Here is a 57671-nt window from a genome sequence, read left to right as displayed (position 1 = left end):
GGCACGGAGCGTCACTGGTGCCTACAGGTAAGCAGAGCAAAGGAGGGGCTGGCATTGATTCGGGGCATTGCGACCCACCGGTTGGCGGTCGAAGTAATCGGTGAAACTCGATGAGTGGCACCCGCCCGGTGGGGCTGGGCACGCGTTGACCGGCGGTGGAGGGGTGTGGCAGCATTCGCGGCCTGACGGCAGTGAAGGAAGTCGGTGCGAATCCGACGCGGTCCCGCCACTGTCACCGGGGAGCGATCCCCCCTCGTGAGTCACGGCCGTGTGTCTGCGGTTGGAAGGCCGGGGGAGAGCGTCGATCCGGAAGCCAGGATACTTCGGCCGTCGGGATGCACCCCAGGGCGTGGACACCCGAGGAGGACCCGATGACGCACGGCGTCTCATTCATCGACGATCATCGTCGTATTGCGCTCCAGGCAGTGCATTCCAAGGACACCGGCTACCGGCACCGTTGAGCTGATCGCCCGGCGCTGACCGGCCCGACGCCCACGTCGGTCCGCCGTTCGCGCGGGCCGTCGTACCGGCTGACGCCGTACCCACCCGCATCGCCCCGGTTGCCCCCGTGAGGGCCCCAGGGCGTCACTTTCCGGAGCCTGCCGTGCGCATCCTGCTGCTGTCCACCGCCGACACCGACCTGCTGGCTGCCCGCGCCAGCGGCGCCGACTACCGGTTGGCCAACCCCGCCCGGGTCACCGCCGAGGAGGTGCCCGCCCTGCTCGACGGGGTCGCCCTCGTCGTCGTACGCCTGCTCGGCGGTCGGCAGGCGTGGCCGGACGGCCTCGCCGCGGTGCTCGCCACCGGCGTGCCAACGGTCGTGCTCGGCGGCGAGGCGCTGCCCGACGCGGAGCTGATGGCCATCTCCACGGTGCCGTCCGGGGTCGTCACCCAGGCGCTGGCGTACCTGGTGGAGGGCGGCCCGGACAACCTCGGGCAGTTGGCCCGGTTTTTCTCCGACACGGTGCTGCTCACCGGCGAGGGGTTCGCCCCGCCCGCGCCCACCCCGGCGTACGGCGTGCACGGCGAACACCCCGCCGACCCGGACCGGCCCACAGTGGGAATCGTCTTCTACCGGGCGCACGCCCTCGCCGGCAACACCGACTTCGTCGACGTCCTCGCGGACGCGGTCCACAAAGCCGGCGGCAACCCGCTGCCGATCTTCTGCGGCTCGCTGCGCGGGCTCACCGCGGGCGCCGGCCCACTCGGGCTCTTCGCCCGCTGTGACGCGCTGCTGGTCACGGTGCTCGCGGCCGGCGGAGCGGTCGCCGCGGACGCCTCCGGTGGCGGCGACGAGGACGCCTGGGACGTCGGTGCCCTGGCCGCCCTGGACGTGCCGGTCATCCAGGCGCTCTGCCTCACCAGCACCCGCGCGCAGTGGGCCGACAGCGACGCCGGGCTGTCCCCGTTGGACGCCGCCATGCAGGTGGCCATCCCCGAGTTCGACGGCCGGATCGTCACCGTGCCGTTCTCGTTCAAGCAGATCGACGCCGACGGGCTCTCGGTCTACGCCGCCGACCCCGAGCGGGCCGCCCGGGTCGCCGGGATCGCGGTGCGCCACGCCCGGCTGCGGTACGTGCCGCACGCCGACAAGCGGGTCGCCGTGGTGCTCAGCTCGTACCCCACCAAGCACTCCCGGGTCGGCAACGCCGTCGGGTTGGACACCCCGGCCTCGGCGGTCCGACTGTTCGCCGCGCTGGCCGAGGCCGGCTACGACCTGGGTGACGCGCCACCGCCCGACGACGGCGACGCGCTGATCCACGCGCTGATCGCGGCCGGTGGTCACGACGTGGAGTGGCTCACCCCGGAGCAGTTGGCCGCCGCCGAGGCCCGGATACCGGGGCCGACCTACCGACGCTGGTTCGACCAGGTCCCGGCCGAGCTGCGCGAGCGGATGCGGGAGCACTGGGGTGAGCCGCCGGGCGAGCTGTACACCGAGGGCGGCGACATCGTGCTCGCCGGGCTGCGCTTCGGCAATGTGGTGCTGCTGATCCAGCCGCCCCGCGGCTTCGGGGAGAACCCGATCGCCATCTACCACGACCCGGATCTGCCGCCCAGCCACCACTACCTGGCCGGGTACCGCTGGTTGACAGCGCCCGTCGCGGACGGCGGCTTCGGCGCGGACGCCGTGGTGCACCTGGGCAAGCACGGCACCCTGGAGTGGCTGCCCGGCAAGGGCCTCGGCCTGGCCGCCGACTGCGCGCCCGACGCGGTCCTCGGCGACCTGCCGATGGTGTACCCGTTCATCGTCAACGACCCCGGCGAGGGCACCCAGGCCAAGCGGCGGGCGCACGCCGTGGTCGTCGACCATTTGGTCCCGCCGATGGCCCGCGCCGAGACCTACGGCGACCTGGCCAAACTGGAGCAACTGCTCGACGAGTACGCGACAGTGCAGGCCCTCGACCCGGCCAAGGTGCCCACCGTGCGGGCCCAGATCTGGGACCTCGTGCGCGCCGCCGAGCTGCACCACGACCTGCACGCCGAGGCGATGCCCGACGCGGACGACTTCGACGACTTCGTGCTGCACCTCGACGGGTACCTGTGCGAGGTCAAGGACGTGCAGATCCGCGACGGGCTGCACATCCTCGCCGACGCGCCCACCGGCGAGCCACGGGTCAACCTCATTCTCGCGGTGCTGCGCGCCCCGCAGATCTGGGGCGGCGCCCGCGCCCTGCCCGGACTGCGGCAGGCCCTCGCCGTCGCGTACTCCCTCGACGAGCAGGAGCTGCTCGCGTCGCCGGGACAGCGACTGGCGCTGCCTGCGGCGCTGACCGACGTGGTGGACGGGCCGGCCGGCACCGCCGCCGACGCGATCGACCTCATCGAGGCCCTCGCGCGGCGGCTGGTCGTCGGCATGGAGACGCTGAACTGGGCCGTGGACACGGTGGACGCCGTGGTGACCGAGGTGACCGGTCAGCCGCTCCCGGACGTCGCCGCGGTGCTGCACTTCGCCGCCACCGAGCTGGTGCCCCGACTGGACCGGACCACCGACGAGCTGACCAACACCCTCGGGGCGCTGGACGGGAGGTTCGTGCCACCCGGCCCGTCCGGCTCACCAACCCGGGGGCTGGTCAACGTGCTGCCCACCGGCCGCAACTTCTACTCCGTCGACCCGAAGGCCATCCCCAGCCGCAACGCCTGGGACGTCGGGGTGGCCCTCGCCGACTCGCTGCTGGCCCGGCACCTCGCCGACACCGGCGGGTACCCCCGCTCGGTGGGGTTGACCGTCTGGGGCACCAGCGCGATGCGGACCCAGGGCGACGACATCGCCGAGGTGCTCGCGCTGCTGGGTTGCCGGCCGGTCTGGGACGACCGGTCCCGGCGGGTCACCGGCATCGAGGTGGTGCCGACCGCCGAGCTGGGCCGCCCTCGCGTCGACGTCACAGTGCGCATCTCCGGCTTCTTCCGCGACGCGTTCCCGCACGTGGTGGCGCTGCTCGACGACGCCGTCCGGCGGGTCGCCGCGCTGGACGAGCCGGACGAGGAGAACTACCTGCGGGCGCACGTCGCCGCCGACCTCGCCGAGCACGGCGACGAGCGGCGGGCCACCGCCCGGATCTTCGGCTCCAAGCCCGGCGCGTACGGCGCGGGCCTGCTGCCCCTGATCGACGCCCGGACCTGGCGCAGCGACGCCGACCTGGCCGAGGTGTACGCGGTGTGGGGCGGCTACGCGTACGGCCGGGGCCTGGACGGGCGGGAGGCGCGCGCCGACATGGAGCGCTCGTTCGCCCGGATCGCGGTGGCGGTGAAGAACCAGGACACCCGTGAGCACGACATCGTCGACTCCGACGACTACTTCCAGTACCACGGCGGAATGGTGGCGATGGTCCGCCACCTCACCGGCACGTCACCGCAGGCGTACGTGGGTGACTCGGCGATGCCGCACGACGTGCGCACCCGCACCCTGGGTGAGGAGACCCGACGGGTGTTCCGGGCCCGGGTGGTCAACCCGAAGTGGATCGCCGCGATGCGCCGGCACGGCTACAAGGGCGCGTTCGAGCTGGCGGCCACAGTGGACTACCTGTTCGGCTACGACGCCACCGCCGGTGTGGTCGACGACTGGATGTACGAGCACCTGGCCGCCGCGTACCTCTTCGACGAGACCACCCGGGAGTTCCTGGAGAAGTCCAACCCGTGGGCGCTGCGCGGCATCACCGAGCGGCTGTTGGAGGCCGCCGACCGGGGGCTGTGGGTTAAGCCGGAGCCGGCCACCCTCGACCGGTTGCGGGACACGTACCTGGCCAGTGAGGGCGACCTGGAGGACCGGGCATGACCGTGACCACTTACCCGTTCAGTGCTGTGCTCGGCATGGCCGACATGCGGCTGGCGTTGCTGCTCAACGCGGTCTCCCCGGCGATCGGCGGGGTGCTGGTCCGGGGTGAGAAGGGAACCGCCAAGTCCACCGCCGTGCGGGCTCTCGCCGCGCTGCTGCCGCCGGTGCGGCGGGTGGCTGGCTGCCGTTTCGGCTGTGACCCGGCCGAGCCCGACCGGGCCTGCCCGGACGGCCCGCACCCGGCCGACGCCGCCGACGAGACCCGTCCGGCCCGTCTCGTCGAGCTGCCGGTGGGCGCCGCCGAGGACCGGGTGGTCGGCGCACTGGACCTGGAGAAGGCGATCGGCGAGGGGGTACGCGCCTTCGAGCCGGGCCTGCTCGCCGCCGCGCACCGGGGCGTGCTCTACGTCGACGAGGTCAACCTGCTGCACGACCACCTCGTCGATCTGCTGCTCGACGCGGCGGCGATGGGCCGCAGCCACGTCGAGCGGGAGGGCGTCTCGGTCAGCCACGCGGCCCGGTTCCTGCTGGTCGGCACGATGAACCCGGAGGAGGGGGAGCTGCGCCCGCAGCTGCTGGACCGGTTCGGGCTCACCGTGGAGGTGGGCGCCAGCCGGGACCCGGAGATCCGGGTCGAGGTGGTCCGCCGCCGGCTGGCCGCCGACGCGGACCCGGTGGGCTTCGCCGCCCGCTGGGCCGACGCCGACGCGGAGATCGCCGGCCAGGTGGCCGCCGCCCGCCGCCGACTTCCCGGGGTACGACTGCCGGACGCCGCGTTGCGGCAGATCGCCGAGGTGTGTGCGGCGTTCGACGTGGACGGAATGCGCGCCGACATCGTCACCGCCCGGACCGCCCTCGCCCACGCCGCCTGGCACGGGCGGGACCGGGTCACCATCGACGACGTCCGGGTGGCCGCCCGGCTGGCCCTGCCGCACCGCCGTCGCCGCGATCCGTTCGACACCCCGGGGCTGGACGAGAAGCGCCTCGACGAGGCGTTGCAGCGCGCCCAGGACGCCCACCCCGACGACCCGGACGACGCCGGCCCGGACGACCGTGGCCCGGACGACGGGGGCCCGTCGGGCGGTGGCCCGGCTGGTGGCGGCGGCCCGAACGGTGGCGGCCCGAGTGGCGGCGGCCCGCAGGGCGGCGACGGCGTTGGCATCGACCAGGGTGAACCCGGGTCGGCCGGGCACTCGTCGGCGCGGAACGGCGCTGGCCCGGACGGGCGCACCGACGGCCCGGACGGTGTCGACGGCTGGCCGCAGCGCCAGCCGGGCGACAGCGGCGACGACGACGGCTGGCCGCAACACCAGACGGGCGACCGGGGCGGCGACGGCCAGAACTCGCGCCCGCGCGGTGGCCGGGAATCGGCGACCGGTGACGACGACCCGACCCGCGGTGGAGAGTCCCAGCCGGTGGCCGTACCCCGGGGTGGGCTGAAGGCGCGGGTGCTCACCGCGCCCGGCCTGGGTGACGGGGTGCCGGGCCGACGGTCGCGGGCCCGCACCGGGCGGGGCCGCACCACCGGCGCCCGGGTGCCGGCGGGTCGGGTGAGCGCGCTGCACCTGCCGGCCACGATCCGCGCCGCCGCGCCGCACCAGGCGGCCCGGGGCCGGCTCACCGGTCCGTTGCGACTGCGCCGGGACGACCTGCGCGAGGCGGTTCGCGAGGGGCGCGAGGGCAACCTGGTGCTGTTCGTGGTGGACGCGAGCGGCTCGATGGGCGCCCGGCAGCGGATGACCACCGTGAAGGACGCGGTGCTCGCCCTGCTCACCGACGCGTACCAGCGGCGGGACAAGGTCGCGGTGATCGCGTTCCGGGGCGCCGGCGCCCGGACCCTGCTGCCGGCGACCTCGTCGGTGCTGGCCGCCTCGACCCGGCTGGCCGAGCTGCCCACCGGTGGGCGTACGCCGCTGGCCGAGGGGCTGCTCGCCGCCGCGGACCTGTTGCGGGTGGAGCGCCTGCGCGACCCGAAGCGCCGCCCACTGGTCCTCATCGTCACCGACGGGAGAGCCACCGCGGGCACTCGTCCCCTCGACCGCGCGGCAGCAGCCGCGAAGGTCCTGGCGGCGACCGGCGCCCCCTGCGTGGTCGTGGACTGTGAATCCGGCCCCGTCCGCCTCAACCTGGCCGCCCGCCTGGCCACCCAGCTGAAGGCCCCCCGAACCGCCCTGGAAGCCCTCACCCACCCCCGCGATCTTGCACTTCCTGTCGCGGCATAACGGACTAAACGCACGTATGACCAACAGAAACCGCAAGATCGCGGGAGAGACGGGCGCGGGAGTGCTCGCGGGACGGGGGACGGGCTGATGCCGCAGGGACAGCCGAGCAACGTGCCCGCTGACGGGTTGACGACCCGGCAGCGGCGGCACCGGCCACTGCTGATCGTCCATACCGGACAGATGAAGGGGAAGTCGACGGCTGCCTTCGGGCTGGCGTTGCGGGCCTGGACGGCCGGTTTGCCGCTCGGCGTCTTCCAGTTCGTCAAGAGCGCCAAGTGGCGGGTGGGCGAGGAGAACGCCTTCCGGGCGCTCGGCGAGGTGCACGAGCGCACCGGCCAGGGCGCGCCGGTGGCCTGGCACAAGATGGGCGAGGGCTGGTCCTGGATCCAGCGCGGCGGCGACGCCGACCACGCCGCCGACGCCCTGGAGGGCTGGCGGCAGATCCAGCGTGACCTGGCCGCCGAGCGCTACGGGCTGTACGTGCTGGACGAGTTCACCTACCCCATGAAGTGGGGCTGGGTGGACGTCGACGAGGTGGTCGCCACCCTGGCCGACCGCCCCGGCTTCCAACACGTCGTGATCACCGGTCGGGACGCCGACCCGCGCCTGGTCGCCGCCGCCGACCTGGTCGCCGAGCTGACCAAGGTCAAGCACCCGATGGACGCCGGCCAGAAGGGCCAGAAGGGCATCGAGTGGTGAGCGCGCACTGGGCGTTGCCCCGGGTGGTGGTCGCCGCCCCGGCCAGCGGCCACGGCAAGACGACGGTGGCCACCGGGCTGCTCGCCGCGCTGCGCCGACGGGGCCTGACGGTCAGCCCGCACAAGGTCGGCCCCGACTACATCGACCCCGGCTACCACGCCCTCGCCGCCGGGCGACCCGGGCGCAACCTCGACCCGTTCCTGGTCGGGGCCGACCGGATCGCCGCCCTGCTGCGGCACGGCGCGAGCGTGCCCGCGCCCGCCGACATCGCCGTGGTCGAGGGCGTCATGGGCCTGCACGACGGCGCGGTGGGCCGCCGCGACTACGCCTCCACCGCACACGTCGCCCGGCTGATCGAGGCACCCGTGCTGCTGGTGTTGGACACCACCGCGCAGGGCCGGTCGGCCGCCGCGCTCACCCTCGGCATGGCCGCGTTCGATCCGGCGGTACGGATCGGCGGGGTGATCCTCAACCGGGTCGGCTCACCCCGGCACGAGACGCTGCTGCGCGACGCCCTCGCCGAGGTGGGCGTACCGGTGCTCGGGGCGGTGACCCGCGCCGCCGAGGTGGCCGCGCCGGCCCGACACCTCGGATTGGTGCCGGTCGCCGAGCGGGCACCCGAATCCGTCGCGATCGTCACCGCGCTCGCCGAGCTGGTCGAGGCCACCGTGGACCTCGACGCCGTGCTCGCCCTGGCCCGGACCGCCCCGCCGCTGACCACCCCCGCGTGGGACCCGGTCGCCGCCGTCGGCGGGCCGGCCGGCGTCGAGCGGCCACGGGTCGCCCTCGCCGGTGGTCCGGCCTTCACCTTCTCGTACGCGGAGACCGCCGAACTGCTCGCCGCGGCCGGCGCGGACGTCGTCACCGTCGACCCGCTGCGGGACCCGGCACTGCCCACCGGCACCCGGGCGGTGGTGATCGGCGGCGGCTTCCCCGAGGCGTACGCCCAGACGTTGGCCGACAACGCAGCGCTCCGCGCCGAGCTGGCCGACTTCGACGGGCCGATCGTGGCCGAGTGCGCCGGGCTGCTCTATCTCGGGCGGTCCCTGGACGGGGTGCCGATGTGCGGCCGACTGGACCTGACGGCCCGGATGACCGACCGGCTCACCCTCGGCTACCGGGAGGCCCTGGCCGTCACCGACTCCCCGGTGGCGCGCGCCGGCGAGCCGGTACGCGGCCACGAGTTCCACCGCACCACCACCGACCCGGGGCACGGGGACGCACCGGCGTGGCGCTGGAACGACACCGAGCACGGCTTCGTCGCCGGCCGGGTGCACGCGTCCTACCTGCACACCCACTGGGCCGGTCACCCGGACGCGGCCCGTCGACTGGTCGAGGCGTGCCGATGAGCGTCGACGCCACGCTCACCGGGGTGGGCGTCGGACCGGGCGACCCGGAACTGCTCACCGTCAAGGCGGTGCGGCTGCTGGGCGAGGCCGACCTGGTCTTCGTACCCGTGATGGCGGACCGGGTGGCGCCCACCGCGACCGCCGGTCCGACGCCCCCGGCTGCGGACGCCGGGCGGGCCGAGGCGACAGTGCGCTCCCACGTCGCGGCGGACCGGCTGCGCCGGCTGCCGTTCGCGCTGGACGACCGGGGTGGGGTCACCGCGCGCCGGACGGCCGCCTGGGACGACGCCGCCCGGGTGGTGGTCGAGGCGATCGACGCGGGCGCGCGGTCCCTCGCGTTCGCCACCATCGGCGACCCCAACGTCTACTCCACCTTCGGTTACCTGGCCCAGAGCGTCCGCGCGCTGCGCCCGGCGGTGCGGGTGGCGACAGTGCCCGGCGTCACCGCCATGCAGGAGCTGGCGGCCCGCAGCGGCACCCCGCTCTGTGAGGGACGCGAACCGCTCACCCTGCTGCCGGCCACCGCGGGCCTGGCGCTCTTCGCCGACGCCCTCGCCGGGCCGGGCACCGTCGTCGCATACAAGGGCTGGCGGCGGCACCCGGAACTGCTCGCCGAACTGCGCCGGCAGGGCCGCCTCACCGACGCCGTGCTCGGACGCAGCCTGGGGCTGCCCGGTGAACGCATCGGGCCGGTCGACGACACCGAGCACGACCTGCCCTACCTGTCGACGCTGCTGGTTCCGGCCCGCCGCGAGCACCGAGGAGGAAAGCTGTGACCAGCGACGGCAAGGTGTGGTTCGTCGGAGCCGGCCCGGGGGCGGCGGACCTGCTGACCCTGCGGGCCGCCCGGGTCATCGCCGAGGCGGACATCGTGATCTGGGCCGCCAGTCTCGTGCATGCCGACGTGCTCGACCACGCCCGCCCTGGAGCGGAGATCGTCGACTCGTCGCAACTGCCCATCGAGGGTGTGCTGCCGCTCTACGAGCGCGCGGCCGAGCAGGGGCTGACCGTGGCCCGGATCCATTCCGGAGACCCTGCGCTGTGGGGCGCGGTGCAGGAGCAACTGGACCTGTGCCAGGCGCTCGACCTGGCCGTCGAGATCGTGCCCGGGGTGTCCTCGTTCACTGCCGTCGCGGCGATCATCGGACGGGAGCTGACAGTGCCCGAGGTGGCCCAGTCGGTCATCCTCACCCGCCTCGAAGGCGGCAAGACCCCGATGCCGCCCGGCGAGCGGGTCCGCGACTTCGCCCGGCACGGCACCACCATGGCGCTGTTCCTCTCCGCCGCCCGCTCCGGGCAGGTGCAGGCCGAACTGCTGGCCGGCGGCTACCCGGAGGACACCCCGGCCGTGGTGGCGTACCAGGCGACCTGGCCCGACGAACTGGTGGTGCGCTGCACGGTCGGCACCCTGGAGGCGACGGTCAAGCAGCACAAGCTGTGGAAGCACACCCTCTTCCTGGTCGGGCCGGCCCTCGCCGCCGAGGGCACCCGCTCGCACCTCTACCACCCCGGGCACTTCCACACCTTCCGACGGGCCGAGCCGGCCGCCCGCGCCGAGCTGCGCCGCCAGGCCGGCGCCCGCACCGGGGGGACAGCCACACCGGGGCACACACCATGACGTACGCCGAGCCGCCGCTGCGCGAGCCGGACCTGCCGCGGACCGCGAAGGTCCGGCCCACCGCGCTGCGCACCGGCTGGACCACCGGCGCGTGCGCGACGGCGGCGGCCAAGGCCGCAGTCACCGCGCTGGTCACCGGCACCACCCAGCAGGAGGTGGAGATCGGCCTGCCCGCCGGACGCCGGGTGCGCTTCCCGGTCGAGCGCTGCGAGGTGACGGGCACCCCACCGGTCCGCGCCGAGGCGGTGGTGGTCAAGGACGCCGGGGACGACCCGGACGTCACCCACGGCGCCGAGCTGACCGCCACCGTGAACTGGACCGACGTCCCTGGCCTGCGGCTGGCCGGCGGTGCCGGCGTCGGCACGGTCACCAAACCCGGCCTCGGGCTCGCGGTCGGCGGCCCGGCGATCAACGACACCCCCCGCCGGATGATCGGCGAGGCGGTGGCCGAGGTGGTCGACCTGAGCGAGGTCGGGGTCCGGGTGGTGATCAGCGTGCCCCGGGGCGAGATCATGGCCCGCAAGACCACCAACCGCCGGCTCGGCATCCTCGGCGGCATCTCGATCCTCGGCACCACCGGGATCGTCCGCCCCTTCTCCACCGCGTCGTGGCGGGCCAGTGTCGTGCAGGCCGTGCACGTGATGGCCGCGCAGGGCGAGCCGACAGTGGTGCTCTGCACCGGCGGGCGTACCGAGCGGGCCGCCCGCGCGCTCCTGCCCGACCTGCCCGAGGTCTGCTTCGTCGAGGTCGGCGACTTCACCGGAGCCGCGGTGACCGCCGCCGTGGGTGACGCGATGACCGGGGTGGTCTTCGTCGGCATGGCCGGCAAGCTCGCCAAACTCGCGGCCGGCATCCTGATGACCCACTACACCCGCTCCAAGGTGGACCTCTCCCTGCTCGGCGCGGTGACCGCCGAGGCCGGCGGCGACCCGTCGCTCGTCGCCGCCGTGACCGAGGCGAACACCGGCCGGCACGCGTACGAGCTGTGGGAGGCCGCCGGGCTGCTCGCCCCGGCCGGCGACCTGCTCTGCCAGCGGGTCCGCCAGGTGCTGCGGCGCTTCGCCGGGCCGACGGTCACCGTGGACGTGGCGATGGTCGACTTCGCCGGAGCGCGCGTCGTCGCCTCGTCCGGCCGGTGGCCCCGATGACGCGGATGGCGTCGGGTGCCTCGGTGACGCCGATGGCGTCGGTGGCCCCGGTGACCGCCGTGACCGTTGTCGGCCTGGACGCGGCGGGCGCACCGCCGCACCCCGCGCTCGCACCGGTGCTGGCCGCCGCCGGGCTGGTGGTCGGGGCCGCCCGGCACCTGGCCGCGGTGCCCGTACCGGCCGGCGCGGACACCATCACCCTCGGGCCGATCGCCCCCGCACTGCGCCGCCTCGCCGAGACCGTCGGCGCCGGGGTGCCGGCCGTGGTGCTGGCCAGCGGCGATCCTGGCCTGTTCGGCATCGTCCGGCGGCTGCGCGTGGCCGGGCTGCCGCTGCGGGTGGTGCCGGCGGTGTCCAGTGTGGCCGCCGCGTTCGCCCGCGCCGGGCTGCCCTGGGACGGTGCCGCCGTGGTCACCGCGCACGGGCGCGATCCCCGAGCCGCCCTGAACGCCTGCCGGGCGCTGCCGCTGGTCGCGGTGCTCACCGCGCCCGGCGCCGGTGCGGCCGAGCTGGGCGCCGGCCTGATCGGCTGGTCCCGCCGTCTGCTGGTCGCCGAGGACCTGGGAACCGCCGCCGAACGGATCCGCGCGGTGACCCCCGAGCAGGCCGCCGCCGAGTCCTGGGCCGATCCGCACGTCCTGCTCAGCCTCGCCGACCCCGTACCCGCCGACCCCGTACCCGCCGACTCCGCGCCCGCCGACGCCCCGTCCGCCGACGTCACGCCCGAGCGGGGCGCGGCCAGCGGCATGCGCGCCGACAACCAGCCCGCCGCCGCGCCGGCTGGCGGCTGGGCGCTGCCGGAGAACCGGTACGCCCACCGCGACTCCATGATCACGAAGTCGGAGGTGCGCGCCCTCGTCGTCGCCCGACTGCGCCCCCGACTGGGCCGGCTGATCTGGGACATCGGGGCGGGCAGCGGCTCGGTCGGCATCGAGTGCGCGCTGCTCGGCGCGGCCGTGCTCGCCGTCGAACAGGACCCCGAGGCCGGTGCCACCATCCGGGCCAACTCCGCCGCGCACGCCGTGCACGTCCGGCTGGTTACCGGACGTGCCCCGGCGGCGCTGGTCGACCTCCCCGAGCCCGACGCGGTCTTCCTCGGCGGCGGCGGTGTCGACGTCCTCACCGCCGTGCTGGCCCGCCAACCCGAGCGGGTGGTGCTCACCCTGGCCGCACTGGACCGGGTCGCGCCGGCCGTGGGTCTGCTGCGCGCCGCCGGCTACACGGTCGAGGGCAGCCAGCTCTCCGCCGCCCGCCTCGCCGCCCTGCCTGGCGGGTCGATCCGTCTCGCGGCCACCAACCCGGTGGTCGTCCTCACCGGGGAGCGCCCGTGACCGACCAGAACCCGCCCGCCCGGATCGGCCTGGTGGCGGCGACCGCCGCCGGCCGCCGGCACGCCGACACCCTGACCGCAGCCTGGCCGCACGCCCGGCTGGTCGAGGGGGAGACCGTCGCCGACGCGCTGCGGACCGCCTGGGCCGGGTGTGACGCGGTGATCGCGTTCCTGGCCACCGGCGCGGTGGTGCGGATCGTCGCGCCGCTGCTCGACGACAAGCGCACCGACCCGGCGGTGGTGGTCGTCGACGAGGCGGCCCGGCACGCCGTGGCACTGCTCGGTGGGCACGCCGGCGGTGGCAACGCCCTCGCCGAGCAGGTCGCCGCCGTGCTGGACGCCCGACCGGTGATCACCACAGCCACCGACGCGGTCGACCTGCCAGGGCTGGACACGCTCGGCTGGCCCGTCCAGGGCGCGGTCGCCGCGGTGTCCCGGGCCATCCTGGACGGCGAGCCGGTCCGGCTGATCGCCGACGCCGACTGGCCGCTGCCCGCCCTGCCCCCGAACGTGCGCGCCGCCGACGAGGACCCGACGGACGACGGGTACCGGCTGTTGGTCACCGACCGGGTGGTGCCACCCGACGAGCGGACCGCCGTGCTGCGGCCGCCGTCGCTGGTCGCCGGCGTCGGCGCGAGTCGGGGCGTACCCGCCGCCGAGGTGGCCGAGCTGCTGCACCGTGTGCTGGCCGAGAGCGGCCTCGACCCGGCGAGCCTGCGCTGCCTGGCCACCGCGGACATCAAGGCTGACGAGGCGGGCATCCGCAGCACCGTCGACGCGCTCGGCGTACCCCTGGTGACCTGGCCGGCGACGCGGCTGGCGGCGGTCGACGTACCGCACCCGAGCGAGGTGGTCCGCGCCGCGGTCGGCACGCCGAGCGTGGCGGAGGCCGCGGCCCTGCTCGGCCCGGACGGCCGGGCCGACGACGCGACGCTGCTGGTGGGGAAGACCGCGACGGCGATGGCCACCGTGGCGGTGGCCCGGCACGCGCCACGCGGCCGGCTGGCCGTCGTCGGCCTCGGGCCGGGCGCCGCCGACCTGCGCACCCCCCGCGCGGTGGCCGAGTTACGTCGCGCCGCCGTGGTGGTCGGCCTCGACCAGTACCTGGAGCAGGTCCGCGACGTGCTCCGCCCCGGCACCCGGGTGCTCTCCAGCGGGCTGGGCGCGGAGGAGGCGCGGGCGCGCGCCGCCGTCGCCGAGGCCACCGCCGGCCGGGCGGTCGCGCTGATCGGCTCCGGCGACGCCGGGGTGTACGCGATGGCCAGCCCCGCCCTGGAGTACGCCGACGAGCGCATCGACGTGGTGGGCGTGCCCGGCGTCACCGCCGCCCTGGCCGCCGGGGCGCTGCTCGGCGCGCCGCTCGGCCACGACCACGCCTACCTGAGCCTGTCCGATCTGCACACCCCGTGGGAGGTCATCGAGCGGCGGGTGACCGCCGCCGCCGAGGGTGACTTCGTGACGCTCTTCTACAACCCGCGCAGCCGGGCCCGCGACTGGCAGCTCGGCAAGGCGCTCGGCATCCTCGCTGCGCACCGGTCACCGGACACCCCGGTAGGTGTGGTGCGCAACGCCAGCCGCCCCGGCGAACGGGTGCACCTCGCCACAGTGGCCACGCTCGACCCGTCCATCGTCGACATGTACAGCGTCGTGGTCGTCGGCAGCAGCGACACGCGGCTGGTCGCCGGCCGGATGGTCACACCCCGGGGGTACCGGTGGCGTCCGTGACGATCGACGCCTGCCAGGGCTGTGGCGCCTGCCTGCTCACCTGCCCCACGCACGCGATCCGACCGGTCGCCGGTGGCCTCACGGTCCGGGCCGACCGGTGCACCGGCTGCCTGGAGTGTCTGGAGATCTGCCCGGTCGACGCGATCCGCGTCGTCGAGCCCGACCCCTGTGAAGGAGCCCGATGAGCCGGGTGGTGCACCCCATCGAGGCCGAGTCGTACCGCATCCTGCGCGAGCGCGTCGACCTGTCGCACCTGCCGCCGCTGAGCCGCGCGGTGACCGAGCGGGTCGTGCACGCCAGCGCCGACCTCGCGTACGTCGACGAGCTGGTCTGCGACGAGGCCGCCCTGGAATCGGGGCTGGCGGCGCTGCGCGCCGGGGCGCCCGTGGTCACCGACGTGGCGATGGTCGCGGCCGGCATCACCCGGGCCGGCCTGGAGTTGGTCTGTCCGGTCGCCGAGCCGGCCGCCGCCGCCCTGGGCCGTTCGGCCGGGATCACCCGCTCGGCGGCGGCCGTCCGGATCGCCCTGGAACGGGTCGGACCTGCAGCGGTCTGGGTGGTCGGCTGCGCGCCCACCGCGCTCGTCGAACTGCTCACCCTGGACGCCGCACCGGCGCTCGTCGTCGGCCTGCCGGTCGGCTTCGTGGGCGCCGCCGAGTCGAAGGCGGCGCTGCGGGCCAGCGGCCTGCCCGCCGTGTCCAACGTGGGGGAGAAGGGTGGCTCGGCGGTCGCCGCCGCCGCCCTCAACGCCCTGCTCTACGTCGAGGAGAAGTCATGACCGGGTTGGTCATCGTCGGGCACGGCACGCGCAGCGCGGCCGGGGTCGAGCAGTTCGCCGCTCTCGTCGAGCGGGTCCGCGGTCGCGGTGACATCGGCGACGTCGAGGGCGGCTTCATCGAGCTGTCCCGCCCACCGCTGACCGACGCGGTCGGCGCGCTCGTCGCCCGCGGGCACCGGGCGCTGGTGGCGCTGCCGCTGGTGCTCACCGGCGCCGGTCACGGCAAGGGCGACATCCCCGCCGCGATGGCCCGGGAACAGCAGCGCCACCCCGGGCTGAGCTACCGCTACGGCCGCCCGCTCGGCCCCCACCCGCTGCTGCACGAAGCCCTCGAACAGCGCATCGACGCCGCACTGGCCGACGCCGACCGGGCCGACACGTGGGTGGCGTTGATCGGGCGGGGGTCCACCGACCCGGACGCCAACGCGGAGGTCGCCAAGGTCGCTCGGCTGCTCTGGGAGGGACGCGGTTACGCGGGTGTGGAGCCGGGGTTCATCTCCCTGGCGCAGCCGTCGGTGCCGGCCGTGCTGGAGCGGCTGCGCCGCCTCGGCGCGCGGCGGATCGTGGTGGCGCCGTACTTCCTGTTCGCCGGGGTGCTGCCGGACCGGATCGTCGCCCAGTCGGCGGAGTTCGCCGCCGCCCACCCCGACCTGGACGTCCGGGTCGCCGAGGTGATCGGCGACTGTGACGCCCTCGCCGACCTCGTCCTGGAGCGGTACGCCGAGGCGCTGGGCGGGGACATTCGGATGAACTGTGACACCTGCGCGTACCGGGTGTTGATGCCCGGCTTCGCGGACAAGGTGGGTCGCCCGCAACGCCCGCACGACCACCCCGACGACCCGGTCGGCCACCACCATCATCACGGGCACGCACACCACGGGCACGACCACGACCATGGCTCGGTCGCCGTGGTCGGCGGCGGGCCGGGGCCCGACGACCTGATCACGGTACGCGGAAAGGCGCTGCTCGACGCGGCGGACGTCGTGGTGGTCGACCGACTCGCCCCGCAGGGGCTGCTCGCCGGACTGCGCCCCGACGTGCTGGTGGTCGACGCCGCGAAGGTGCCCCGTGGCCCGTCGATGGCCCAGGAGGCGATCAACGAGGCCCTGGTGTCGCACGCCCGCGCCGGTCGCCGGGTGGTCCGGCTCAAGGGTGGTGACCCGTACGTCTTCGGGCGCGGCCACGAGGAGGTGCAGGCCTGCGTGGCGGCCGGCGTCCCGGTGACGGTGGTTCCCGGAGTGAGCAGCGCTCTCGCCGCACCGGCCCTCGCCGGCGTGCCGGTGACGCACCGGGGCGTGGCCCATGACGTCACGGTCGTGTCGGGACACCTGCCGCCCGGGCACCCCGACTCGCTCGTCGACTGGGCGGCGCTGGCCCGGGCCCGGGGCACCGTCGTGCTGTTGATGGCCGTCGACACCATCGCCAAGATCGCGACCGTGCTGATCGAGCACGGACGTGCCCCGGCGAGCCCGGTGCTGGCCGTGCAGGACGCCGGGCTGCCCGACCAGCGATCGGTGCCCGCCCGGCTGGACGAGATCGGCGCTGTCGCCGCCCGGGAGGGCGTCGGGCCGCCCGCCGTCTTCGTCCTCGGCCCGGTGGTAGCCCTCACCACCACCGGGCCGACGGCATGACGACTACTCGCTGCGGGCGGTCTCCGGCCCGGTGATGCGTTCCAGCAGCGGCAGGGTGGAGGCGATGACGCCGAGGCAGGCTGCCAACCCGACCACGACGATCACGTAGAAGCCCGGCTGCGGCGCGACGAGGGTGTAGTCCATCTGCGCCCGTAGGAACAGGTGGGCGGCGAGGAGGCCCATGCCGATGGCGACGGCGGCGACGGCGAGCATCGGCAAGGCGCTCTCCAACGCCACCACCCGACGCAGGACCCGCACCGGCGCGCCGCTGAGGCGCAGCAGGCTGAACGGGCGTCGGCGTTCGGTGAGACCGCCGATGACGCTGACCGCGAGGCTGCACCCGCCGAGCGCGAGGCTGGCGATGATGATGACGTTGGCCAGTTGCTCCCAGCCGCGCAGCGTGTTCGCGAAGTCCGACTCGAAGTCGCCGGGCACGTTCGGCCCCACCCAGAAGGTGGGGAAGGCGACCTCCAGAACGGTGCGGGTGCGCTCGACGGCGGCCGCGGAGCCGTCCGTGCCGACGACCATCGCCCCGACCGGTAGCCGTTGGAGTTCGTCGAGGGTGAGCGACGCGGCGGGCCAGACCGTCGCGGACGACGCCGACTCCCGCCAGCGGCTGAGGCCCAACGGCACCTCGATGACGCTCGCGTCGTCGGCGCACCGGCCGTACGCGCTCGGGAGGTCGGTGCACGCGATCACCCCGACCTCGCCGGAGTCGGTCACTCCCGGGTTCTCGCGGATGGCGGTCGCGGAGCGCACCCCGGTGATCGCCCGCAGCTCGGTGAAGAGCGTGTCGGGCACCGACGCTGCCTCCTCGTCGAAGACGGTGGTCACCGTGCCCGCCTCCGTCGAACCGGTGGGCGCCGGACCGCGGTTGGCGACGATCGTGGTGATCACGCCGACGGACACGCTCGTGACGAAGAGCGCGAGCATGATGCCGCTGATCGCCCGAAAGCCGGCCTTCGGGTTGTCGGCGAGGCGTCGCGCGGCGATGAGCGTGGCCGGGCGGTTGGCGTACCTGGCCATCACCCGGGCGCCGACCATCGTCAACCACGGGCCGGCGAAGACCAGACCGGCCATGATGAGCAGCAGCCCGGGCAGGAACACCGCGGCCTGGCCGTCGGACGTCTCGGGCCGGAAGCCGATGGCGAAGCACAGCACGGCGACGCCGAGCACCATCGGGATCAGCCGGTACGCGCGCGGCGCCCGGGGGGTGACCCGCCGGGTGACGCCCAGCGGCGAGATTCGGACCCGGCGCAGTGAGACCTGGGCTGCCAGCGCCGCGCCGGCGGGGACGCCGAGCGCCACCATCAGGACGTCCAGCACCCCCAGGGCCATGTCGCTGGGGAAGAACGGCATGCCGGTGAACGGGATGCCCGCGAGCGGGTCGCGGAAGGCGTAGAACAGCCCGAAGCCGACGGCGGTGCCGGCGACGGCGGCGGCGGCCGCCTCCACGGCGGCGACCATCGAGATCTGCCGGGGCGTCGCGCCGACCAGGCGCATCGCGGCGAAACGCTGCTCCCGGCGGGCGGCGCTGAGCCGGGTGGCGGTGCCGATGAAGATCAGCACCGGGAACAGCAACCCACCGGCGATCACACCCAGGATGAGGTTCACCGTGGCCTCGGGGAGGGCGGGGGTGTCCCCGACCCTGGTGACCTGCTGCGCGTTGGGCAGTTTGGCGACCTGCTCGGGGGTGCCGCCGGCGATGACGAGCAGGGTGTCCGGCGAGGTCAGCGCGGCCGGGCCAACGGTGCCGAGGTCACGCCCCGGGTAGCGGTCGCCCAGCTGGTCGGCCGGGTGGGCGGCCAGCAGTTCGCGAAACGCGGGCGAGGCGTAGTACTCGCCGGGACCGGGGGTGGTGGGGATACCGACCGGGGTGGGCGCGGTCGAGCCGGTCGCGGCGACGTCGATCCGAATGATCTGCTCACCGTGGAAGAAGTCCTGCCGGTTCGACCACCACAGCGGGTCGGCGTCGCCGGCCGAGGCGCTGGGATACATCGACGCGTACCGGGTGAGCTGGGAGTTGACCGCGTTGACCCCGGCGAGGGTGGTCAGCAGCAGCCCGCTACCGATCGCGACGGCGGCGGCGATGACGACCAGGCGGGTGAGCGCCTCACGGCCGCCGGCCACGGCGAGGCGGAGCCCGAAGCGGATCACGAGGCGATCCGATCCGGCGCGTTCACGCGCCCGTCGCGGACCATGACCTCGCGGTCGGCGTACGCCGCGATCCTCGGCTCGTGGGTGACCAGGATGACGGTGGTGCCCTGCTCGCGGGCGGCACCGACCAGCAGATCCATCACCTGCTCGCCGGTGAGCGAGTCGAGCGCGCCGGTCGGCTCGTCGGCGAAGAGGACCTGCGGCTCGGCGACCAGGCCGCGAGCCAGGGCCACCCGTTGTGCCTGCCCGCCGGAGAGCTCACCCGAACGCCGCTGCTCCAGGCCGTCCAGCCCGAGGCGCGCGAACCAGGCTTCCGCCTTGGGAAGCGCCTGCTTGCGGTGTACGCCGCTGAGCAGCAGCGGCAGCGCGACGTTCTCCACCGCGGTCAGCTCGGGGACGAGTTGACCGAACTGGAACACGAAACCGAACCGGTCCCGGCGCAGGCTGCTGCGCTCGGTCTCGGCCATGGCGTGCACCCGGGCCCCGTCAAAGAGGATCTCGCCGGAGTCGGGCACCAGGATGCCGGCCAGGCAGTGCAACAGGGTGGACTTGCCCGAGCCGCTGGGACCCATGACGGCGAGGATCTCGCCCGCCTCCACGGCGACGCTGGCGCCGCGCAGGGCCGGGGTCTGACCGAAGGAGAACTCCACGTCGCGCGCTTCGATCATGACGCTCACGGCCGTACCTCTTTCCGCAGGGCGTCCAGTCGGGCGCCGGTCATCTCGATCCATCGGAGGTCCGCCTCCAGGTGGTAGAGGCCGTGGTCGGCGAGCAGCGCGTCGACCAGGCTGCCGGCGCGCTTGATCTCGGTCAGCTCACGCATCCGGTGCAGGTGCGCGCTGCGCTGGGTGTCCAGGTATTCGGCGGCTGGCCGGTCCAGCATCAGCGCGAGCACGACCTTGGCGAAGAGCACCGTCTGCAGGTGCGGCTCCGGGTCGACCGGCTGGGTCAGCCACTGCTCGACCTCGGTCGCGCCGACGTCGGTGATGATGTAGCGCTTGCGGTCGGGGCCGGAGCCGGGGGCGACGTCGCTGATCACCACCTTGCCGTCGCGGGCCAGTCGGCTGAGGGTGGAGTAGACCTGGCCGAACGGCAGTGGCTTGCCCCGGCCGAAGAAGGCGTCGTAGTCGCGCTTCAGGTCGTAACCGTGGCTGGGCTCGCGTTCGAGGAGACCGAGAAGGGTCAGTGGCACGCTCATGCCAGCAGACTACACCCAGGGTATACCTCGCGTATATACCCTCGGTGTGTTGTGGGTCGTCCCTGGTCCAGGCATTGGTGGGGACGGAATCGGGCGTGGCGCGGCTGCTGTGCGGTTAGCCGGTCAGGGCGCGGGCCAGGGCATAGCCGGCGGTGGCAGCGGCGAGCCCGGCGGCCACGCTGCCGAGCACGTTGGCCAGCGCGAGGAGCCGATGGCCGCCCCTGGTCAGCCGCAGCGTCTCATAGCTGAAGGTGGAGTAGGTGGTCAGCGCGCCGCAGAACCCGGTGCCGAGCAACGCGCTGACCGCCGGGCCGGCCGGCCACCCGACCAGGACGCCGAGCAGCAGCGACCCGCCCACGTTGACGAGCAACGTGCCCCAGGGGAACGCCGAACCGTGCCGGGACTGCACGGCCCGGTCGGTGAGATACCGCAACGGCGCGCCGACGGCCGCGCCCAGGGCGATGAGCAGGACGGTCATCGGGTCGCCCGCCGCAGCAGCCCGGCGGTGACGGCATCGCCCAAGGCGACCGCGGCGAGCGCCCCGAGCAGCGTCGCGGCAAGGTACGCCAGCGCGGTGCCCGGCGCGCCCACGACGATCGCCTGCTGGACGTCGACCGCGTAGGTGGAGAAGGTGGTGAACCCGCCGAGCGCCCCGACCCCGAGGAACGGGCGAGCCAGCGGGGGACCACCGTCGAGGTGCCCGAGCACCGCCATCAGCACGCCGATCAGCAGGCAGCCGAACGTGTTGATGGTGAACGTGGCCCACGGGAAGCCGGTCGGTGGGTGCGGGACGGCGTGTTGCAGGCCGGCCCGGGCCAGCGCGCCGAGCACCCCGCCGGCCGCGATCGTGGCGAGGACCGTCGCGGGGCGCGCGGTCAGCTCGCTGCGGTCGGCGGGGACGCGCAGGTCGACGTCGGGGTCGGTACGCGGCTCGAACGGCTCTGGCACGACTCCTGAGCGTAGTGCCGGCGGCAGCGGCGTCAGCGCACTGCCGGCGACAGTGGCGTCAGCGCACCGCCGCGACGGCGGCGTCCGGGCCGCCTCGCCAGACCGTGCCGACCTCGCTGAAGCCGGCCGCGGTGAGCGCGGCCAGGTGCCAGGAGACCGGCGGGTTCCACTCGGGGCTGTGTCCGGTCGGGTAGATGGCGTGTCGCTGGGCGACCAGCGGGGCGAGCGCCGGGTCGGCGCCGGCCCGCTCCCACCAGTCCGACCAGGACAGCGTCGAGCCGGCGGCGTACCGGGCGTTGCGCCGGTCCCGGGCCCGGTCCATCAGGCGCTTGGTCAGCTCCGGCAGGGTGTCGTCGATCATGTGATCGGCGTTGACGAAGACGCCGCCCGGTCGCAGCACGTCGCGCAGCTCGGCGTAGAGCTGCCCGAGCCGGTCGGCCGGCAGCCAGTGCAGGGCGGTGGCGGTGAGCACGGCGTCGTACTCCTGGTGCGGCAGCGTGGAGCGCCACTCGGGGGTGCCGAGGTCGGCCGTGATGATGGTGGCCCGGTCGGCCAGCGAGGCGCTGGCGATGGCGAGCAGCGCCGGGTCGAGGTCGACCAGTGTGGTCTCGGCGGCGGGGAAGCGCGCCAGCGTCCGCAGCGAGATGGTGCCGGTGCCGCCGGCCAGGTCGAGCACGCGCGGCGGCCGGCCGTCGAGGACCGCGTCGACGGTGTCGAGCATGGCGGTGAACCGCTGCTCCCGGTCCGGGAGGTAGGCCTCCTGCTGACGGTCCCAGCTCTCCTGCCAGGCCCAGGGATCCACAATGTAAGGACTCATAGCGATCAGGCTAGTTACGGCACGAGCGGGTTGTCCAGACCTTGTTGCACATCTTTTGCAATTGCGAGAAGATCGCGGGGCGATGATCAGAGCGACGCCGGGTCGGGCATCCGCCCGGCCCGGCGTCCTCCTCCCGGCGAGGTCAGACCGGGGCGTCCACCAGGCTCGCGTCGGCCTGGGTCGGCTCGTCGCGGCGCGCCAGCCGCAGCGCGCCGAGGAGTACTCCCAGGCCGATGAGGGTGAGTGCGGCGCCGGCCCAGATCGGCGAGGTGTAGCCGAGTCCGGCGGCGATGGTCACCCCGCCGATCCACGCGCCCAACGCGTTGCCGAGGTTGAACGCGGCGATGTTCGCCCCGGACGCCAGGGTCGGCGCCTGGTGCGCGTACCGCATGATCCGCATTTGCAGGGGCGGCACGGTGGCGAAGCCGAACCCGCCCATCAGCACCAGGGCGACGATGGTCAGCACCGGGTTCGTGGCGGTCAGCGCGAAGCCGACGAGCACCACGGTGAGCACCGCCAGAACGGTGACCAGGGTGCGCGACAGTGACCTGTCCGCCGCCCGGCCGCCGAGCAGGTTGCCCGCGAAGAGCCCCACGCCGAAGAGAACGAGCAGCCACGGCACCGTGCTGGTGGCGAAGCCGCTGACCTCGGTCAGCGTGTAGGCGATGTAGGTGAACGCGCCGAACATCCCACCGAAGCCCAGAATGGTGATCATCAGGGAGAGCCAGACCTGCGGGTGGGTGAAGGCGCGCAACTCGCCGCGCAGCCCACCGGCCGGGCGGTCGGCGTTGGCGGTGTCGCCCGCCGGGATGAGCAGGGCCAGCCCGATCAGAGCGACCACCCCGATGGCGGTGATCGCCCAGAACGTCGACCGCCAGCCGAAGTGCTGCCCGAGGAAGGTGCCGAACGGCACGCCGAGCACGTTGGCGATGGTCAGGCCGGCGAACATCATGGCGATTGCGCCCGCCCGGCGGGCCGGCGCGACCAGGCCGGCGGCGACCACGGCGCCGATGCCGAAGAACGCGCCGTGGCAGAGCGCGGCGACGATCCGGCCGGCCATCATCACGGCGTAGTCGCCGGCGACGGCGGAGAGCAGGTTGCCGATGATGAAGAGCACCATCAGGCCGAGCAGCACGGGTTTGCGCGGCAGGCGGGTGACCGCCGCGGTGAGGGCGACCCCGCCGACGGCCACGCTGAGCGCGTAGCCGGAGATCAACCAGCCGGCCACCGGCTCGGTGACCGCGAAGTCGGCGGCCACCTCGGGCAACAGCCCCATGATCACGAATTCGGTGAGCCCGATGCCGAAGGCGCCGATGGCCAGCGCGATCAGGCCGGGCGGCAGGGACTTGTGGCGTACGGACATGGTCTTCCCGTCGGGAGGGGGCAAATATACGGCGCGTGCAACTACACGCGCCAGCAACGAAATACTTGCACGCGCTTTATATCGGCGCAAGCGTGGTAGTCTGGGGTCCGTTCAGATCACACCCAGGAGGCCGGCATGGGCATCGCCGACGACGCGGTCGAGATCCGCGCGCAGGGCTGGCGCACCCTCGCCGCCCTGCACGGGCTGATCGAGACATCCCTGGAGCGGGCCCTGCAGGCCGGCCACGACCTCTCCGTCGTCGAATACACGGTGCTCGACGCGCTCTCCCGCCAGGACGGCTGGCACATGCGGATGAGCCAGCTCGCCCGCGCCGCCGCGCTCTCCGGCAGCGCCACCACCCGGCTGGTCACCCGCCTCGAACAGCGGGGGCTGCTGACCCGCATCCTCTGCGCCGACGACCGGCGCGGCATCTACACCGAGCTGACCCCGGCCGGCTCCGAGCTGCTCGCCCAGACCCGACCCACCCACGACCGGGTGCTCACCGACGCGCTCGCCCAGGCGGAGGCCACCCCCGAGCTCGCGCCGCTGGTCGACGCCCTGCACCGGCTGCCGGCCACCCGCTGACCGCCCCGCCGGCCCCGGCGACAGCGGGCGTACGGTACCCGCAGCCCCACCGGGACCGCCGCGCCAAGGAGGCAGCCGATGCAGGACCGCACCCCTCGTCCGGAGGAGCTGGAGCCGATCGAGCGCGCCGGCATCGACGAGCTGCGCGCCCTGCAACGTGACCGACTGCGCTGGTCGTTGCGGCACGCGTACGACAACGTGCCGCACTACCGCCGGGCGTTCGACGCGGCCGGCGTGCACCCCGACGACTGCCGGGATCTCGACGACCTGGCCCGCTTCCCGTTCACCGGGAAGGCGGAGCTGCGGGAGAACTACCCGTTCGGCATGTTCGCCGTACCCCGGGAGCGGGTCGCCCGCCTGCACGCCTCCTCCGGCACCACCGGCCGGCCGACCGTGGTCGGCTACACCCGCGACGACCTGCGTACCTGGGCGCGGCTGATGGCCCGCTCGATCCGCGCCTCCGGCGGTCGTCCCGGCGACCGGGTGCACGTCGCGTACGGCTACGGGCTCTTCACCGGCGGCCTGGGCGCGCACTACGGGGCCGAGGAGCTGGGCTGCACGGTCATCCCGGTCTCCGGGGGCATGACCGAGCGTCAGGTCATGCTGATCCGCGACTTCGAGCCCGAGGTCATCATGGTCACGCCCAGCTACCTGCTGGCCATCGTCGACGAGATGCGCCGTCAGGGCATCGACCCGCGCGCCACCTCACTGCAGGTGGGCATCTTCGGCGCCGAGCCGTGGACCGAGGACATGCGCCGCGAGATCGAGCAGCAGCTGGACATCCACGCCGTCGACATCTACGGGCTCTCCGAGGTGATGGGCCCCGGCGTGGCGACCGAGTGCGTCGAGACCAAGGACGGGCTGCACCTCTGGGAGGACCACTTCTACCCGGAGATCATCGACCCGGTCACCGGGGCCGTGCTGCCCGACGGCGAGCGGGGTGAGCTGGTGTTGACCTCCCTGACCAAGGAGGCGATGCCGGTCGTGCGCTACCGCACCCGCGACCTGACCCGGCTGCTGCCCGGCACCGCCCGGCCGATGCGCCGGATCGAGAAGATCACCGGGCGGACCGACGACATGATGATCCTGCGTGGGGTGAACATCTTCCCCACCCAGATCGAGGAGCTGATCCTGCGCACCCCGCAGCTCTCGCCGCACTTCCAGTGCGTCCTCGATCGGCACGGCCGGCTGGACACCCTGACGGTGCGGGTGGAGCGGCGGGCCGACGTCGACGTGGACGCCGCCGAACGGGCCGGCGGCACGCTGGTTCAACTGGTGAAGAACACCATCGGCGTGAGCGTGGCGGTGGACGTCCTCGCCCCCGACACTGTGGAACGGTCGATGGGCAAGATGCGCCGCATCGTCGACCAGCGGCCTGCCTCGATGTAGTCGTCGACATAGGATCCGGCCCATGCGCGTACTGGTGGTCTCCGCCCCGCTCGTCGGGCACGTCTTCCCGCTGGTGCCGCTCGCGGTCGCGCTCCGCGACGCCGGCCACGACGTGCTGGTGGCCACCGGCGGCGGAGCTCTCGCCGCCGCCGATGCCGGTCTGGCGGTGCACGACATCGCGCCGGGCTTCGACTTCGGCCGGATCGCGCTGCGGGTCTTCCCCCGCCATCCGCTGATCGCGCGGGCGGAAATGTCCGGCACCGCCGGCACCCGGGGCGCCGGACTGCTGTTCGGCGCGCTCAACGACCAGCTCACCGACCCGGTGGTCGCGCTGGCCACCCAGTGGCGGCCAGATCTGGTGCTGTACGAGCCGTTCGCGGTCGCCGGCGCGGTGGCCGCCGCCCGGCTCGACGTGCCGGCCGTGCGCCAGGAGAACGCCCTCTTCGACGGCCGGGACCTGGTCCGCGCCACCGTCGCCCGACTCGACGCCGCACTGCGCCGGCACGGCCTCACCGAGCTGCCCGCGCCGGCCGCCGCTCTCGCCGTGGCCCCACCCAGCGTTGCCACCCAGGGCGGTTGGCCGATGCGCTACACGTCCTATGTCGGCGGCGGGGAGCTGCCGGCCTGGCTGCGCGAGCCGGGTGAGCGCCCCCGGATCCTGGTCACCCGCAGCACCCTGACCGGCCCCGGCGACCGGGGGCCGATGCCCGCCGTGGTGGCCGCCGCCGCCGAGGTGGACGCCGAGATCGTGCTGGTCCGCCCCGACAAGCGGTCGGCCCGTTCGGTGCCCGCCAACGTGCGGGTGGTCGACTGGATCCCACTCGACGAGGCGTTACCTGCGAGCGCGGCGCTGGTGCACCACGGTGGTGCGGGCAGTGCCTTCGGCGCCCTCGCCGCCGGTCTGCCCCAGCTGGCCACCACGGGCCCGGGGGACCGGCGGCACAACGCCGAGCTGGTTGCCCGTCGGGGCGCCGGCCTGGCGCTGCGCCCTCGGGACATCACCGCGCGGGCGCTGACCCAGCTGCTCACCGACGAGCGCCTGCGTACCGCCGCCGCGCAGGTCAGCCGCGAGATCGCCGCGATGCCGCCACCGACGGACCTGGTCGCGCGGCTGGCGGCACTGGTCTGACGCCCACCCCGCGTGGCCACCCCGGATGCACGGTCGGCTGCGGCAGGATGACCGGATGCGACACGTCGTGCTGTTCCACTCCGTGTACGGGCTGCGGCCCGCCGTGCGCGCCGCCGCCGACCGGATGCGCGCCGCCGGGCACCAGGTCGGCACCCCCGACCTGTACGGCGTCCCGGCCGCCGACACCGTCGAGGAGGGCTTCGCGCTGCTCGACGGTGTCGGCCACGAGGTGGTGCTGGACCGGGCCCGGGCCGCGCTGCGTGACCTGCCACCGGAGACGGTGCTCGCCGGCTTCTCGATGGGCGCCGGGGTGGCCGGGGCGCTGCTGGCCGAACGCCCCGACGCCGCCGGTCTGCTCCTGTTGCACGGCACCGGCGGCGCCCCGGACGCGGTCCGACCGGGGTTGCCGGTGCAGCTGCACCTCGCCGACCCCGATCCGTACGACGCGCCGGAGGAGGTCGACGAGTGGCAGCAGGCGCTGACCGACGCCGACGCTGACCTGACGGTCTTCCGCTATCCCGGCGTGGGCCACCTGTTCACCGACCCGGACGTGGCCGAGTACTCCCCGGACGCCACCGCGGCGGCCTGGCCGCGCGTGCTGGCCTTCCTGGCTGCCGGCTGAGCGCCCCGGCCGGCGGCGGCAATGGTGGCCTCCACCGTGCGCTCGGCTGGCCCGCCATGTCGATCTGCCCAGGAGCGGTATACCTCAGAGGCATATTTATACCTCTGAGGTATACCGCTTGATGCCGCATCCGCTACGACGATGCTCAGCGGACGCTGGCGCCGATGCGCGGGGGCGTGGCGGTGCCGTGCACCCGCTTGGCGTGACTGGCGTACAGCCGGGGCGCGATGATCGGCATGAGCAGTCGCGCCGGCAGCGGGGCGTGCGCCAGCACCGCCTTGATCACCTCCGGGTCGCCCTCGTACATGGCCAGGCCGAAGGCCAGCGGCAGCTGCTTCTTCGGGGACTTGCTCATGCCGTGCTCGCCGAGCTGCATCCACTCCCGGGCGGTGACGTGCCGTTGCGCCAGCGGCAGGATCTCGCTCTCCTCCAGGGCCATGTGCTCGATCAGTGCGGCGCGTAGCTGCTCCAGGGCGTCCGCGAGGTGCTCACCTCCGCGTGCGGTGCGGCGCCACTGGGGGAGGAGGGCGACCACCGCCGCGTGGGCGTCCTCGATGGCGTGGTGCTGCGCCTCCATGGTGGGGACGATCGCCGCGGCCTCCGCGCCGCCGCGCTCCAGCAGCCGCGGCCAGAGCAGCAGGTCCTCGCCCTCGTGGTGCAGGTGCAGGATGTGGCAGAGCATCTCGGCGTGGGCGCCGACGACCTCCGCGCGCGTGGCGTCGCCCGGGGTGACGTCGCGGACGAGCTGCGGCAGCAGGCTGAACTCGCGACGGAGCGCCGAGTGCGCCATGTACATGTCGCGTACGTCGGCCATGGCTTCGCGGTGGTTCTGGTTCACGGTGACCTTTCCGAGGATCAACTGGCACAGATCTCTTGATCATGCTCGGTGCCACTTGGAACCGGCTTGGAGTCCGCCAACCGCGACGGTCAGCGAGCCATCGCCGCCGTCGCCTCGGTCAGCCAGTGCGGCGACTCCCACCGGCGGGCCACCCGCGCGGCGAGGGTGAAGTGCCGGGTCGCCTCCTCGGTGCCGCCGACCAGCCGGAACAGCTCACCGAGCGTCAACGCGACCGGCCGCACCACGGCCGCGGTGGTGGAGAAACCGGCCAGTTGGTCGCGTACCGGGAGCAGGGCGTCGATCACGGGTTGGGCCAGGTCCCGTCGACCCAGCGCCACGATGACCATCCCGCGTACGCTGAGCAGCGCCGACTGGAAGTAGTCCGGGCGGTAGGTGTGTCGCCCGATCGGCATGGCCCGTGCCTCGTCCAGGCATCCGTTCCCGATCAGCGCCAGCGCCAGCAGGTCGTCCACGATCGGGCCCAACGACCCCCGTATCCGCCGGGTCGCCTCCAGGTGCTCACCGAACCGCCCCTGGCTGATGAGCAGGGTGCCGGTGGAGAAGTAGTGGAAGGCCTCGGCGTGCAGCGAACCCTGCCGCCGCATCTGCACGGCGACCTGGTCGTAGTGCCGCCGGGCGGCGGCGAAGTCGCCGGCGATGTGCGCGAGGGCGCCCAGTGAACACAGGTTGATCGTCTGCGCCTCGTTCAGCTGGTACGTCTCGGCCAGCCGCCCCTGCCGGGCGACACTGACGCGCAGTTCGTCGGGCTCGTTGAGCGCGGCAGCGGAGTGGCCCAGCGCCTGCTCGGCGACCGAACGGTAGGTCACCAGCCCGTGCTCGTCGGCGAGGTCGCGCAGCTCAAGGGCGAAGGTTCGGCGGTCCGGCGCCTCCCGCTCGTAGCTCATGGTGCGTAGCCGCGCGGCCAGCCCGAGGGCGCGCAGCTCGGGGTCGCCCAGCCGCTGCGAGAGGGCCAGCGCCTCCCGTCCGGCCGCCGCGCCTCGCGGGTCGGACTCGCCGTCCAACTCCGTGGCCAGCGCCTCCAGCAGCCGGCAGCGGGCGACCGGGTCCAGGTCGTCGGCGCGCAGCAGCCGGGTGAGCAGCTCGACGACGCGGTGGTCCACCACGCCGTACTCGTGGGTCAGCCACGGGGTGGGGACGGTCCACGCGGTGAACGCCGCGACCAGCAGGTCGTCGCGGCCGGACGCCGCGGCGACGTCGACCGCCCGAGCGCGGGTCTGCCGGGCCGCGGCCACCGCGCCGGCCCGCGCCTGGGCGCGCAGCAGCCGCCCGAGCAGGTCGACCCGGAGCGCGTCGCGGTCCCCGGCGACCGTGGCGGCGGCCTCGACGGCGTTCCTGAGCAGCTCGATCGCGGCGTCGTACGCGTACCGCCGCTCGGCCAGCTCGGCGGCCCGGATGGCGTAGTCGACGGCGAGCGGCGCGGTGTCGGCCGACGCGGCGCGGGCGTACTGGTGGGCCAGGGCGGGGTAGTCGTCGGGCCGCAGCCGGCGGGTGGCGGCGGCGATCCGCGCGTGCAGGCGGGTGCGGCGCAGCTGCGGCAGGTCGGTGTAGATGGTGTCGCAGACCAGGCCGTGCACGAACCGCACCCGCCCGGGCGCCGGTTCGGTGAGCAGCCCAGCGGTCAGCCCGGCCTCCAGCGCCCGCAGGACGGTGCCCTCGTCGGTGCCGGCAGCGTCGACGAGCGTTCGCACCTCGGCCTCCCGCCCCACTGCCGCGGCGAGACGCAGCACCGAGACGGCCGTCGACGGGAGGCGCGAGAGTCGTCGGCGCAGCACGTCGCGTACGCCCTCGGGCACGTCGGAGGTGGCCACGAGCGTGCCCTCGGCGGCGAGTAGTCGCGCCGACTCCCGGACGTAGAACGGGTTGCCGCCGGTCCGCTCGGCCAACGCGGCGACCGTGTCCGGGTCGACGGTGGTCCGGGCCAGCGCGCCGAGCAGCCGTTCGACCTCGGACGTGCTCAGACCGCCCAACGGGATCCGGTGGGGTGACCGGCGGGCCAGGACGGCCATCGTGTCGGCGAGCCGCTCGGTGTTGTCGGCGGGCCGCAGCGCCGCGACGAACAGGACGGTGCCGGTGGTCATCTCGGTGACGCTCTGCAACAGCAGCAACGTCTCGGCGTCGGCGGCGTGCAGGTCGTCGAGGATCACGGTGACCGGTCTGCGGGCCGCGGCGGCGTCCAACCAGGCGCCGACGGCACGGTGCAGCCGGAACCGGCCGGCGGTGACGTCGCCACCGGGCTCGCCGTCGCCCCCGCCGAGCAGCGGGGCGAGCGCCGGTGCGAGGTCACCCGGGGGTGCCTGCTCGGCGAGTTGCCGCAGCGCCTCGACCCAGGCCCAGGCCGGCGGGGCGCCCTCGACCTCGGGGCAGCGGCCGACGGCGACCAGCCAGCCGTGGGCGGTGAGCTCCTCCCGAAACCGGGTGAGCAGGCTCGTCTTGCCGGCCCCGGCCTCACCGCTGAGCAGCGCGACGCGAGGCCCGCTCGCCACCGCGTCGGCGGCTGCCTGCCGGAGCGCCGCCAGCTCTGCCTCCCGACCGACGAAGACCTCCTCCGGCACCTGCCGCTGGGCGCGTACCGCTGTCGCCGGCGCCGGTGGCAGCAGGTCGAGTCGCTGGCCCAGGATGGCGGACTCCACCTCGACCAGCGCCGGGCCCGGGTCCAGCCCGAGCTGGTCCGCCAGGGTCGCTCGCGCCCGGCGCAGCGCGGCGAGCGCGTCACCCTGCCGACCGGTACGCCACAACGCCAGCGCCAGCAGCCGCCAGCTCTCCTCCCGCAACGGCGCCTGCCGGGTCAACAGTTCTGCCTCCGGCACCGCCTCGGCCGCGTCGCCGCAGCGCACCGTCACGTCGAGCAGCAGCTCCCGGGCGCCGAGCCGCAGCTCCTCCAGCCGTAGCACTTCCGGCTGCGCCCACGGCTCACCGGCGAATTCGGCGTACGCCCGACCGCGCCACAGCTCGAGCCCGCCGCTGAGCAGCTGACGCGCCCGGCCCGGGTCGGCGGGGCCGACCGCACGCGCCTCGGCGAGCAGCGTCTCGAACCGACCGGCGTCGACGGCCTCGGCGGGCAGCCGCAGCGCGTAGCCCGGTGGCGCGGTGATAAGAACCCGGGCCGGCGCCCGGCGCTCACGGGCCGGCTCCAGGAGGCGGCGCAGATGCGAGACGTACGCCTGGAGGGAGGCGATCGCCCGTGGCGGCGCGTCCCCCCGCCACAGATCCTCGATCATCTGCCCGACGGAGACGACCTCGCCTCGGGCCGCGAGCAACAGCGCGAGCACGGCGCGTTGGCGGGGGCCGCCGAGGTCGACCGGCCCGCCTGTGTCGACCTCGACCTCAAGCGGCCCGAGCACCCGTAGCAGCATGACGGACCAATCCTAGTCACCGCTGGTGAGCGGCTCAGCCGCTCCCACTGGACACCGGGCAGCCAGCTCACGGCAGGCGCGGGCGGCGGCCCACCACCGCGTGGGGCACCGCCGGATGCGCCTCGTTCGATATCGTGGCGCCACCATCAAGATCCTCGAAGGGGGCCTGGCGATGACGACGGCGGCCTTCGACGAATATGAGCGGTCGCGCTGGGCCGGGCCCACCGCGGCGCTGCTGGCCTCGGCGTCCGTGCCGTAGCGGCCAGGGCAGCACCCGGCCCGCCTTCGATGAGGGGCAACCGGCGAGAATGCGGCGTGGAGTTTCTCTGTTACCACAGTGACCGGCCCGGCTCGACGGCGTTGCGCGACGAGCTGTTGCCCGAGCACTGGTCCTACATGGATCGGTACGCGGCGGGGATGATCGCCCGTGGCCCGACCTTCGTCGGCGACACGCCCACCGGCAGCGTGCACATCGTCGACGTGCCCGACCCGGCCGCCGCGCGGGCATTCGCCTTCGAGGAGCCGAACTATCAGGCCGGCGTGTACCGGGACGTGATGCTGCGCCGGTGGCACAACACGCTGGGCCGCACCATGTGGGACTTCCCTGGCGGCCGGACCGGCGGCAACCGTTATCTGGTGCTCGGCCTCGGCGCCGGGCAGGCCGCCGACCTGGCCGTGCCACCCGACCCGGACGAGCTGATCGCGTACGGGCCCCTGCTGGCCGACGACGGCGTCACCTGGCTCGGCACCGCCGCGCTGCTCCGGGCACCGAACCCGGACGCGGCGCGCGCCATCCTGACGGTGGACCGGTACGCCGACATCGAGGTGCACAACTGGCAGTTCGGCGGGCGACCGTCCTGACCTGTCCTGAGCCGACCCGATGTCCACAGTCAGGCGGAGGCGGGCAGGCCGTCCAGAGGGCGGATCAACGGCGGGCGGGGTATTGCCAGTACCACGCCCGGTGGAGTGCCGGCGTCGGCGAGTGTCCAGTGCCCGGCCGAACCCGCCGGCGTGGGTCGGACCGGCGCGGCGGGCCGTCCGACGTCCCGGGGCGAGCCACCGCCCGCACTGCGCGGAGATACGGACGCCGCCGGAGCCGGCGTCGGCGGTACGTCGCCCGCCGAGGCGACGGCTCGGAGCCGGCGTGAGCCGGCCGTACGGTCGGCGCCGGGACTCGACGCGGCGGGACGGGTGGCCATCGTCGGCGTGGCATCACCTCGCCTCAGCGCGGTCGGGCCGGTGACACTGCCCGGCCCCGCCGAGGCCAGCGCCGTGAAGACGGCGTCGAGGCGGCCGGTCCGTGCGCCGACGGTGTCGAGGCGCAGGATCTCGGCGCTCCTCGCCGCCGAGCCGTTGACAGCACCAGCGCGGTCGGGCGGGTTGGCGTCGAGGTGCGCGACGTCGAGGTGCGGGACGCTGGCGGCCCGACGTTGGAAGACGGCCCGCAGGGCGCGGGGCAACCGCTCGGCGGCGACCTGGCGCAGCGCGGGCGCGGCGAACGCGTACCCGGCGGCGTGGTGGGAGAGAAGCAGCCCGGCGGCGACCAGCTTGCGGAGCGCGGATGCGGACCGGCCGGGCGTCCAGCCGAGTGCCCGGTCCACGGCCGCGCCGGAGATCAGACCACCGAGGGTGCCGGCGGCCATCAGCACCGCCCGCCGCTCACCGTCGAGGTGGTCCAGCTCCGCGCCGACGGCTCGGCGTACCGCCTCGGGCAGCGCGAGCGCCGCCGGATCGGCACCGTCCACCAGCGACGTGACGTACGCCGCCGCGTGCCCGGGCCGACCTCCCACCAGCGGTAGCAGCCGGTCGACCAGGGCCACCGGCTGTCCGGCCCGGGTGAGCAGGTGGCGCAGCAGCCGTCCGGACTGCACCGTGGCCAGTGGCCCGATCGTCATCTGTCGGGCCGGACCGGGCCGGGTGTCGGCCCACTGCGGCTGGTGCACGGTGAGCAGGGCCAGCGGCAGGCCGCGTTCCGTCGCCGCGCCGAACAGCGCGTGCAGGAACCGGCTCACGGCGGGCGCGGCCCGGTCCAGGTCGTCGACGGCCACGATCAGCGGCCGATGGGCGGCCAGCCGCAGCAGGACCTCCCGGAAGATCGCCGCGCCGGCGAGGGCGGCGGCCGAGCCGTCCGGGGTGGTCAGCATCCGCTGGAGCGCCGGGACCGCGGTGGCCACCCTGGTCGGCGGGAACAGCGGCGTCAGGGCGGCGACGAGCCGGTCGTGGACCGCCGACGGGCCGTCGCTGTGCCGGATCCCGGCGAGGCCGCGGAGCAGGTGCGCGACCGGCGCCAACACCTGATCGGGGTACGGCTGACAGGTCGCCACGCACCAGCGGACCGACAATCCGTCCACCGTGGTCAGGCCACGGGTCAGCTCGTGCAGCAGCCGGCTGCGGCCACTGCCGGTGGGGCCGACCAGGGAGATCCAGCGTGGCGTCCGGTCCCGGATGGCCGCGCCCAACTGGTCGCGGATGGTGGCCAGTTCGCGGCGTCGACCGATCAACGGGCCGTCGTGCCGGTCGGCGCCGGGGCGTACCGGACCGACGGCGTGCCAGACCGGCACCGGCGGCACCCGGCCGGCGACCGGCACCGGCGTCAGCTGACGCTGGTTGATCAGGCCGGCGGTGGCGCGGGCGGTGGCCGCGCAGAGCGCGACGGCACCGGGCGCGGCGTACTCCTGCAGGCGGGCCGCGGTGGTGATCACCGCGCCGCTGGCCACGCCGTGCCCGCCGGTGACGACGTCGCCCAGGTCGACCACGACCTCGCCGGTGGCGACACCGACCCGGACGCGCAGCCTGATGCCGTCGACCATGGGCCGTCGGTCCAGCGCGGCCTGGATCTCGAGCCCGGCGCGCACCGCCCGGTACGCGTCGAAGCCGTCGGAGTGCCGAGCGCCGAAGAGCGCCATCACGGCGTCGCCGATGTACTTCTCCACCACCCCCTGCCAGCGGTGCAGCACACCAGCGACGGTGTCGAAGTAGGCCCGCTGCAACGCTCGGACGTCCTCCGGGTCGAGCCGGTCCACCAGGGCCGTGGAGCCGACGATGTCGGCGAAGAGGACGGTGACGACGCGCCGCTCCTGGGGCACCGGCCAGAGCGGGGTGACGGTCCTTTGCGCGTCGACGATGATGCTGGCGGTCATGGGTATCGCACCGGCCTTTCTCCCCGCTGTTGCCTGATCACCTCCGGAGATTGGCATTCCTGGGCCGACAGGGGATCTGCCGAACGACGTATGTCGGCCACCTGCAACCTTTAGTCGCAAAGTCGACGCGAGGAGTACCAGAAGCGGTAGGCGGCCGTAGAACGGTGAGGGGCCCTGTGATTAGGCTGCGTGGCATGGCCAGCGATGTGGACACCGCACCGCTCGTGGGCCGGGCCGAGCTGGTGCAGACGGTTCGGTCCGCGTTGCTCGGTGACGCCGCGCACGGGCAGACCGCAGCGGTCTTCCTGACCGGCGAGAGCGGGGTGGGAAAGACCCGGCTGCTGGGCGAGATCGGCAACCGCCTGCGGGAGCGGGGCGCCGTGGTGCTCACCGGCAGCTGCCTGGACATCGGCGACGCCTCCCCGCTGCACCCGCTGTTGCAGGCGCTGCGCCGGTTCGACGCCGAGGTGTCCGCCTCGCCCGCTCGCACCTCCTCGGCGGTGCGAGGGCTGTTGCAGATGTTCGCCGAAGAGACCGCCGGCCCGGACGGTGCGGGCGCGTTGCTGGAGCGGGTCTCCCGCGGCCTGCACCTGATCGCCGAGGGTCGCCCGCTGGTGCTGATCCTGGACGACCTCCAGTGGGTCGACCGCAGCACCCGGCAGCTCTTGCTCTACCTCCTCGCCGGTCTGGGTGATCTTCAGCTGTCGGTGCTGGCGGCGGTGCGTGCCGAGTCGTTGCAGGGCGCGCACCCGCTGCGCCGGGTGCTCACCGAGCTGCGTCGGCTCCGCACGGTGCGGGTGCTCGACCTGGCGCCGCTGGGCCGGGCCGACACCGAGACGCTCGCCGCCGCCGTGGTCGGCCGGACGCTGGCCGCCGACGCGGCCGAGCAGGTGTGGCAGCGCAGCGGTGGCAACCCGTTCGTCATCGAGGAGCTGGCCCGGGACCTGCGCGACGGCCGTGACGGCCTGTCCGAGACGCTGCGGGAGATCTTCCTCGACCGGGTCGACGCGCTGCCCCAGCACGCGCACGCCGTGGTGCACGCGGTGGCCGCCGGGGTCGAGCCGGTGCAGCACTGGCTGCTGGCCGAGGTGCTGCGGATGCCGGAGGACGAGCTGATCGCCGCGGCCCGGGCCGCGGTGGCGCACCGGCTGCTGGTCGGTGCCGACGAGGGCTACCGGCTGCGGCACCGCCTCGTGGCCGAGGTGCTGGCGCACGAGCTGCTGCCGGCCGAGCGCTCCGGGCTGCACCGCCGCTACGCCGAGGCGCTGACCACGGCGCCGGGTGAGCTGCACCAGGCCCGGCTGGCGCACCACTGGCGGCTGGCCGGCGAGCCGGCTCGCGCCCTGCCGGCGGCGGTGGCCGCCGCCCAGGAGGCCGAGCGGCTGCACGGTTACGCCGAGGCGCACCGGCACTGGTCGGCGGCGTTGCAGTTGGCCGCCGAGCCGGGCCCGCTGACGGTGGACCGGGTCGAGTTGCTCGAGAACGCCGCTGAGGCGGCCCACCACTGTGGGGAGCACGCCCGCGCGTTGGCCCTGCTGGAGGATTTGGCCACGCTGCGGGGTGGCGAGCCGAGCTGTGCGCTGCACATCCGCCGGGCCCGCTATCTGGCCGCCGCCGGCCGCTCCGCGCTGGCCGAGGAGGAATACCAGCGGGCGCTCAAGGCGGAGGACTGCTCCCCTCGGGACCGGGCGAGCGCAGCCGCCCGCCTGGCCGAGCTGCTGCTGCACCTGGGCCGCTACGCCGACGCCGGCGAGCGGGCCCGCGAGGCGCTGGCGTTGGCCGAGAACGTGGCGGGCTCGGCCACTGAGGTGGTGCTGGCCAGTTCGGCGTTGGGCTTCAGCGACGCCTGTCTGGAAGACCCGGACGCCGGTCTGGCGGTCATGCGCGACGCCCTGGACACCGCCGAGCGTGCCGGTCAGCCCGAGGACGTGGCGTGTGCGTACCTGCACCTGGCTGAGCTGCTGACCGGGCCGCTGAACGTCCTCGAAGAGGGCGTGGTGGTGGCCCGGCGGGGCGCTGAACGGGTGGCCGAGCTGGGGCTGGGCCGTACCTGGGGCACCCGGCTGCTGGCCATCGCCATCAACGGGCTGTTCCGGGTGGGCCAGTGGGCGGAGGCGGAGAAGGTGGTGGCCGCGGCCCTGCGGCACCGACCGTCCGGTGCGGACGCCGTGGAGCTGCTGTTGGCCCGGTGCCGGCTGTCGGTGGGCTACGGCGACATCGAGGCCGCCGGTCGGGACCTCGACGCGGTGGCGACCCTGCTCGCCGGCGGCGGGGCGCGACACGTCATTCCGCTGCTCACCCTGCGCTCCGGGCTGGCCATGTGGGAGGGCCGGCACGACGTGGCCCGCCAGGCGGTGCAGCGCGGCCTCACCGAGAGCCGTTCCGACGACGTGATGATCCTCTCCGCGCTGGTCTGGCACGGCCTGCGCGCGGAGGCGGAGGCGCACGCCAGCCGCACCGTGGAGGTGGACCCGACGGCGGTGCGCCGGCTGCGCGACGTGGCCGAGCGGGTGGCGCGCAAGAGCGCCGGTGCCGCCCGGCCGGTGCGCTCGGTGGTGGAGGGCTTCCTGGCGCTGTGTGCCGCCGAGGTGAGCCGCCTCGACGGCAGCGACCCGGAGCTGTGGGCCGCGTCGGCCGCCGAGTGGGATCGACGCAATCACCCCTACCCGGCGGCCTACTCGCGGCTGCGGCAGGCCGAGGCGCTGCTGGCTCGGCGCAGCCGGGTGGCCACCGCCGGCAAGCTCCTGCGGGAGGCGTACCGGGTGGCGCAGGGGTTGGGCGCGGTGCCGCTGACCTCGGAGATCCGCGAGCTGGCCGGGCGGGCCCGGGTGTCGCTGGACGAGCGCGACAGCACCACCGGCACGCGCAGCGTCCCAGTCGAGGCGTCCGACGACGAGTTGGCGGCGCTCACCGCCCGGGAGCGGGAAGTGCTCGCCCTGGTCGCCGAGGGGTTGACCAACAGGGAGATCGGGCAGCGGCTGTTCATCAGCGAGCGGACCATCGGTGTGCACGTGTCGCACATCTTCGACAAGCTCCAGGTCCGTACCCGCGTGCAGGCCAGCGCGATCCAGTTGCGCAACCAACGGGGCTGACCGACCCGACCACTGCGTACGTATCCCGGCGCGTGTGCGCGCCGGGATACGTCGTTCTACTGATCCGGCGGGCCGGTGTCGGCTGAGAGGCTGGGCCGCGTCGACGACGGCACGGGGGATGCCGCCGACCACGATGGAGGAGAAATGATCGAACCGGTCTGGGGGCCCGTGCACCGGGACATCGTCGACCTGCTCGCCGATCACCCCGCGGACGTGCCGGCCGTGGTCGATCACCTGACCAAGCTCCAGGACATGCTGGTCCGGCTGCCACCGTTGGAAGCCAGTTGCCCGCTGGCCGACTTCAACAAGCTTTACCTGACCATCACCAGCAGCGTGCTGGACGGGCTGTACGACGACCGCTTCGTCGACCCGGTCTTCCTCTCCCGGCTCGACGTCGAGTTCGCCGCCCGGTATTTCGACGCGATGCGGCTGTGGACCGACTCCAGCCCCGGCACCCCGAAGGCGTGGTCGTGCCTCTTCGAGCGGATGCAGGGGCCGGATGCCCGCCCGCTGCCGTCGGCGGCGGCCGGGGTGAACGCGCACATCAACTTCGACCTGCCGTTCGCCCTGGTGACCACGTTCGACCACCTGGAGTCGGAGCCGGTCGACGGCAGCGACCAGCACCACGACTACCTCGAGATCAACAACATCTTCGCGGACAAGATCCCCGGCCTGCGCCGGGGCTACCTGGAGCGGTGGCAGCTGCTCATCGACATGCTCAACGGCGACATCGACGACTGGTACCAGGGGGAACTGGTCGAGTACACCCGCGATGTCGCCTGGCGTAACGCGCAGAAGATCTGGCGGTGCCGGCACGACCCGGACGCCCGCGAGTGTGAGCGCACACGGTTGGACGACAACGCCGCGGCGCTCGGCCGGTTGCTGCTCTCGCCCCTCGGGGCGTTCCTGCAGTAGCCGGGACGGGGGGCCCCCGCGCTCCGCCCCGTGGGGGGCGGCGGAGCGCGGGGGCGCGTCCCACCGTTCCACCCCGCGTGGCAGCCCGAGGTCGGGTCGGTCACGCAGGGGACAGCCGGTCGGCCCGGGGGGTGCCGACCGTCTGCCACCGTCGGCCGGCCCGGGGGGTGTCGGCCGACGGTGGGGGAGCGCCGAACGGGAGTCACGTCGACGGCGTGCGGATCCGGGGGTGTCGGCGGGCTCGGATCGGGTACGCCCGCGCCATGACCGTCCTGGCCCGGCGTCGGCCCGCCGCCCGCCCCCGGCCCGCGCGGCCCGGCCCCCTTCGGCCGGGTGGCCCGGTGTCGCGACCCACCGCTCGGCCCGGCGCCCGATGACCGGCGTCGCGGCGCGGTTTCCGTTCCGATTCGATCCGGTGTTCCGCCCGGTGCTGGCGCTGCTGGGGGTCCGCCCGGCGACGGCCTGGGTCGCCGTCACCGAACGGGATCTGATCATCCGGTACGGGCCGTGGCGGCTGCGGACCGACCGGGACAACGTCACCGCCGTCGAGTTGAGCGGACCGTACCGCTGGTGGCGGGCGATCGGCCCGCACCTGTCGCTGGCCGACGGCGGTGCGACCTTCGGCAGCAGTGCGGCCGGCGGGATCTGTCTGCGCTTCGGCGTACCGGTGCCGGCGCTGGTGCCCGGGGGGCGGCCCCGGCACCCGGCGGCCACGGTGACCGTCGCCGACCCACCCGCGCTGGCCCGGCTGCTCGCCGTCCCGGACCTGTCCTGAGCAGGCCGAACAGGTGCCCGGTTCCGCCGATCGGGCGCCGGGGCACCGCCTACCGTCGGATCAGGACCTGTGAGGGTGGGACTGGCGATGGGTGACGAGCACCGGGCGAAACCACGACGCTGGAGCGGGCGCCGCCACGCGCCGAGCGGGCCGGACCCGGCGCTGCGGGCGGCCCGCGATCCGGCCCGCCCACACCGGGGCGGCCGGCAGGGCGTCGTGGTGCCCGAACGCGTGGCCACCCCGGCCCGCTCGGCGCCGCCGGCCAGCCCGCTGCGCCGGTGGCTCTTTCAGCACCAGGTGCAGCCGCCCGGCCCCGAGGCGACCGAGGGGCAGAACCGTCGGCACGCCTGGTGGCAGGTGATGTGCCTGACCGGCGTGGACTACTTCTCCACGCTGTCGTACCTGCCGGGCATCGCGGCGGTGGCGGCCGGTGCGCTCTCCCCGCTGGCGACCCTGTTGATCGTCGTGCTCACCCTGTTCGGCATGCTGCCGATGTACCGGCGGGTGGCCCACGAGAGCCCGCACGGTCAGGGTTCGGTGGCGATGTTGGAGCGGTTGTTGCCGTTCTGGCGGGGCAAGATCTTCGTCCTCGTGCTGCTCGGCTTCGTGGCGACCTCCTGGATCATCACGATCACCCTCTCCTCGGCCGACGCCACCGTGCACCTGTTGGAGAACCCGTACCTGCCCGACGTCCTGCACGGGTCCCTGGTGCCGGTCGTGGTGACGGTGGTGCTGCTGCTCATCCTCGGCGGGGTGTTCCTGCTCGGGTTCCGCGAGGCGGTGGTGGTGGCCATTCCGCTGGTCGCGGTCTTCCTGGTGCTCAACGCGGTGATCGTCGTGGTCGCGGTGGCCCGGATCGTCGAGGACCCGGGCATCGTGTCGAACTGGACGGCCGCGGTGACCTCGACCGGTGGCGGACCGGGCCAGGTGCTGCTCACCGCCGTGCTGGCGTTCCCATTGCTGGTGTTGGGGCTGTCCGGTTTCGAGACCGGGGTCAGCATGATGCCCCTGGTGGCGGCCGACGGTCCGGACAAGCAGGCGCGGCTCGCCGCCCGGATCCGCAACACGCGTCGGCTGCTCACCACCGCCGCGTTGATCATGTCGGTGTACCTGATCTTGACGACCTTCGTGACCACGGCGCTCATTCCGGCGGAGGAGTTCCGGCCGGGCGGCGGCGCGAACGGGCGGGCGCTGGCGTTCCTGGCGCACGCCTATCTGGGGGAGGTGTTCGGCAGCGTCTACGACGTGAGCAGCGTGCTCATCCTCTGGTTCGCCGGCGCCTCGGCGATGGCCGGGCTGATCAACATCGTGCCGCGCTACCTGCCGTCGTATGGCATGGCACCGGAGTGGGCGAGGGCGGTACGCCCCGTGGTGATCGTCTACACCGTCGTCAGCGTCGCCATCACGATCGCCTTCCGCGCCGACGTCAACGCCCAGGCCGGGGCGTACGCCACCGGGATCCTGGCGATGATGGTCTCCGGGGCGGTGGCGGTGACGATCTCCGCGGCCCGTCACCACCGGCGTGGCTCGGCGATCGGCTTCACCGTGCTGACCCTGGTGCTGCTGTACGCGCTGCTGGAGAACGTCATCGAACAGCCGGACGGGATCACGATCTCCGCCCTGTTCATCCTCGGCATCATCGTGGTCTCGTTGGTCTCCCGGGTCACCCGGACCACCGAGCTGCGCGCCGAGCGGATCGAGTTCGACGAGGCGGCCCGTCGGTTCATCACCGAGTCGCTGGCGCACGACGGGCAGCTGCACCTGATCGCGAACAAGCGGCAGAAGGGGTCGGTGAAGGAGTACACGCTCAAGGAGCGGGCGCAGCGCGGGATGAATCCGGTGCCCGGGGCCGCGGACGTGCTGTTCCTGGAGATCGATGTGGTCGATCCGTCGGAGTTCAGTCAGGTGCTGCGCGTGCACGGGATCGAGGTGGGCGGCTTCCGGGTGCTGCGGGCCAACAGCCCGGCCGCGCCCAACGCGATCGCCGCGATCCTGCTGGCCCTGCGGGACGCCACCGGGGTCCGGCCGCACGCGCACTTCGAGTGGTCGGAGGGCAGCCCGATCGCGCACCTGGCGCGCTACCTCATCCTGGGTCGGGGGGACACCCCGCCGGTGGTGCGGGAGATCATCCGCCGGACCGAACGGGACCCGCTGCGTCGGCCCGGCATCCACGTCGGCGGGTGAGCCCGGCACCCGAAGTGGCCATGGGGCCGGCCCCTGACACCGGAGCGGTCCCGATCCGGTGTTTCGTGGGGATTCGACCCTGCTGTGTCGGGTTGGCGGCGGGTGGGGTGCCCAAGCGGAATCGCAAGGTTATTCACGTTCGCCTGCCTTGTCACATTTGACCGTCGTATCGTCATTTCGGTGGCGCTAGGGACGTTAGCCACCCCGCGCCTGTTTCGACGCGGCCGTGTTCAGATGCACGAGGGGCAGGGAAGTTCTATGTTCACGTACCGAGCGAGTCGGCGCCCAGCGCGGCCCAGGCGGCGGCGGTCCCAGTGGTTCTTAACCGGTGGTCTGGTGGCTGGCGGCATGGTGGTGGCGACGACGGGTCTGACCGGCGTGGCGGCCGTGGCAGCCGACCGGGTGACGGTGCCCTGCGACTCCGACCGACTCATCGCGGCGCTCGTCCGTGCCAACGCCGAGGGTGGCGGCGAGCTTCGCCTCGCGCGCAAGTGCACCTACACCCTCACCGAGGCCTTCCAACAACCCGACGATTACGACGGCGGCATCCGGGACGCCCGCGAGGCTGCTGACACCGCCGAGAACCCCGGGGACGCCGAGACGCCCCCGCGCGATCCGAAGGACGACAAGGCCGGCCTGCCCGTCATCTACCACGCCATCACCATCCGCGGGGAGGGCGCCACCATCAGGCGGGACCCGGACGCCGACGAGTTCCGGTTCTTCACCGTCCGCGACGGTGGTGAGCTGAACCTGAGTGACGTCGTTCTCAAGAACGGCCGGTCGGCAGCCGAGGGGGGCAGCATCCACGTGGTCCATGGCGCCGCCGCCGCCGTGCGGCGCACGACGATCATCGGAAGCACCTCCCGCTCCGCCGAGGGTGGCGGTGGCGCAGTCTTCAACGACGGCAACATGGTGGTCAGCGACAGCACCTTCGTCGGCAACCGGGCCGTCGGCAAGGAGGGCAAGGGCGGGGGCCTGCTCAACGGTGGCGTGCTCACCCTGGACAAGTCGAAGTTTTTCGAGAACACCGCCGCCAGCTACGGCGGTGGGCTCGGCAACTACCGGGGAGCGGCCGAGATCCACCGGAGCACGTTCGCCGACAACAAGGCAGCGCAGGGCGGGGGCTTCGCCAGCTTCTCGGCGCGCAGCAAGGTCTCGGACGTCCGGGTGATCGGCAACACCGCCGAGGTCGGCGGGGGCATCGCCAACTCGGATGCGGTGCTCTACCTGCGAGGCATGACGATCCGCGACAACACCGCCACGGTCAAGGGCGGCGGCATCTCCACCTTCCAGGGCCTGCTACCGCTCGACGAGAGCACCATCACGCACAACACGTCCGAAGGCGACGGTGGTGGGATCTACTCCGAGAAGTCCAACCTGCTGGTGCGCCGTAGCGACGTCAGCCGCAACGACGCCGACAAGAAGGCGGGCGGCATCTTCGTCACCATGGGCCAGATTTCGCTGTTCAAGAGCCGAGTGGCCGACAATGTCTCCGACGTGCGACCGGGCGGCCTCTTCGTGGACAAGGCCCAAGCCAAGGTCGATGACGAGACCGAGATCAGCGGCAACGAGCCCAGCAACTGCCTGGACAGCACGGCGCCGGTTCCCAACTGCTTCCGCTGACTATCAGTGGGGTGGCCCGCCGGGGTGGCGGGCACCGGTCCGGAACGCACCCGACCCGCAGGAGCGATCGACCGATCGCCGGTGGGCCGGGTGCGCCGGCTGTACCCCTGGGTGTAGCTGACGGCGACGCCGGGTGATGGCCCGGCGGTGAACGCTCCAAACCAGCCTCATGGCCTGCCCGTCGGCGAGCGGATGGTGCGTCCTCAGCCCATCGCGCGGAGGTGGCCGGAGAGGTCGTTGGCGAAGAAGTCGAGGAAGCCGTCCGGGTCGGGGCCGGCGTTCTGCAGGACGATGTGGTCGAAGCCGGCCTCGACGTACGACCGGACCTTGGCGACGTGTGGTTCCGGGTCCGGGCCGATGGCGAAGAGTTGCCGAATGTGCTTCTCCTCGACGTACGCGCTGGCCGCGTCGAAGTTGACCGGGTTCGGCAGTTCGCTCATCACCTTCCAGCCGGTGACCATCCATCGGCTCGTCCGCAACACCGCCTGCACCGCCTGTTGCTCGTCGGTGGCCCAGGCCAGTGGCACCTCGGCGTAGCGCGGGCCCGAACCCTGGGCGCGGCGGTAGTGCTCGACGATCGACGCGTCCGGCTCGGTGGCGAACAGGCCGTCGCCCAACTCGGCGGCGAGCCGCGCGGACGCCTCACCGCTGGCCGCCACCGCGATCACGGGCAGGGTTTCCGGCAGATCGAAGATCCGGGCGTCCTCCAGTTGCAGGTGCCGGCCCTCGTACGACTGGTAGCCGCCCTGCCAGAGCAGCCGGATGATCTCCAGCGCCTCGCGTAGTCGCTCGTGTCGGCCCCGCACGCTGGGGAAGCCCTGCCCGACCACGTGCTCGTTGAGCCGCTCGCCGGCGCCCACCCCGAGGGTGAAGCGGCCATCGGAGATCAGCGCCATGGTCGCCGCGGCCTGCGCGATGATCGCCGGGTGGTAGCGGACGGTCGGACAGGTGACCCCGGTGGCCAGGCGCAGGGTGCTGGTCTTGGCCGCGATGGCGCCGAGCACGCTCCAGGTGAACGACGAGTGCCCCTGTGCGTCCAGCCACGGGTGGAAGTGGTCGCTCATCTCGACGAAGTCGAAGCCCGCCCGCTCGGCCAGGACGGCCTGTCGGATGATCTCCTGCGGGCCGTACCCCTCCGCGGCCAACTTGTAGCCGATCTGCATGCCCACACTCCCGATCCCGTTCGCTGACTGAAGCCTCGGCCGTTCCCGGCCTTGGCGCGGACAAACGCCGTCGAACTGCAAACCAGCCTCCTAGGATGCCTTAGCCGGTGTGCGGTGGCCGACGTCGGACACGAAGGACTGCCTCCAGCCACGGAACACCATCACCGCAGAAGCAGATCGATCACGCCCGTCAGGTCCTCCTCGCCACCGCCCTCCGCCAGACGGCGGCGCATCAGGTCGAAGTAGGGGCTGAGCAGTTCGGGGCTGACGCCCTGCTGCTCGGCGGTACGCAGAAAGGTCGGTGTGCCGGCCACCTGCATGGCGAGAGGGGAGACGACCCCCGTGGTGTAGTCCCCGCTGCGCAGCTGGTCGGCGGTCTGGTGAACCGCCGGGATCATCGCGACGAGCCAGTCGGCGAGCAGTGGGGCGAGCGCCGCCGGGTCGATGTCCTCCCGACGGATCAGGGCGAAGGCGTGCGCCGCCCCGGCGAACATCCCGTACATGGCGCTGAGGAGAGCCACGTCGTGCAGGGCCGCGAAGCCCGCGTCCTCGCCGACGTAGGTGGTGCCGGCCGGGACGCCCAGCGTCTCCTGGTGCCGTTCGAACAGCCCTCGCGAGCCGCTGTAGAAGACGTAGCCGCCGGCCTCCGGCGCGCCGATCATCGGCGGGACGGCCATGATTCCACCGTCCAGGTAGCGTGCGCCGTGTCGGCGGGCCCATGCCGCGCGGGCGCGGGCCTGGGCAGGCGTGCTGGTGGTCAGGTTGACCAGGTCCCGGCCAACGAGGTCCACACCAGCCAACACCTCGTCGACCGAGGTGTCGTCCAACAGGCAGATCACGACCAGGGTGCTCGCCGCGACCGCCTGGGCGGCGCTGCCCGCGACCCTTGCGCCTTCGGGCACGAGCGCTGCGGCGCGGGCCGGGGTGCGGTTCCAGACGGTGAGCGGGTAGCCGGCGGCAAGCCAGGCGCGGGCCAGCGCGGTACCCATCGCGCCGAGTCCCAGCATCGTCACGGAGGGCTTCTCCACAGTGTTCGGTTCCATGCCGATTAGGCTGGTCATCGGCCCCCAGACGATCAAGTACGCACTTCGGAGTGCGTGGTTACCCGGGGGTGAGCGAGCACGTCAAAGGGGTGGGCATGGCGACGTTGAACCGGCCGGGCACCGCGGACGGACACGCCTGCGGTATCGACACCGCGATGGAGGTCATCGGCGGCAAGTGGAAGGTGCTGATCCTCTGGGCGCTCCACGAGCACCCCCTGCGTCGCTTCGGCGAGCTGCGTCGACTGCTTCCGGGGATCACCGAGAAGGTGCTGGCCTCCCACCTGCGGGAGATGGAGGCGGACGGCGTCGTGCACCGCGTCTCCTACGACGAGGTGCCGCCCCGCGTCGAGTACTCGTTGACCGAGGACGGCACGCGCCTCAACGACGCCCTCGAGCCGCTGGCCGCCTGGGGACGCGACCGGTCGACAGTTCGACGGTTGGGGGAGGAGACGGGCTAGTGCTCCTGAGCGACCTCGTCGAAACCGCGCCGGCCCGTGCCCCACTACGGGGCACGGGCCGGGGATACGTCTGTCGTCTACTTGGAAGGCTCCGGCAGCTTGCAGTCGACCTTCGGGTTGGCGCCGATGTAGTTCAGCGGCCCGGCCACGATGGTGACCAGGATGGTGCCGGCCTCGGCGCAGTTGGTGTCGTCGCCGCTGTAGTAACCGCGCTGGCCACCGGCGATGGCGCCGATCACCAACCAGATCACGACGATGACTCCGAGAATCGAGGTGCCGCGCATCGCTGCCTCCTGAGGTATGTGGTGGATCTGAGGTGCAGCCGTTGTACCCAATCGGGTCGCGCGGCTAACGGTTGCGTGCTACGACCCCCGCCGGATCCCCCATCCGGCCGATGCCGTCCGCCGTTGTGTACCGCCCGGGCATCCGCCGCCCGCACCGGGTAGCGCCTGTCGGCTATCGGATCGACGACCGACCCCGCCGTCATCAGGGTGAGTGGACGTAGAACTGCCTCACGGCCCCGCCGAGGAGGACTCATGGACGCCCCGACACCGCCCCTGTACATCGACCGCCCCGAGGACGTCGCGGTCGCGGCCCGCGCGCTTGCTGGCGGCGCGATCGTCGCGGCGGCGTTCGCCAACTTCTACGTCATCGTGACGCGTCCCGACGCGGCCACCGTACGCCGGGTCAACCTGGCCAAGGGCCGACCGGTCCACCAGGTCGGCAGCATCACCACCGCGATCGGCCGGATACCCGGGATGTTCGACTGGACGCGGATCTCGCCGCGGTTGCCGGTCGGTCGGGTGCGGGCGCTGATGGACGCCCTCTACGGGGCCGGGCCGTTCGGCTTCCGTGGTCCGGCGGCGGATCGGCTCCCCGAGCACCTCACCCAGATCGACCAGGGGATGCGGACCACCCAGGTGATCGCACCAGGGCTGACCTGCCCGTCCAATGCCTTCTTCGAGCGGGCGCTCGCCGAGACCGGAACGGATCACCTCTACATCACCTCGGCGAACCGGTCTCGGCATCTCACCGGCGCGGCGGAGGAACCGGCGCACTGGAAGGCGGGCGCTCTCGCCGCCGACTTCGCCCACCTCGAGGATCTGGTGGTGCTGGTCCACCGGGACGAGGCCGCCGCCCGCGCCGCGTACCCGGGCTATCTCACCACCTCGGTCACCCTGCTCTCGTTCCACGCGCCGGAGGGTGACCTCGAAGAACCGCCGGTGCTCACCGTGGACCGGCACGGATCGCTGCACCTGGACGACGTCCGCCGCGCCGCCGCGCCGCTCGGCCTTCAGGTGCGCCTGGCCGGAGGGGCCCGGGATCGATTGCAGGTCCGGGGGTACGTCGGGGCACTGGTGTGAGCGGCTACCGCATCGGTCTGGTGGTGCCCAGTTCCAACACCACCATGGAGACCGAGATACCGGCGATGCTGCGCCGACGCGAGACCGTCGATCCGACGGTCCGTTTCACCACCCACGCCAGTCGGGTACGGCTGCGTCAGGTGACGGCGGACGAGTTGGCCCGGATGAACCGCTCCGCCCCGCGGTGTGCCGCCGAGCTGGCTGACGCCCGCTGCGACGTGCTCGCGTACGCCTGTCTGGTGGCGGTGATGTGCGAGGGCGCCGGCGCGCACGAGCGGGCCGAGCGGCGGTTGGGCCGCGCGGCCGGTCGCGCCGGGCACGACATGCCGGTGGTGACCAGTGCCGGCGCGCTGGTCGCCGGGCTGCGGGCGTTGGGTGCGCGCCGGGTGGCCCTGATCGCGCCGTACCTGCCGCCGTTGACCGCGACCGTCGCCGCCTACCTCGCCGCGTACGGCGTGCAGGTGACCGACGCGGTGAGCCTTTGCGAGCCGGACAACGTGGCGGTCGGGCGCATCCCCGCGGCGCGTCTGGTCGAGCTGGCCGATCGTCTGGACGTGACCGGCGTGGACGCGGTGGTCCTCTCCGCCTGTGTGCAGCTGCCGTCGTTGGCGGCGGTGCCGCAGGTGGAGGCCCGTCTCGGTCGCCCGGTGCTCACCGCGGCGACCGCGACCGTGCATCAACTGCTCACGGGTCTGGGTGTCGAGCCGTACGTGCCCGACGCCGGCCGGTTGCTGGCCGGCCCGATTCGGGTGTGAATGGCGCGGCCGACGGGGTGGGGGTGGTTCAGTGCGGCGGTGAGGGCTTCTCCGGCGGCTTGCCGTGGCTGCGCCGGAAGTCCGCGTAGGCCACGCCGGCCAGCACCAGCAGCCCGCCGAGGGAGGCGAAGACCGGCGGCAGGTACAGCAGGGCGGGCGCGATGGTCAGCAGCGCCAGCACCCCACCGGGTCGGGACCAGGACACCCGGCTGAACACCTCGTACTCGAACGAGGCCCGGCCGGCCAGGAACAGCGCCGGGCCGCCGAGGATCACCGCCAGCCAGGCCGGCGGCGTCTGCCCGGTCGGCTCGTGCAGCACCAGGTGGAAGCCGGCCGCCGTGGTGACCACACCGGCGATCATCAACAGATGGGTGTACGGCGCGCTGAACAGGAACTTGCTGGGCGACTGGGCCGCCTGGATGGCGGTCGGCAGCAGCTCGCCGGACTTGTGCACGTAGATCCGCCAGAGCAGCAGCGTGGTCAGGAACGCCACCGCGAAGGCCCCGATGTTCTCGGCCTCGTTGTGTTCCATGCTGAACATGGTGCCGATCGTCAGGATGGCGTCGCCGAGCGCGATGATGAAGAACTGCTGGTAGCGCTCGGAGAGATGCTCCGCGGTGACGTTGCGCTGCTTCTCGGGCACCACCCCGAGCCCCGGCACCGGGTACGCGAGCCGGAAGCCGATGTAGTCGATGGCGAGCGCGATGGCCCAGCACGCGATCCGGGCGTCCCCGCTGACGAATGCGCCGATGAGCCACGGGATCGCCGACACCGCGAACCAGATGAAGATGCGAGCCGCCCGACGCTGGGTCTGCGGTTCGCGGCGTACCGCCGGCATCAGGAACAGTCCACGCCCCAGGTGGATCGCCACGTAGGTGCCGGCGAAGACGAGCCCCCGGTCGTTGAACGCTTCCGGGATCGCCGTGGTCATCAGCAGCGCGCCGAACATCACGGCGCTGATCAGCAGCTTGATCTCGGTGCGTTCCGGGTTGTACAGGTCGGTGACCAGCGTGGTGATCGTCCAGGTCCACCAGACGGCGGCCAGCATGATCAGTGCCTCGGCGGCTCGGTGCCAGTCGAGCTGCTCGACCATTCCCCGTGAGATGAGCGCCAGCGCGACCACGTACACCAGGTCGAAGAAGAGTTCGAGGAGAGTGACCCGGCGTGGGGCCTCCGGGTCGCGCACCGGCGGACCGCTGGCCCGCGGCGATCCGGGCTCCGGCGCGGCGAGGTGCACGGGATCTCCTGCGGAACCGCTCGACTCGACGGACCTGTCCGGTCCACCTCTACGGACGGTAACGAGCGGGCAAGCTCGGGACCCCGCGTTGGCCCGCTCGTCCCCCAACCGGGTTGATCGACTCGGGTGCCCGGAGGTCGGAGTGGTTACCCCGTTTGCGGGGACGTCGACGGGACCTCGCCGCCACGGGGGGCGGCGAGGGCGTCGACCAGGCGGCGGGCCGAGCCGGCCAGGTTCCATCGTTGGGCGAGTTCGAGCAGCCGGTCCGGGTCGACCGGCGCGCTCGGCAGCGCGGTGGGCAGCTCCGGCAGGGGCACGTCCAGGGCGACCCGGACCACCGTCGGCGCGACGCCCAGGTAGTCGCGTGCCGCGACCAGCTTGGCGCGCAGGCCCGGTGCGAAGGACGAGTCGGAGTCGTCGAGCGCGGCCAGGATGCCGGCGATGCTGCCGTACCGCTCGATCAGCCGGGCGGCGGTCTTGTCGCCGACGCCGGCCACCCCGGGCAACCCGTCACTCGGGTCGCCGCGCAGCGCGGCGAAGTCGGCGTACCTGTCGGCGGGCACGCCGTAGCGGGCCCGCACGGCGGCGTCGTCGCAGTCGTCGAGCTTGGCGACGCCGCGCCCTACGTAGAGCAGCCGGACGGGTCGGGCGTCGTCGACGAGTTGGAACAGGTCCCGGTCTCCGGAGACGACCTCGACCGGACCCGGCTGGGTCACCGAGAGGGTGCCGAGCACGTCGTCGGCCTCGTAGCCGGTCGCGCCGACCGCGGTGATGCCCACTGCCGCGAGGACCTCCAGGAGCATCGGCACCTGCGGGGAGAGGGTGTCCGGGACGATCTCGCCGCCCTGCGGGGCGACCCGGTGCGCCTTGTACGACGGCAGCAGGTCGACGCGCCACGCCGGTCGCCAGTCGTAGTCGAGGGCGCAGATCATCCGGTCGGCGCCCCGCACCCGGATCAGGGTGGCGAGCATGTCGAGGAAGCCGCGTACCGCGTTGACCGGCGTGCCGTCCTCGGCCTTGGCGGCGGATTCCGGTATGCCGAAGTAGGCGCGGAAGTAGAGGCTGGCTGCGTCGATCAGCAGGATCGGGGGTCGGTGTGCCACGCCGGACAGCCTGGCACAACCGTCCGACGATCTGGGGTACGCCCGGCCGCCGGTGGTGTCAGCGTCGCTCGTCGGGCCGGTAGACGGTGTCCCGCCGGGCCAGGTGCTGCACGACGTAGCTGGTCACCAGCAGCAGGATCGCGACCACCACCTCGACCCAGGCCGCGACGCCGTCGGCGACGGTGACGCCGATGACCAGCAGGACCAGGCCGACGAGTGCGAGGACTCCCGCCCACAGTTGGCGGCGACGGCGGGTCGCCGCCCGGCTCGCCTGGTTCCCTGCCACGTCGGCCCCTCCGGTCAGGGCGCCCGCGCGGGCGCCCCGATCCCAGGCTAGGGCCGCGGGGACGCGCCGGGTCGGAAAACGTCAGTGCGGGCTGGTTGCCGCGCGGTCACCGACCTCCGACACCGACAGTTGACGCAGCGGGGTGGCCTGGCTGGTCGCCCTGGTCGTGGTCGGTGAGGTCGCGCAGGTGCCGGATGGGGGAGAGCAGCAGCACCACCGGCGCGCAGACCAGTGTCGCCGCGAAGACGAACAGGGTGGCGCGGGCACCCAGCGGCCCGGCCAGCGCGCCGGCGACCAGCCCGCCCACCGGGATCGCACCCCAGGACACGAACCGCACGGTCGCCATCACCCGGGAGAGCAGGTCGGGAGGGCTGGCGATCTGCCGGTAGGTTCGGGTGGTCACGCTGAGCACCACCGTCCCGAGGGAGAAGACGGTGCTGCCGGCGGCGAAGGCGGCGTACGCCAGCCACCCGGTGCCCCAGGGGATCAGGAACGCGCCGACGACAGTGGTGAATCCGGCGGCGACCAGGGCGCGGGCGGTGCCGATCCGTGTGGTGATTCGGGTGGTGAGCGCCGCCCCGACCAGCGCACCGACCCCCTCGACGGCGAGCAGGACCCCGACCAGGCCGACCGGAGCGTGCAGCTCGCGGACCAGGTAGAGCGGGAACAACGCGAACTGCGCGCCGCAGACGAAGTTCATCGCCGACGCGGCCCACATGCTCGGTCCCATCACCGGGTGGTACGCGACGTAGCACCAGCCCGCACGGATCAGCTCACCGATCGGCGGCCAACGGTCTGGCGCGTCGACGCGGGTGGCGGGCAGGGTGCGCAGCAGGGCCGCCGAGACGAGGTAGCTGGCCGAGTCGACGAGCAGGGTGGGCACCGCGCCGAGTGCCTGCACGGCGAGCCCACCGAGGGACGGGCCGCTGAGCAGGGTGACGGCATGGGTGGCCGAGGTGAGGCTGTTGCGGGACTGCAGCTGCTCCCGTTCGACGATGCTGGGCAAGAAGGTCGAGTTGGCCACGTCGAAGAGCACATTGGCGAAACTGACCACGAGCGCGGTGACCACCAGGTGGGCGACGGTGAGGTGGCCCCACCACCAGGCGAGTGGGATGGAGGCGACGGCAACGGCGCGGGCCAGGTCGGCGCCCACCTGGGCGCCACGCAGCGGCAGGCGCTGCACGATGACACCGGCGGGCAGCCCGATCACGATCCAGGCGACGTAGCTGGCCGCGGCGATCACGCCGAGCTGAAACGCGGAGGCGTCCAGGACGGTGAGCGCGGTCAGCGGCAGCGCCACCGCGCCGACCGCCGACCCGACCATGCTGGTCGTGCCGGCGGTCCACCAGCGCCAGAACACCCCGGCCCGTTCGTCGACGTGCATGTCGCCGTCCCCCGTTCGCCAAGCCAGTGCGTTCCAAATTGAAACGGACTATAGTCGGACGGGACCAATGGAGGTAGCCGGTGCGGCGAGAGGATCTTGCTGATGCGGACTGCGGCATCGCGCAGGCGCTCGGCGTACTGGGGGACTGGTGGACGTTCCTCATCGTCCGTGACGTCGCCGGCGGGACGACCCGCTTCGACGCGCTGCAACGTGAGCTGGGCGTCAGCCGTCGGGCGCTGACCGAGCGCCTCGGCGCGCTGGTAGAGCACGGCGTCCTGGAGCGCCGGGCGTACTCACGGCACCCGCCGCGCTACGACTACCTGCTCACCGGCAAGGGCGAAGGGCTGCTGCCGGTGCTGATCGCCCTACAAGACTGGGGGACGAGGCATCTGATGGGTGACGGTGAGCTGACCGCGACGGCCGACGCCGGGTCTGCCGAGGCTCGCCGGGCGCACGATCTGATCGGGCGGCGGTTGCCCGAGGCCGTGTTGCCGGGCCCCGACGGTCAGCCGGTGTCGGTGGCCGCGACGGGCGCCTGGAGCGTCCTCTATCTCTTCCCCGGGGCGTACGCGCCGGGAACGCAGGACTATCCGCCGGCCTGGTCGGAGATCCCCGGTGCCCGGGGCTGCACCCTCGAGTCGACCACCTACGCCAAGCGGCACCCGGACTTCCAGGCCGCCGGGGTGCGGGTGTACGGGATCAGCACGCAACGCCCGGACCAGCTCGCCGACTTCGCCGCGTACGCCGGACTGCCGTTTCCCCTGCTGTCCGACCAGGACGGCCGGTTGGCCGCCGGGCTGCTGCTGCCCGTCTTCCGCGCCGGTGGGATGACCCGGTTCAAGCGGCTGACGCTGCTGGTCGACCCGCAGGCGGTGGTCCGAGCCGTGCAGTTCCCGGTCTCCGACCCAGCGGGGTCGGTGGACGAGATGCTCACCCTGGTCCGCGCGCACCAGGTGTGAGCCCTCCGCTTGGGTAGCTGTCCCAGGCAGTCCCGCCGCGCCCCCGAGGTTGGCCCTCAGTCGGTTGCCGCGTGCCGCAGTGCGGCGAGCAATCCGTCGAGCGCCGGCTGGCCCAGCGATGTCTGCCGCACCGCCGCCTGGATCGCCCGTACGGGTTCCGGGTTGCGGATCTTGCGCATCACGACGCCGGGGTGCCGGTTGGCCAGCCCTAACTCCGGAATCAGACTGACGCCCAGGCCTGCGGCGACAAAGCCCTGCGCGGTGGCGTAATCCTCGCTCCGCGCCACCACGTTCGGCTGGAAGCCGGCCGCAGCGCAGCCGTCGAGGATGACATCGAGGCAAGGGCCGGGACACTCGCTGCCGACCCACGGCTCATCAGCCAGATCGATCAGGTCGACGACCCGCTTCGAGGCGAGCCGGTGCCCCTTGGGTAGGGCGGCGCGATAGGGGTCGTCGAGCAGGTGGACCAGGTGGACGCCCTCCGGTGGCCGATCCGCGGATCTGACCACGATGGCCAGGTCGATCCGGCCCTGCGTCACCGCCGGCAGCGGGTCGGCGGGGTCGGTCATCCTGAGGTCGACCCGGACGCCCGGGTACGCCTGCCGGAGCCGAGCGAGCGCGGGTGCCATCAGGGTGGCTCCGGCGGTGGCAAAGTAGCCGATCGCCAGCCGCCCGGTACGCCCGGCCCGCAGATCGGCCAGCGCCGTCTCCGCCTCGGCCAGTTGCTTGCCGATGATGGCCGCGTGTTCGGTGAGCAGCCGTCCGGCAGCCGTCGGCCGTACGCCCCGGCCGACGCGCTCCAACAGCGCGATCCCGGCCTCCTTCTCGAGCGCCGCCACCTGCTGGCTGACCGCGGACGGGGTGTACCCGAGATCCGCCGCCGCTGCGGTCACCGAGCCCGTGGCAACCACCGCGCGGAGGACCTGCATGCGGCGTACGTCAATCATGTAGCTGAGCTTAACGGTCTCTGAAGAACCTTTCACTTGTCCTGTCGAGTCCACTCCGGCAGCGTTCATGTCGATTCGACCGGGAGGCAAGAAGTGAGCGTTGGCGGACGTGGCGCGTTGGGACGGATGGCCGTGCTCGCGCTGCTGTGGGGCTCCGGCTTTCTCTGGATCAAGCTGGCCCTGAACAACGGTCTGACCCCCCTGCAGATCACCTTCGCGCGCTCCGCGCTCGGCGCGGCGGTCCTGCTGGGCCTGGCCTGGTCCGCACGCCAGCGAGTGCCCCGGGACCGGACGACCTGGTGCCATCTCGTCGTGGCCGCCTTCTTCTGCAACGCCCTGCCGTTCTTCCTCTTCAGCCTCGGCGAGCAGACCGTCGACTCCGGGCTGGCCGGCGTGCTGAACGCGACCACGCCGCTGTGGTCTCTGCTGATCGGCATCGGGATCGGGGCAGAACGTGGCCTGGGCCCGGTCCGCCTGGGCGGGCTGCTGCTCGGCTTCGCCGGTACCTTGCTGATCTTCGCCCCCTGGCATGCGGCCGGGCTGCTGAGCTGGCGCACTCTTGCCCTACTCGGCGCGGCGGCGAGCTACGCCGTCGCCTTCGCCTACATGGCCCGAAAGCTCACCGGGAGGGGCACCGCCCCGATCGCCCTCGCCGCGGCCCAGCTTCTCACCGCCACCGCGCTGAGCGCGCTGGCCTTGCCAGCCGGCGGGATGGCACCGCCGGAATTCAATCCGAAGGCCGTGATCGCGGTCGCCCTTCTCGGCATCCTCAGCACCGGATTCACCTTCTACCTCAGTTACCGGCTGATCGCGGACGAGGGGGCGACCAGCGCCGCCACCGTCGGGTACCTGCTGCCGGTCGTCTCAGTGGCGCTGGGGGCGATCGTGCTCGATGAGCAAATCGGTCTGCGCGTCATCGCGGGGATGGTCGTCGTGTTCCTCGGTGTCGCGATGACCCGGCGACAGCAGCCGCCGCGATCGGTCAGCAAGGATGCCGCGACACCCGTCACCCATACCGCCCCCACCAGCAAGGCCGCTGCCGGATGACGGCGGTGCCGCGAACCCAACCACCGGATGAACGGATCATGCAACCCAACTCCCCGTGGCGAAACTCCGACTTCCGCGCCCTGTTCACCGCGACGAGCCTCAGCCAACTCGGCACCAACGTCGGGTACGTCGCCGTCCCGCTCATCGCCGTGTCTGCCCTCGACGCCCGTCCCGGCCAGGTCGGGGCACTGGCCACCCTGAGCACCGCCGCCTTCCTCCTCATCGGTCTTCCCGCCGGGGCCTGGGTGGACCGGATGCGCCATCGGCGCGTACTGATCACCGCTGACCTGGCCCGAGCCGCGCTGTTCGCCCTCATCCCGCTGGCCTGGTGGTGGGACGCCCTCACGCTCTGGCAGTTGTATCTGGTCGTCTTGTTGAACGGCTGCGCCACCGTCTTCAGCGATGTCGGCGCGCAGAGCGTGTTGCCGCGAGTCGTCGGCCGTGACGGCCTGGTCCAGGCGAACGCCGCCGTGGTGAGCCTGATAGCGGTCGGCAACATAGCCGGGCGGGGCGCGGGCGGGGCGCTGGTCCAGCTACTCAGCGCGCCCGTGGCGGTGGCGTGCGCGGCCGTGGGCTACCTGGCCTCGGCCCTTCGGCTCACCGCCATTCGCCGTACCCCGGCGTCGGCCGGGACGGGGCAAGCGACCCGGTTGAGCACACAGATCGCCGAAGGGCTGCAGCACGTCTTCAACAACCCGGAACTACGGGCCCTCGCGCTCACCGCAACCCTGTCCAACCTCGGCTCGCAGATCATCAATACCATGCTTCCGGTGCTGTTCATCCGGGAACTCGGCCTCCCGGCCGGCGCGCTGGGCCTGTTCTGGGCGGTGGGCGGGGCCGGCCTGCTGCTGGGATCCCGCTGCGCTCGCCCCATCGCCGGACGGCTCGGCTACGGCCGCGCGCTCGGTCTCGTCGGCCTGTGCCTGGCGCCCGCCGGACTGCTCGTACCGCTCATCGACCGGGGCCCCTGGTTATGGCTCGCCGGGACCGGATGGCTGCTTGCCCTGTTCAAGACGGGCATGGACAACGTACTCGGCGTCAGCCTGCGACAGCGGATGACACCGGACTCCCTCCTCGGCCGGATGAACGCCACCTTCCGCTTCCTGCTCACCGGCGCACTCGCGATCGGCGCCGCCGTGGCCGGACTGATCGGCGAGTTGGCCACCGCGCACGCCACGCTCTGGGTAGGTGGTGCCGTGCTGACGGTGGCCTTCCTGCCCGTGTTTCTCTCGCCCCTTCGCACCCGCCGCGACTTGCCAGAATCGCCGGCGGGCAAGGACGACGACGGCGCCGATCAGCGAACCGGGTCCCTGGCGCTGGCCGGTGCGAACCGTCCGGTGGCTGAAGCGCCGGGTCTGTTGTAAGGGCCACCATCGCCGAACACTGACCGCGCCATGATCAAGTAATTGGCGAGCTGGGACAGCAACCCAAGCGCGGGGCCGGTTTTGGGAAGGGCCTCCTGTTGACGTACGTACGTCAACAAGAGGCCCTTCCCAAACCCTTACCGTCAGGCCGGGAGCGTCCAGCGCTGGTTGGCGCCGGCGAAGCAGTCCCAGATCTGCAACCGGGTGCCGTCGGCGGAGCTGTTGTCGCTGGCGTCGAGGCACTTGTTCGACTGCGGGTTGCGCAGCGTGCCGTTGGACTGCGCCTGCCAGACCTGCGCGCCGCTGCCGTTGCAGTCCCAGAGTTGGACCTTCGCGCCGTTGGCGGTGGAGCCGCTGGTGATGTCGGCGCACTTGCCGAGGGCGCGCAGCGTGCTGTCGCTGGCCACGGTCCAGGTCTGCGCGTTGGTGCCGTTGCAGCCCCAGAGTTGGACGGCGGCGCCGTTGGCGGTGCTCGCCGAGGCCACGTCGACGCACTTGCCGGCGATCCCGGTGATCTGGCCGGTGCGACCGGTCGGCGGCGGGGTGGTGCCGCCCATGATGGTGTCGTACATGGCGCTGAGCAGTGAGGTCGAGCCGCTGGTGTCCTGCGACAGCTCCCAGTTCATCACGCCGCCGGCGTTGGCCAGCGCCCACTGCGTCTTGCGCTTGACGGTCGGAATGCCGTTCCAGCACTGCTGGCTGCCGCCGATGGTGGCGCAGTCCCGGTTGGCGTTCGCCGGGTCGAGTCCGACCAGGTACGAGTAGTTGTAGTAGACGGGGCGGCTGTAGAACGGGATGCCGAGGACGGCCTTGCTGGCCGGCAGACCACGGGCCTTCCACAGGTTGATGCTGTTGATCGACCAGTCGTAGTTGGCGTGTGGGCTGCCGCCGTCGTACGCCATGATGTTGAGCCAGTCGACCTGGTTGAACACGGCCGTCTGGACGCCCTGGACGCTGCCACCCTCGGAGACCACGGCGGCGGTGAGCAGCTTGCCGCGACTGTGCAGGGCGCTGCTGAGCTGCGTCATGAGCGCCGTGTAGTTGTTGGCCGAGGCGCCCGGGTCGGGGTACTCCCAGTCCATGTCGACGCCGTCGAGGTTGTACTGGTTGACGAAGTTGATCAGGTTGTTGACGAAGTTGGTGCGGCTGGTGGCATTGGCGGCGAGCGTCTCGAAGGCCGAGTCGTTGCCGTCGTTCCAGCCGCCGACGGCGATGGAGACCTTGACGTTGTTGGCGTGCCCCTGCGAGACCAGCGAGGACAGCCGGGCCCCGTCCACCCCTTGCAGCGTGCCGTTGCTGTTGGGCAGGACGAAGGCGTAGTTGATGTGGGTGAGCTTGTTGTACTGGATGGTGTTGATGTTGCCGGCCCAGGAGGGCATGTAGCCGACGCTCTTGAAGTTGTTCGGCAGCACCACGGCCTGCGCGGCGGTGGGAATGACGGTGAGGGTGGCGCCGGCCGTGGCCAGCGCGAGCAGGCCGGCGGCGAGGGCGCGGCGCAGTGGTGAGGACATCGGGGGCCTTCCCGTGGGCGGGGGACGACACCCGCCCGCGCAGGGTTGTCGCGGGCGGGGGGTGCGGGGACGCAGGGACGGGTGGGCCTCGAGGCAGCCAAATCTTAAAGAGTGTTAACTGTCGGAGT

At 73.2% G+C, this 57671-nt stretch carries 48 protein-coding genes and 1 riboswitch; of the genes, 29 read left to right on the top strand and 19 right to left on the bottom strand.

From position 1 onward, the window contains the following. The first annotated feature begins 169 nt into the window (after window positions 1-169). A riboswitch (cobalamin riboswitch) is annotated at window positions 170-346 on the top strand. A gap of 258 nt (window positions 347-604) precedes the next feature. The 12 genes from cobN to cobA all read left to right on the top strand — a co-directional run bounded on the left by cobN (window position 605) and on the right by cobA (window position 16773). Further along, entirely contained in the window at window positions 605-4273 is a 3669-nt protein-coding gene (gene cobN, locus ACQRWP_RS11615) for a cobaltochelatase subunit CobN (RefSeq protein ID WP_430502237.1), read from the top strand. Continuing rightward, window positions 4270-6495 (top strand): magnesium chelatase subunit D family protein, encoded by a 2226-nt coding sequence (locus ACQRWP_RS11610; RefSeq protein WP_430502236.1) that lies wholly within the window; start codon window positions 4270-4272, stop codon window positions 6493-6495. Before cobN ends, ACQRWP_RS11610 begins: the two co-directional genes overlap by 4 nt. An 87-nt stretch (window positions 6496-6582) precedes the next feature. Continuing rightward, window positions 6583-7194: a cob(I)yrinic acid a,c-diamide adenosyltransferase gene (cobO, locus tag ACQRWP_RS11605; protein ID WP_430502235.1), complete on the top strand. Its 612-nt coding sequence runs from the start codon at window positions 6583-6585 to the stop codon at window positions 7192-7194. Further along, window positions 7188-8543, top strand: coding sequence for a cobyrinate a,c-diamide synthase (locus tag ACQRWP_RS11600; RefSeq protein WP_430502234.1), 1356 nt, complete (start codon window positions 7188-7190; stop codon window positions 8541-8543). The genes cobO and ACQRWP_RS11600 overlap by 7 nt, the downstream gene beginning before the upstream one ends. After that, window positions 8540-9319, top strand: coding sequence for a precorrin-2 C(20)-methyltransferase (gene cobI, locus ACQRWP_RS11595; protein WP_430502233.1), 780 nt, complete (start codon window positions 8540-8542; stop codon window positions 9317-9319). The genes ACQRWP_RS11600 and cobI overlap by 4 nt, the downstream gene beginning before the upstream one ends. Continuing rightward, window positions 9316-10161 carry a precorrin-4 C(11)-methyltransferase gene (gene cobM, locus ACQRWP_RS11590; protein WP_430502232.1) on the top strand — a complete coding sequence of 282 codons (846 nt, stop codon included), beginning with the start codon at window positions 9316-9318 and terminating at the stop codon, window positions 10159-10161. Before cobI ends, cobM begins: the two co-directional genes overlap by 4 nt. Then, complete coding sequence (locus tag ACQRWP_RS11585) at window positions 10158-11309, top strand: cobalt-precorrin-5B (C(1))-methyltransferase (protein ID WP_430502231.1); 1152 nt, start codon at window positions 10158-10160, stop codon at window positions 11307-11309. Before cobM ends, ACQRWP_RS11585 begins: the two co-directional genes overlap by 4 nt. Next, window positions 11297-12640, top strand: coding sequence for a precorrin-6y C5,15-methyltransferase (decarboxylating) subunit CbiE (gene cbiE / locus ACQRWP_RS11580; RefSeq protein ID WP_430502230.1), 1344 nt, complete (start codon window positions 11297-11299; stop codon window positions 12638-12640). Before ACQRWP_RS11585 ends, cbiE begins: the two co-directional genes overlap by 13 nt. Beyond that, entirely contained in the window at window positions 12637-14364 is a 1728-nt protein-coding gene (gene cobJ / locus ACQRWP_RS11575) for a precorrin-3B C(17)-methyltransferase (RefSeq protein ID WP_430502229.1), read from the top strand. The genes cbiE and cobJ overlap by 4 nt, the downstream gene beginning before the upstream one ends. Beyond that, complete coding sequence (locus ACQRWP_RS11570; RefSeq protein ID WP_430502228.1) at window positions 14352-14549, top strand: DUF362 domain-containing protein; 198 nt, start codon at window positions 14352-14354, stop codon at window positions 14547-14549. The genes cobJ and ACQRWP_RS11570 overlap by 13 nt, the downstream gene beginning before the upstream one ends. Next, entirely contained in the window at window positions 14546-15142 is a 597-nt protein-coding gene (locus ACQRWP_RS11565) for a precorrin-8X methylmutase (RefSeq protein ID WP_430502227.1), read from the top strand. Before ACQRWP_RS11570 ends, ACQRWP_RS11565 begins: the two co-directional genes overlap by 4 nt. Beyond that, window positions 15139-16773: a uroporphyrinogen-III C-methyltransferase gene (gene cobA, locus ACQRWP_RS11560; protein ID WP_430502226.1), complete on the top strand. Its 1635-nt coding sequence runs from the start codon at window positions 15139-15141 to the stop codon at window positions 16771-16773. Before ACQRWP_RS11565 ends, cobA begins: the two co-directional genes overlap by 4 nt. A gap of 3 nt (window positions 16774-16776) precedes the next feature. Here the strand turns inward: cobA and ACQRWP_RS11555 are convergent, their stop codons facing one another. The 7 genes from ACQRWP_RS11555 to ACQRWP_RS11525 all read right to left on the bottom strand — a co-directional run bounded on the left by ACQRWP_RS11555 (window position 16777) and on the right by ACQRWP_RS11525 (window position 23256). Further along, a complete protein-coding gene (locus ACQRWP_RS11555; RefSeq protein ID WP_430502225.1) occupies window positions 16777-18930 on the bottom strand; it encodes an FtsX-like permease family protein in 2154 nt (717 codons plus the stop codon). Continuing rightward, window positions 18927-19607 (bottom strand): ABC transporter ATP-binding protein, encoded by a 681-nt coding sequence (locus tag ACQRWP_RS11550; protein ID WP_430502224.1) that lies wholly within the window; start codon window positions 19605-19607, stop codon window positions 18927-18929. The genes ACQRWP_RS11555 and ACQRWP_RS11550 overlap by 4 nt, the downstream gene beginning before the upstream one ends. After that, complete coding sequence (locus ACQRWP_RS11545; RefSeq protein WP_091398392.1) at window positions 19604-20128, bottom strand: PadR family transcriptional regulator; 525 nt, start codon at window positions 20126-20128, stop codon at window positions 19604-19606. The genes ACQRWP_RS11550 and ACQRWP_RS11545 overlap by 4 nt, the downstream gene beginning before the upstream one ends. A 115-nt stretch (window positions 20129-20243) precedes the next feature. Next, complete coding sequence (crcB, locus tag ACQRWP_RS11540) at window positions 20244-20606, bottom strand: fluoride efflux transporter CrcB (RefSeq protein WP_430502223.1); 363 nt, start codon at window positions 20604-20606, stop codon at window positions 20244-20246. After that, the gene (locus ACQRWP_RS11535) at window positions 20603-21076 is read right to left on the bottom strand and encodes a FluC/FEX family fluoride channel (protein WP_430502222.1); all 474 of its coding nucleotides are present in this window, start codon (window positions 21074-21076) and stop codon (window positions 20603-20605) included. The genes crcB and ACQRWP_RS11535 overlap by 4 nt, the downstream gene beginning before the upstream one ends. Before the next feature lie 58 nt (window positions 21077-21134). Then, window positions 21135-21893 carry a class I SAM-dependent methyltransferase gene (locus tag ACQRWP_RS11530; RefSeq protein ID WP_430502221.1) on the bottom strand — a complete coding sequence of 253 codons (759 nt, stop codon included), beginning with the start codon at window positions 21891-21893 and terminating at the stop codon, window positions 21135-21137. A gap of 142 nt (window positions 21894-22035) precedes the next feature. Beyond that, on the bottom strand, window positions 22036-23256 hold the full coding sequence (locus ACQRWP_RS11525) for an MFS transporter (protein WP_430502220.1): 1221 nt from the start codon (window positions 23254-23256) through the stop codon (window positions 22036-22038). A 135-nt stretch (window positions 23257-23391) separates the two neighbouring features. On the opposite strand from ACQRWP_RS11525, the gene ACQRWP_RS11520 reads away from it, so the two are divergent. The 4 genes from ACQRWP_RS11520 to ACQRWP_RS11505 all read left to right on the top strand — a co-directional run bounded on the left by ACQRWP_RS11520 (window position 23392) and on the right by ACQRWP_RS11505 (window position 26981). After that, window positions 23392-23841: a MarR family winged helix-turn-helix transcriptional regulator gene (locus tag ACQRWP_RS11520; protein WP_091398381.1), complete on the top strand. Its 450-nt coding sequence runs from the start codon at window positions 23392-23394 to the stop codon at window positions 23839-23841. A 78-nt stretch (window positions 23842-23919) separates the two neighbouring features. Further along, window positions 23920-25230 carry a phenylacetate--CoA ligase PaaK gene (gene paaK / locus ACQRWP_RS11515; RefSeq protein WP_430502219.1) on the top strand — a complete coding sequence of 437 codons (1311 nt, stop codon included), beginning with the start codon at window positions 23920-23922 and terminating at the stop codon, window positions 25228-25230. A gap of 22 nt (window positions 25231-25252) precedes the next feature. Next, on the top strand, window positions 25253-26359 hold the full coding sequence (locus ACQRWP_RS11510; RefSeq protein ID WP_430502218.1) for a nucleotide disphospho-sugar-binding domain-containing protein: 1107 nt from the start codon (window positions 25253-25255) through the stop codon (window positions 26357-26359). Between the two features lie 55 nt (window positions 26360-26414). After that, window positions 26415-26981 (top strand): dienelactone hydrolase family protein, encoded by a 567-nt coding sequence (locus ACQRWP_RS11505; RefSeq protein ID WP_430502217.1) that lies wholly within the window; start codon window positions 26415-26417, stop codon window positions 26979-26981. 145 nt (window positions 26982-27126) lie between these two features. On the opposite strand, the gene ACQRWP_RS11500 is transcribed toward ACQRWP_RS11505, so the two are convergent. Both ACQRWP_RS11500 and ACQRWP_RS11495 read right to left on the bottom strand, forming a co-directional pair. Next, entirely contained in the window at window positions 27127-27819 is a 693-nt protein-coding gene (locus ACQRWP_RS11500; protein WP_430502216.1) for a hemerythrin domain-containing protein, read from the bottom strand. Window positions 27820-27908: 89 nt separating this feature from the next. Beyond that, entirely contained in the window at window positions 27909-31193 is a 3285-nt protein-coding gene (locus ACQRWP_RS11495; protein ID WP_430502215.1) for a BTAD domain-containing putative transcriptional regulator, read from the bottom strand. Window positions 31194-31308: 115 nt separating this feature from the next. On the opposite strand from ACQRWP_RS11495, the gene ACQRWP_RS11490 reads away from it, so the two are divergent. Together ACQRWP_RS11490 and ACQRWP_RS11485 are read left to right on the top strand one after the other, a co-directional pair. Then, on the top strand, window positions 31309-31452 hold the full coding sequence (locus ACQRWP_RS11490) for a hypothetical protein (RefSeq protein WP_430502214.1): 144 nt from the start codon (window positions 31309-31311) through the stop codon (window positions 31450-31452). A 56-nt stretch (window positions 31453-31508) separates the two neighbouring features. Beyond that, on the top strand, window positions 31509-32054 hold the full coding sequence (locus ACQRWP_RS11485) for a YciI family protein (protein ID WP_430502213.1): 546 nt from the start codon (window positions 31509-31511) through the stop codon (window positions 32052-32054). A 29-nt stretch (window positions 32055-32083) separates the two neighbouring features. On the opposite strand, the gene ACQRWP_RS11480 is transcribed toward ACQRWP_RS11485, so the two are convergent. Beyond that, a complete protein-coding gene (locus tag ACQRWP_RS11480) occupies window positions 32084-34333 on the bottom strand; it encodes an AAA family ATPase (RefSeq protein WP_430502212.1) in 2250 nt (749 codons plus the stop codon). 194 nt (window positions 34334-34527) lie between these two features. On the opposite strand from ACQRWP_RS11480, the gene ACQRWP_RS11475 reads away from it, so the two are divergent. The 5 genes from ACQRWP_RS11475 to ACQRWP_RS11455 all read left to right on the top strand — a co-directional run bounded on the left by ACQRWP_RS11475 (window position 34528) and on the right by ACQRWP_RS11455 (window position 42922). Further along, a complete protein-coding gene (locus ACQRWP_RS11475; RefSeq protein WP_430502211.1) occupies window positions 34528-37425 on the top strand; it encodes a helix-turn-helix transcriptional regulator in 2898 nt (965 codons plus the stop codon). A gap of 144 nt (window positions 37426-37569) precedes the next feature. Further along, a complete protein-coding gene (locus tag ACQRWP_RS11470; protein WP_354942729.1) occupies window positions 37570-38340 on the top strand; it encodes a DUF5995 family protein in 771 nt (256 codons plus the stop codon). A gap of 373 nt (window positions 38341-38713) precedes the next feature. Beyond that, a complete protein-coding gene (locus ACQRWP_RS11465; protein ID WP_430502210.1) occupies window positions 38714-39115 on the top strand; it encodes a hypothetical protein in 402 nt (133 codons plus the stop codon). Window positions 39116-39202: 87 nt separating this feature from the next. Next, window positions 39203-41299, top strand: coding sequence for an amino acid transporter (locus tag ACQRWP_RS11460; protein WP_430502209.1), 2097 nt, complete (start codon window positions 39203-39205; stop codon window positions 41297-41299). A 258-nt stretch (window positions 41300-41557) separates the two neighbouring features. Continuing rightward, window positions 41558-42922, top strand: a complete 1365-nt coding sequence (locus ACQRWP_RS11455) for a hypothetical protein (RefSeq protein WP_430502208.1) — start codon at window positions 41558-41560, stop codon at window positions 42920-42922. A 203-nt stretch (window positions 42923-43125) separates the two neighbouring features. Here the strand turns inward: ACQRWP_RS11455 and ACQRWP_RS11450 are convergent, their stop codons facing one another. Together ACQRWP_RS11450 and ACQRWP_RS11445 are read right to left on the bottom strand one after the other, a co-directional pair. Further along, window positions 43126-44085: a TIGR03557 family F420-dependent LLM class oxidoreductase gene (locus tag ACQRWP_RS11450; protein WP_430502207.1), complete on the bottom strand. Its 960-nt coding sequence runs from the start codon at window positions 44083-44085 to the stop codon at window positions 43126-43128. A 161-nt stretch (window positions 44086-44246) separates the two neighbouring features. Beyond that, the gene (locus ACQRWP_RS11445) at window positions 44247-45128 is read right to left on the bottom strand and encodes an NAD(P)-dependent oxidoreductase (protein ID WP_430502206.1); all 882 of its coding nucleotides are present in this window, start codon (window positions 45126-45128) and stop codon (window positions 44247-44249) included. A gap of 95 nt (window positions 45129-45223) precedes the next feature. On the opposite strand from ACQRWP_RS11445, the gene ACQRWP_RS11440 reads away from it, so the two are divergent. Continuing rightward, window positions 45224-45586, top strand: coding sequence for a winged helix-turn-helix transcriptional regulator (locus tag ACQRWP_RS11440; protein WP_430502205.1), 363 nt, complete (start codon window positions 45224-45226; stop codon window positions 45584-45586). A 77-nt stretch (window positions 45587-45663) separates the two neighbouring features. Here ACQRWP_RS11440 and ACQRWP_RS11435 read toward each other — a convergent pair whose 3' ends face one another. After that, window positions 45664-45870 carry a hypothetical protein gene (locus tag ACQRWP_RS11435; RefSeq protein WP_007460667.1) on the bottom strand — a complete coding sequence of 69 codons (207 nt, stop codon included), beginning with the start codon at window positions 45868-45870 and terminating at the stop codon, window positions 45664-45666. 252 nt (window positions 45871-46122) lie between these two features. On the opposite strand from ACQRWP_RS11435, the gene ACQRWP_RS11430 reads away from it, so the two are divergent. Next, complete coding sequence (locus tag ACQRWP_RS11430) at window positions 46123-46950, top strand: hypothetical protein (RefSeq protein ID WP_430502204.1); 828 nt, start codon at window positions 46123-46125, stop codon at window positions 46948-46950. Further along, a complete protein-coding gene (locus ACQRWP_RS11425; RefSeq protein ID WP_430502203.1) occupies window positions 46947-47705 on the top strand; it encodes a maleate cis-trans isomerase family protein in 759 nt (252 codons plus the stop codon). The genes ACQRWP_RS11430 and ACQRWP_RS11425 overlap by 4 nt, the downstream gene beginning before the upstream one ends. Before the next feature lie 28 nt (window positions 47706-47733). On the opposite strand, the gene ACQRWP_RS11420 is transcribed toward ACQRWP_RS11425, so the two are convergent. The 4 genes from ACQRWP_RS11420 to ACQRWP_RS11405 all read right to left on the bottom strand — a co-directional run bounded on the left by ACQRWP_RS11420 (window position 47734) and on the right by ACQRWP_RS11405 (window position 51715). Beyond that, window positions 47734-48942, bottom strand: coding sequence for a low temperature requirement protein A (locus tag ACQRWP_RS11420; RefSeq protein WP_430502202.1), 1209 nt, complete (start codon window positions 48940-48942; stop codon window positions 47734-47736). A gap of 146 nt (window positions 48943-49088) precedes the next feature. Continuing rightward, window positions 49089-50045, bottom strand: coding sequence for a 5'-3' exonuclease (locus tag ACQRWP_RS11415; protein ID WP_430502201.1), 957 nt, complete (start codon window positions 50043-50045; stop codon window positions 49089-49091). A gap of 58 nt (window positions 50046-50103) precedes the next feature. Continuing rightward, entirely contained in the window at window positions 50104-50331 is a 228-nt protein-coding gene (locus tag ACQRWP_RS11410; RefSeq protein WP_430502200.1) for a hypothetical protein, read from the bottom strand. Window positions 50332-50437: 106 nt separating this feature from the next. Next, a complete protein-coding gene (locus tag ACQRWP_RS11405; RefSeq protein WP_430502199.1) occupies window positions 50438-51715 on the bottom strand; it encodes an MFS transporter in 1278 nt (425 codons plus the stop codon). An 80-nt stretch (window positions 51716-51795) separates the two neighbouring features. Between ACQRWP_RS11405 and ACQRWP_RS11400 the strand changes: the two genes are divergently transcribed. After that, window positions 51796-52674: a winged helix-turn-helix transcriptional regulator gene (locus tag ACQRWP_RS11400; RefSeq protein WP_430502198.1), complete on the top strand. Its 879-nt coding sequence runs from the start codon at window positions 51796-51798 to the stop codon at window positions 52672-52674. 56 nt (window positions 52675-52730) lie between these two features. Here ACQRWP_RS11400 and ACQRWP_RS11395 read toward each other — a convergent pair whose 3' ends face one another. Continuing rightward, a complete protein-coding gene (locus tag ACQRWP_RS11395; protein WP_430502197.1) occupies window positions 52731-53621 on the bottom strand; it encodes a LysR family transcriptional regulator in 891 nt (296 codons plus the stop codon). Window positions 53622-53747: 126 nt separating this feature from the next. On the opposite strand from ACQRWP_RS11395, the gene ACQRWP_RS11390 reads away from it, so the two are divergent. Further along, on the top strand, window positions 53748-54668 hold the full coding sequence (locus ACQRWP_RS11390; RefSeq protein WP_430502196.1) for a DMT family transporter: 921 nt from the start codon (window positions 53748-53750) through the stop codon (window positions 54666-54668). 38 nt (window positions 54669-54706) lie between these two features. Further along, window positions 54707-56032 carry an MFS transporter gene (locus ACQRWP_RS11385; protein ID WP_430502195.1) on the top strand — a complete coding sequence of 442 codons (1326 nt, stop codon included), beginning with the start codon at window positions 54707-54709 and terminating at the stop codon, window positions 56030-56032. 143 nt (window positions 56033-56175) lie between these two features. On the opposite strand, the gene ACQRWP_RS11380 is transcribed toward ACQRWP_RS11385, so the two are convergent. Beyond that, window positions 56176-57543, bottom strand: coding sequence for a glycosyl hydrolase family 18 protein (locus ACQRWP_RS11380; RefSeq protein WP_210785775.1), 1368 nt, complete (start codon window positions 57541-57543; stop codon window positions 56176-56178). Window positions 57544-57671: the final 128 nt, after the last annotated feature.

This window comes from Micromonospora trifolii, from assembly GCF_050516465.1.
Taxonomy (GTDB): Bacteria; Actinomycetota; Actinomycetes; order Mycobacteriales; family Micromonosporaceae; genus Micromonospora; species Micromonospora trifolii.
Note: the sequence above shows the minus strand (reverse complement) of the source record. Positions and strands in the feature narration are given on the sequence as shown.

Excerpts from the sequence above, each read along its gene's own strand:
- ACQRWP_RS11610 (WP_430502236.1), top strand. The coding sequence starts at position 4,270 with ATGACCGTGACCACTTACCCGTTCAGTGCTGTGCTCGGCATGGCCGAC.
- cobO (WP_430502235.1), top strand. The coding sequence starts at position 6,583 with ATGCCGCAGGGACAGCCGAGCAACGTGCCCGCTGACGGGTTGACGACC.
- cobI (WP_430502233.1), top strand. The coding sequence starts at position 8,540 with ATGAGCGTCGACGCCACGCTCACCGGGGTGGGCGTCGGACCGGGCGAC.
- ACQRWP_RS11585 (WP_430502231.1), top strand. The coding sequence starts at position 10,158 with ATGACGTACGCCGAGCCGCCGCTGCGCGAGCCGGACCTGCCGCGGACC.
- ACQRWP_RS11565 (WP_430502227.1), top strand. The coding sequence starts at position 14,546 with ATGAGCCGGGTGGTGCACCCCATCGAGGCCGAGTCGTACCGCATCCTG.
- cobA (WP_430502226.1), top strand. The coding sequence starts at position 15,139 with ATGACCGGGTTGGTCATCGTCGGGCACGGCACGCGCAGCGCGGCCGGG.
- ACQRWP_RS11545 (WP_091398392.1), bottom strand. The coding sequence starts at position 20,128 with ATGAGCGTGCCACTGACCCTTCTCGGTCTCCTCGAACGCGAGCCCAGC.
- crcB (WP_430502223.1), bottom strand. The coding sequence starts at position 20,606 with ATGACCGTCCTGCTCATCGCCCTGGGCGCGGCCGTCGGCGCGCCGTTG.
- ACQRWP_RS11530 (WP_430502221.1), bottom strand. The coding sequence starts at position 21,893 with ATGAGTCCTTACATTGTGGATCCCTGGGCCTGGCAGGAGAGCTGGGAC.
- ACQRWP_RS11525 (WP_430502220.1), bottom strand. The coding sequence starts at position 23,256 with ATGTCCGTACGCCACAAGTCCCTGCCGCCCGGCCTGATCGCGCTGGCC.
- ACQRWP_RS11520 (WP_091398381.1), top strand. The coding sequence starts at position 23,392 with ATGGGCATCGCCGACGACGCGGTCGAGATCCGCGCGCAGGGCTGGCGC.
- paaK (WP_430502219.1), top strand. The coding sequence starts at position 23,920 with ATGCAGGACCGCACCCCTCGTCCGGAGGAGCTGGAGCCGATCGAGCGC.
- ACQRWP_RS11510 (WP_430502218.1), top strand. The coding sequence starts at position 25,253 with ATGCGCGTACTGGTGGTCTCCGCCCCGCTCGTCGGGCACGTCTTCCCG.
- ACQRWP_RS11505 (WP_430502217.1), top strand. The coding sequence starts at position 26,415 with ATGCGACACGTCGTGCTGTTCCACTCCGTGTACGGGCTGCGGCCCGCC.
- ACQRWP_RS11495 (WP_430502215.1), bottom strand. The coding sequence starts at position 31,193 with ATGCTGCTACGGGTGCTCGGGCCGCTTGAGGTCGAGGTCGACACAGGC.
- ACQRWP_RS11490 (WP_430502214.1), top strand. The coding sequence starts at position 31,309 with ATGCGCCTCGTTCGATATCGTGGCGCCACCATCAAGATCCTCGAAGGG.
- ACQRWP_RS11480 (WP_430502212.1), bottom strand. The coding sequence starts at position 34,333 with ATGACCGCCAGCATCATCGTCGACGCGCAAAGGACCGTCACCCCGCTC.
- ACQRWP_RS11475 (WP_430502211.1), top strand. The coding sequence starts at position 34,528 with ATGGCCAGCGATGTGGACACCGCACCGCTCGTGGGCCGGGCCGAGCTG.
- ACQRWP_RS11470 (WP_354942729.1), top strand. The coding sequence starts at position 37,570 with ATGATCGAACCGGTCTGGGGGCCCGTGCACCGGGACATCGTCGACCTG.
- ACQRWP_RS11465 (WP_430502210.1), top strand. The coding sequence starts at position 38,714 with ATGACCGGCGTCGCGGCGCGGTTTCCGTTCCGATTCGATCCGGTGTTC.
- ACQRWP_RS11460 (WP_430502209.1), top strand. The coding sequence starts at position 39,203 with ATGGGTGACGAGCACCGGGCGAAACCACGACGCTGGAGCGGGCGCCGC.
- ACQRWP_RS11455 (WP_430502208.1), top strand. The coding sequence starts at position 41,558 with ATGTTCACGTACCGAGCGAGTCGGCGCCCAGCGCGGCCCAGGCGGCGG.
- ACQRWP_RS11450 (WP_430502207.1), bottom strand. The coding sequence starts at position 44,085 with ATGCAGATCGGCTACAAGTTGGCCGCGGAGGGGTACGGCCCGCAGGAG.
- ACQRWP_RS11445 (WP_430502206.1), bottom strand. The coding sequence starts at position 45,128 with ATGGAACCGAACACTGTGGAGAAGCCCTCCGTGACGATGCTGGGACTC.
- ACQRWP_RS11440 (WP_430502205.1), top strand. The coding sequence starts at position 45,224 with ATGGCGACGTTGAACCGGCCGGGCACCGCGGACGGACACGCCTGCGGT.
- ACQRWP_RS11435 (WP_007460667.1), bottom strand. The coding sequence starts at position 45,870 with ATGCGCGGCACCTCGATTCTCGGAGTCATCGTCGTGATCTGGTTGGTG.
- ACQRWP_RS11430 (WP_430502204.1), top strand. The coding sequence starts at position 46,123 with ATGGACGCCCCGACACCGCCCCTGTACATCGACCGCCCCGAGGACGTC.
- ACQRWP_RS11405 (WP_430502199.1), bottom strand. The coding sequence starts at position 51,715 with ATGCACGTCGACGAACGGGCCGGGGTGTTCTGGCGCTGGTGGACCGCC.
- ACQRWP_RS11395 (WP_430502197.1), bottom strand. The coding sequence starts at position 53,621 with ATGATTGACGTACGCCGCATGCAGGTCCTCCGCGCGGTGGTTGCCACG.
- ACQRWP_RS11390 (WP_430502196.1), top strand. The coding sequence starts at position 53,748 with ATGGCCGTGCTCGCGCTGCTGTGGGGCTCCGGCTTTCTCTGGATCAAG.
- ACQRWP_RS11385 (WP_430502195.1), top strand. The coding sequence starts at position 54,707 with ATGCAACCCAACTCCCCGTGGCGAAACTCCGACTTCCGCGCCCTGTTC.
- ACQRWP_RS11380 (WP_210785775.1), bottom strand. The coding sequence starts at position 57,543 with ATGTCCTCACCACTGCGCCGCGCCCTCGCCGCCGGCCTGCTCGCGCTG.